Annotated in this window: 52 protein-coding genes, 1 tRNA gene and 1 pseudogene (1 of these 54 running past the window's edge); 19 read left to right on the forward strand and 35 right to left on the reverse strand. The window is 64.3% G+C overall.

The features are described 5' to 3' along the window. From ACOXXX_RS18860 to ACOXXX_RS18885, 6 genes are all read right to left on the reverse strand, one after another. Window positions 1–1,154 (reverse strand): acetyl-CoA C-acetyltransferase (locus ACOXXX_RS18860; RefSeq protein ID WP_422827478.1); only part of this gene is annotated, 1,154 nt, incomplete at its 3' end. 57 nt (window positions 1,155–1,211) lie between these two features. After that, a complete protein-coding gene (locus ACOXXX_RS18865) occupies window positions 1,212–3,479 on the reverse strand; it encodes an NADP-dependent malic enzyme (RefSeq protein ID WP_422828169.1) in 2,268 nt (755 codons plus the stop codon). Window positions 3,480–3,900: 421 nt separating this feature from the next. Next, window positions 3,901–6,168 (reverse strand): TRAP transporter permease, encoded by a 2,268-nt coding sequence (locus tag ACOXXX_RS18870; RefSeq protein ID WP_422828170.1) that lies wholly within the window; start codon window positions 6,166–6,168, stop codon window positions 3,901–3,903. Window positions 6,169–6,270: 102 nt separating this feature from the next. Further along, window positions 6,271–7,257: a TAXI family TRAP transporter solute-binding subunit gene (locus tag ACOXXX_RS18875; protein ID WP_422828171.1), complete on the reverse strand. Its 987-nt coding sequence runs from the start codon at window positions 7,255–7,257 to the stop codon at window positions 6,271–6,273. A gap of 195 nt (window positions 7,258–7,452) precedes the next feature. Beyond that, window positions 7,453–8,787 carry a sigma-54-dependent transcriptional regulator gene (locus tag ACOXXX_RS18880; protein WP_422828172.1) on the reverse strand — a complete coding sequence of 445 codons (1,335 nt, stop codon included), beginning with the start codon at window positions 8,785–8,787 and terminating at the stop codon, window positions 7,453–7,455. After that, window positions 8,787–10,574, reverse strand: coding sequence for a sensor histidine kinase (locus tag ACOXXX_RS18885; RefSeq protein WP_422828173.1), 1,788 nt, complete (start codon window positions 10,572–10,574; stop codon window positions 8,787–8,789). Before ACOXXX_RS18885 ends, ACOXXX_RS18880 begins: the two co-directional genes overlap by 1 nt. 473 nt (window positions 10,575–11,047) lie before the next feature. Here ACOXXX_RS18885 and ACOXXX_RS18890 point away from each other — a divergent pair, with 473 nt between their 5' ends. Continuing rightward, complete coding sequence (locus ACOXXX_RS18890; protein WP_422828174.1) at window positions 11,048–11,854, forward strand: class II glutamine amidotransferase; 807 nt, start codon at window positions 11,048–11,050, stop codon at window positions 11,852–11,854. Window positions 11,855–11,906: 52 nt separating this feature from the next. Here ACOXXX_RS18890 and ACOXXX_RS18895 read toward each other — a convergent pair whose 3' ends face one another. Both ACOXXX_RS18895 and ACOXXX_RS18900 read right to left on the reverse strand, forming a co-directional pair. Beyond that, window positions 11,907–12,560, reverse strand: coding sequence for a DUF6629 family protein (locus ACOXXX_RS18895; protein WP_422828175.1), 654 nt, complete (start codon window positions 12,558–12,560; stop codon window positions 11,907–11,909). 260 nt (window positions 12,561–12,820) lie between these two features. Next, entirely contained in the window at window positions 12,821–13,210 is a 390-nt protein-coding gene (locus tag ACOXXX_RS18900; RefSeq protein WP_422828177.1) for a PRC-barrel domain-containing protein, read from the reverse strand. 343 nt (window positions 13,211–13,553) lie between these two features. Here ACOXXX_RS18900 and ACOXXX_RS18905 point away from each other — a divergent pair, with 343 nt between their 5' ends. The 4 genes from ACOXXX_RS18905 (at window position 13,554) to ACOXXX_RS18920 (ending at window position 19,072) form a co-directional block, all read left to right on the forward strand. Next, window positions 13,554–15,185, forward strand: coding sequence for an FMN-binding glutamate synthase family protein (locus ACOXXX_RS18905; RefSeq protein WP_422828178.1), 1,632 nt, complete (start codon window positions 13,554–13,556; stop codon window positions 15,183–15,185). Between the two features lie 27 nt (window positions 15,186–15,212). Next, window positions 15,213–16,925: a thiamine pyrophosphate-dependent enzyme gene (locus tag ACOXXX_RS18910; protein ID WP_422828179.1), complete on the forward strand. Its 1,713-nt coding sequence runs from the start codon at window positions 15,213–15,215 to the stop codon at window positions 16,923–16,925. A 48-nt stretch (window positions 16,926–16,973) separates the two neighbouring features. Next, complete coding sequence (locus tag ACOXXX_RS18915) at window positions 16,974–17,570, forward strand: DedA family protein (protein WP_422828180.1); 597 nt, start codon at window positions 16,974–16,976, stop codon at window positions 17,568–17,570. Window positions 17,571–17,782: 212 nt separating this feature from the next. After that, window positions 17,783–19,072, forward strand: a complete 1,290-nt coding sequence (locus ACOXXX_RS18920; RefSeq protein ID WP_422828181.1) for an APC family permease — start codon at window positions 17,783–17,785, stop codon at window positions 19,070–19,072. 160 nt (window positions 19,073–19,232) lie between these two features. Here the strand turns inward: ACOXXX_RS18920 and cyoD are convergent, their stop codons facing one another. The 5 genes from cyoD to ACOXXX_RS18945 all read right to left on the reverse strand — a co-directional run bounded on the left by cyoD (window position 19,233) and on the right by ACOXXX_RS18945 (window position 23,562). Further along, window positions 19,233–19,589, reverse strand: a complete 357-nt coding sequence (cyoD, locus tag ACOXXX_RS18925; RefSeq protein WP_422828182.1) for a cytochrome o ubiquinol oxidase subunit IV — start codon at window positions 19,587–19,589, stop codon at window positions 19,233–19,235. Continuing rightward, window positions 19,541–20,176: a cytochrome c oxidase subunit 3 gene (locus ACOXXX_RS18930; RefSeq protein WP_422828183.1), complete on the reverse strand. Its 636-nt coding sequence runs from the start codon at window positions 20,174–20,176 to the stop codon at window positions 19,541–19,543. Before ACOXXX_RS18930 ends, cyoD begins: the two co-directional genes overlap by 49 nt. Before the next feature lies 1 nt (window position 20,177). Continuing rightward, window positions 20,178–22,256 carry a cbb3-type cytochrome c oxidase subunit I gene (locus ACOXXX_RS18935; RefSeq protein WP_422828184.1) on the reverse strand — a complete coding sequence of 693 codons (2,079 nt, stop codon included), beginning with the start codon at window positions 22,254–22,256 and terminating at the stop codon, window positions 20,178–20,180. Window positions 22,257–22,268: 12 nt separating this feature from the next. Then, window positions 22,269–23,321, reverse strand: coding sequence for a cytochrome ubiquinol oxidase subunit II (locus ACOXXX_RS18940; RefSeq protein ID WP_422828185.1), 1,053 nt, complete (start codon window positions 23,319–23,321; stop codon window positions 22,269–22,271). A gap of 118 nt (window positions 23,322–23,439) precedes the next feature. After that, complete coding sequence (locus tag ACOXXX_RS18945; RefSeq protein ID WP_422828186.1) at window positions 23,440–23,562, reverse strand: hypothetical protein; 123 nt, start codon at window positions 23,560–23,562, stop codon at window positions 23,440–23,442. A 227-nt stretch (window positions 23,563–23,789) separates the two neighbouring features. On the opposite strand from ACOXXX_RS18945, the gene ACOXXX_RS18950 reads away from it, so the two are divergent. From ACOXXX_RS18950 to ACOXXX_RS18965, 4 genes are all read left to right on the forward strand, one after another. After that, window positions 23,790–25,142: an NAD(P)/FAD-dependent oxidoreductase gene (locus tag ACOXXX_RS18950; RefSeq protein ID WP_422828187.1), complete on the forward strand. Its 1,353-nt coding sequence runs from the start codon at window positions 23,790–23,792 to the stop codon at window positions 25,140–25,142. Between the two features lie 72 nt (window positions 25,143–25,214). Further along, window positions 25,215–26,933: a ubiquinone-dependent pyruvate dehydrogenase gene (poxB, locus tag ACOXXX_RS18955; protein WP_422828233.1), complete on the forward strand. Its 1,719-nt coding sequence runs from the start codon at window positions 25,215–25,217 to the stop codon at window positions 26,931–26,933. A 185-nt stretch (window positions 26,934–27,118) separates the two neighbouring features. Then, window positions 27,119–28,474, forward strand: coding sequence for an MFS transporter (locus ACOXXX_RS18960; RefSeq protein WP_422828188.1), 1,356 nt, complete (start codon window positions 27,119–27,121; stop codon window positions 28,472–28,474). Between the two features lie 77 nt (window positions 28,475–28,551). After that, complete coding sequence (locus tag ACOXXX_RS18965; protein WP_422828189.1) at window positions 28,552–30,189, forward strand: NAD-dependent malic enzyme; 1,638 nt, start codon at window positions 28,552–28,554, stop codon at window positions 30,187–30,189. 88 nt (window positions 30,190–30,277) lie between these two features. On the opposite strand, the gene ACOXXX_RS18970 is transcribed toward ACOXXX_RS18965, so the two are convergent. From ACOXXX_RS18970 to ACOXXX_RS19010, 9 genes are all read right to left on the reverse strand, one after another. Next, entirely contained in the window at window positions 30,278–30,424 is a 147-nt protein-coding gene (locus ACOXXX_RS18970; protein ID WP_422828190.1) for a hypothetical protein, read from the reverse strand. Between the two features lie 595 nt (window positions 30,425–31,019). Next, a complete protein-coding gene (locus ACOXXX_RS18975; protein ID WP_422828191.1) occupies window positions 31,020–31,763 on the reverse strand; it encodes an HpcH/HpaI aldolase family protein in 744 nt (247 codons plus the stop codon). Continuing rightward, the gene (locus ACOXXX_RS18980; RefSeq protein ID WP_422828192.1) at window positions 31,760–32,695 is read right to left on the reverse strand and encodes a 3-keto-5-aminohexanoate cleavage protein; all 936 of its coding nucleotides are present in this window, start codon (window positions 32,693–32,695) and stop codon (window positions 31,760–31,762) included. Before ACOXXX_RS18980 ends, ACOXXX_RS18975 begins: the two co-directional genes overlap by 4 nt. A gap of 53 nt (window positions 32,696–32,748) precedes the next feature. After that, window positions 32,749–33,612 carry a transporter gene (locus tag ACOXXX_RS18985; RefSeq protein ID WP_422828193.1) on the reverse strand — a complete coding sequence of 288 codons (864 nt, stop codon included), beginning with the start codon at window positions 33,610–33,612 and terminating at the stop codon, window positions 32,749–32,751. A 52-nt stretch (window positions 33,613–33,664) separates the two neighbouring features. After that, the gene (locus ACOXXX_RS18990) at window positions 33,665–34,186 is read right to left on the reverse strand and encodes a flavin reductase family protein (RefSeq protein WP_422828194.1); all 522 of its coding nucleotides are present in this window, start codon (window positions 34,184–34,186) and stop codon (window positions 33,665–33,667) included. A gap of 77 nt (window positions 34,187–34,263) precedes the next feature. Then, a complete protein-coding gene (locus ACOXXX_RS18995) occupies window positions 34,264–35,436 on the reverse strand; it encodes a p-hydroxyphenylacetate 3-hydroxylase oxygenase component (protein WP_422828195.1) in 1,173 nt (390 codons plus the stop codon). Between the two features lie 23 nt (window positions 35,437–35,459). Further along, window positions 35,460–36,134 carry an alpha/beta fold hydrolase gene (locus ACOXXX_RS19000; RefSeq protein WP_422828196.1) on the reverse strand — a complete coding sequence of 225 codons (675 nt, stop codon included), beginning with the start codon at window positions 36,132–36,134 and terminating at the stop codon, window positions 35,460–35,462. Next, window positions 36,131–36,601 (reverse strand): nuclear transport factor 2 family protein, encoded by a 471-nt coding sequence (locus ACOXXX_RS19005; protein WP_422828197.1) that lies wholly within the window; start codon window positions 36,599–36,601, stop codon window positions 36,131–36,133. The genes ACOXXX_RS19000 and ACOXXX_RS19005 overlap by 4 nt, the downstream gene beginning before the upstream one ends. Next, window positions 36,598–37,512, reverse strand: coding sequence for a VOC family protein (locus tag ACOXXX_RS19010; RefSeq protein ID WP_422828198.1), 915 nt, complete (start codon window positions 37,510–37,512; stop codon window positions 36,598–36,600). The genes ACOXXX_RS19005 and ACOXXX_RS19010 overlap by 4 nt, the downstream gene beginning before the upstream one ends. Window positions 37,513–37,958: 446 nt before the next feature. Between ACOXXX_RS19010 and ACOXXX_RS19015 the strand changes: the two genes are divergently transcribed. Beyond that, complete coding sequence (locus ACOXXX_RS19015; RefSeq protein WP_422828199.1) at window positions 37,959–38,702, forward strand: TetR/AcrR family transcriptional regulator; 744 nt, start codon at window positions 37,959–37,961, stop codon at window positions 38,700–38,702. 2 nt (window positions 38,703–38,704) lie between these two features. On the opposite strand, the gene ACOXXX_RS19020 is transcribed toward ACOXXX_RS19015, so the two are convergent. Next, window positions 38,705–39,613, reverse strand: coding sequence for a hypothetical protein (locus ACOXXX_RS19020; RefSeq protein WP_422828200.1), 909 nt, complete (start codon window positions 39,611–39,613; stop codon window positions 38,705–38,707). Between the two features lie 156 nt (window positions 39,614–39,769). Here ACOXXX_RS19020 and ACOXXX_RS19025 point away from each other — a divergent pair, with 156 nt between their 5' ends. Beyond that, a complete protein-coding gene (locus tag ACOXXX_RS19025) occupies window positions 39,770–40,372 on the forward strand; it encodes an NAD(P)H-dependent oxidoreductase (protein ID WP_422828201.1) in 603 nt (200 codons plus the stop codon). On the opposite strand, the gene ACOXXX_RS19030 is transcribed toward ACOXXX_RS19025, so the two are convergent. The 6 genes from ACOXXX_RS19030 to ACOXXX_RS19055 form a co-directional block, all read right to left on the reverse strand. Further along, window positions 40,363–41,127, reverse strand: coding sequence for a DNA-binding transcriptional regulator (locus ACOXXX_RS19030; RefSeq protein ID WP_422828202.1), 765 nt, complete (start codon window positions 41,125–41,127; stop codon window positions 40,363–40,365). The two genes, ACOXXX_RS19025 and ACOXXX_RS19030, sit on opposite strands and share 10 nt — an antisense overlap. Window positions 41,128–41,466: 339 nt before the next feature. Continuing rightward, window positions 41,467–41,541, reverse strand: a tRNA-Glu gene (locus tag ACOXXX_RS19035). Window positions 41,542–41,702: 161 nt separating this feature from the next. Beyond that, the gene (gene recJ / locus ACOXXX_RS19040) at window positions 41,703–43,451 is read right to left on the reverse strand and encodes a single-stranded-DNA-specific exonuclease RecJ (protein WP_422828203.1); all 1,749 of its coding nucleotides are present in this window, start codon (window positions 43,449–43,451) and stop codon (window positions 41,703–41,705) included. Between the two features lie 77 nt (window positions 43,452–43,528). Next, a complete protein-coding gene (glpX, locus tag ACOXXX_RS19045; protein ID WP_422828204.1) occupies window positions 43,529–44,500 on the reverse strand; it encodes a class II fructose-bisphosphatase in 972 nt (323 codons plus the stop codon). Between the two features lie 102 nt (window positions 44,501–44,602). Next, entirely contained in the window at window positions 44,603–45,889 is a 1,287-nt protein-coding gene (locus ACOXXX_RS19050) for a homoserine dehydrogenase (protein WP_422828205.1), read from the reverse strand. 69 nt (window positions 45,890–45,958) lie between these two features. Next, the gene (locus ACOXXX_RS19055; RefSeq protein WP_422828206.1) at window positions 45,959–46,243 is read right to left on the reverse strand and encodes a hypothetical protein; all 285 of its coding nucleotides are present in this window, start codon (window positions 46,241–46,243) and stop codon (window positions 45,959–45,961) included. A gap of 98 nt (window positions 46,244–46,341) precedes the next feature. Between ACOXXX_RS19055 and ACOXXX_RS19060 the strand changes: the two genes are divergently transcribed. Next, window positions 46,342–46,929, forward strand: coding sequence for a TetR/AcrR family transcriptional regulator (locus ACOXXX_RS19060; RefSeq protein WP_422828207.1), 588 nt, complete (start codon window positions 46,342–46,344; stop codon window positions 46,927–46,929). A gap of 18 nt (window positions 46,930–46,947) precedes the next feature. Here ACOXXX_RS19060 and ACOXXX_RS19065 read toward each other — a convergent pair whose 3' ends face one another. Then, the gene (locus ACOXXX_RS19065; RefSeq protein WP_422828208.1) at window positions 46,948–47,373 is read right to left on the reverse strand and encodes a c-type cytochrome; all 426 of its coding nucleotides are present in this window, start codon (window positions 47,371–47,373) and stop codon (window positions 46,948–46,950) included. 153 nt (window positions 47,374–47,526) lie between these two features. Here ACOXXX_RS19065 and ACOXXX_RS19070 point away from each other — a divergent pair, with 153 nt between their 5' ends. Further along, window positions 47,527–47,961 carry a DMT family transporter gene (locus ACOXXX_RS19070; protein ID WP_422828209.1) on the forward strand — a complete coding sequence of 145 codons (435 nt, stop codon included), beginning with the start codon at window positions 47,527–47,529 and terminating at the stop codon, window positions 47,959–47,961. 16 nt (window positions 47,962–47,977) lie between these two features. On the opposite strand, the gene ACOXXX_RS19075 is transcribed toward ACOXXX_RS19070, so the two are convergent. The 4 genes and pseudogenes from ACOXXX_RS19075 to ACOXXX_RS19090 form a co-directional block, all read right to left on the reverse strand. After that, on the reverse strand, window positions 47,978–48,622 hold the full coding sequence (locus tag ACOXXX_RS19075) for a DUF3047 domain-containing protein (RefSeq protein WP_422828210.1): 645 nt from the start codon (window positions 48,620–48,622) through the stop codon (window positions 47,978–47,980). Between the two features lie 75 nt (window positions 48,623–48,697). Further along, the gene (locus ACOXXX_RS19080) at window positions 48,698–49,678 is read right to left on the reverse strand and encodes an Ldh family oxidoreductase (protein WP_422828211.1); all 981 of its coding nucleotides are present in this window, start codon (window positions 49,676–49,678) and stop codon (window positions 48,698–48,700) included. 216 nt (window positions 49,679–49,894) lie between these two features. Then, a pseudogene (locus tag ACOXXX_RS19085) lies at window positions 49,895–50,428 on the reverse strand (ABC transporter ATP-binding protein); the annotation flags it as partial. Then, window positions 50,421–51,707: a lipoprotein-releasing ABC transporter permease subunit gene (locus ACOXXX_RS19090; RefSeq protein WP_422828212.1), complete on the reverse strand. Its 1,287-nt coding sequence runs from the start codon at window positions 51,705–51,707 to the stop codon at window positions 50,421–50,423. The pseudogene ACOXXX_RS19085 and the gene ACOXXX_RS19090, both read right to left, overlap by 8 nt. Window positions 51,708–51,850: 143 nt before the next feature. Here ACOXXX_RS19090 and ACOXXX_RS19095 point away from each other — a divergent pair, with 143 nt between their 5' ends. The 4 genes from ACOXXX_RS19095 to ACOXXX_RS19110 all read left to right on the forward strand — a co-directional run bounded on the left by ACOXXX_RS19095 (window position 51,851) and on the right by ACOXXX_RS19110 (window position 53,974). Beyond that, a complete protein-coding gene (locus tag ACOXXX_RS19095; protein WP_422828213.1) occupies window positions 51,851–52,150 on the forward strand; it encodes an isocitrate lyase/phosphoenolpyruvate mutase family protein in 300 nt (99 codons plus the stop codon). A gap of 54 nt (window positions 52,151–52,204) precedes the next feature. Then, on the forward strand, window positions 52,205–52,528 hold the full coding sequence (locus ACOXXX_RS19100; protein WP_422828214.1) for a DUF1992 domain-containing protein: 324 nt from the start codon (window positions 52,205–52,207) through the stop codon (window positions 52,526–52,528). A gap of 49 nt (window positions 52,529–52,577) precedes the next feature. Further along, window positions 52,578–53,702, forward strand: a complete 1,125-nt coding sequence (locus ACOXXX_RS19105; protein WP_422828234.1) for a pyridoxal phosphate-dependent aminotransferase — start codon at window positions 52,578–52,580, stop codon at window positions 53,700–53,702. A gap of 92 nt (window positions 53,703–53,794) precedes the next feature. Next, window positions 53,795–53,974 (forward strand): hypothetical protein, encoded by a 180-nt coding sequence (locus tag ACOXXX_RS19110; RefSeq protein ID WP_422828215.1) that lies wholly within the window; start codon window positions 53,795–53,797, stop codon window positions 53,972–53,974. 12 nt (window positions 53,975–53,986) lie between these two features. Here ACOXXX_RS19110 and ACOXXX_RS19115 read toward each other — a convergent pair whose 3' ends face one another. Beyond that, window positions 53,987–55,183: a pyridoxal-phosphate-dependent aminotransferase family protein gene (locus ACOXXX_RS19115; RefSeq protein ID WP_422828216.1), complete on the reverse strand. Its 1,197-nt coding sequence runs from the start codon at window positions 55,181–55,183 to the stop codon at window positions 53,987–53,989. Between the two features lie 160 nt (window positions 55,184–55,343). Here ACOXXX_RS19115 and ACOXXX_RS19120 point away from each other — a divergent pair, with 160 nt between their 5' ends. Both ACOXXX_RS19120 and ACOXXX_RS19125 read left to right on the forward strand, forming a co-directional pair. Beyond that, the gene (locus ACOXXX_RS19120) at window positions 55,344–56,048 is read left to right on the forward strand and encodes a tyrosine-protein phosphatase (protein ID WP_422828217.1); all 705 of its coding nucleotides are present in this window, start codon (window positions 55,344–55,346) and stop codon (window positions 56,046–56,048) included. Between the two features lie 29 nt (window positions 56,049–56,077). Continuing rightward, window positions 56,078–56,471: the start of an ABC transporter ATP-binding protein gene (locus ACOXXX_RS19125; RefSeq protein ID WP_422828235.1), read on the forward strand. It continues 1,322 nt past the right edge of the window; 394 of the gene's 1,716 nt are visible here — the first part of the coding sequence; the start codon lies at window positions 56,078–56,080; the stop codon falls past the right edge of the window.

Genomic DNA, 56,471 nt, shown 5'->3' on the forward strand with positions numbered 1-56,471 from the left:
GCGACGCCCATGCCGCCGCCGATGCAGAGCGTGGCGAGGCCCTTCTTGGCGTCGCGGCGCTTCATTTCGAAGAGCAGCGTGTTGAGCACCCGCGCGCCCGAGGCGCCGATCGGGTGGCCGATGGCGATGGCGCCGCCGTTGACGTTCACGATGGCCGGATCCCAGCCCATGTCCTTGTTGACCGCGCAGGCCTGGGCGGCGAAGGCCTCGTTCGCCTCGACCAGGTCCAGGTCCTCGGCCTTCCAGCCGGCCTTTTCCAGCGCCTTGCGCGATGCATAGATCGGGCCCACGCCCATGATCGACGGGTCAAGGCCCGCGGTGGCGTAGGACACGATGCGCGCCAGCGGCTCGATCCCGCGCTTTTCGGCGTTGTCGGCGGACATCAGCAGCACACCCGCCGCGCCGTCATTCAGGCCGCTGGCGTTGGCGGCGGTCACGGTGCCGTCTTTGGTGAAGGCGGGGCGCAGTTTCTGCATGTTCTCGATGGTGGCGCCGTGGCGGATGTATTCATCCTTGTCGACGACGGTTTCGCCCTTGCGGGTCTTGACGGTGAAGGGGATGACCTCGTCATCGAACTTGCCGGCCTTCTGCGCGGCTTCGGCCTTGTTCTGCGATCCGACGGCGAATTCGTCCTGCATCTCGCGGCTGATCTGCCACTTTTCGGCGACGTTTTCGGCGGTCTGGCCCATGTGGTAGCCGTTGAACGCATCCCAGAGGCCGTCGCGGATCATCGTGTCGATATAGCTCATGTCGCCCATCTTGTGACCGGCGCGCAGGTTGGCGGCATGCGGCGACAGGGTCATGTTCTCCTGCCCGCCGGCGCAGATGATCTCGGCATCGCCCAGCTGGATGTGCTGCGCGCCCAGGGCCACGGCGCGCAGGCCCGACCCGCAGACCTGGTTGATGCCCCAGGCCGCGCTTTCCTGCGGCAGACCGGCGTTCACATGCGCCTGGCGGGCGGGGTTCTGGCCCTGAGCGGCGGTCAGGACCTGGCCCAGGATGGTTTCGGACACGTCGGCCTTGTCGATCCCGGCGCGGTCGACCAGCGCCTCGAGCACCGCCGCCCCCAGATCATGCGCGGGCGTCGTGGCGAACGACCCGCCGAAACTGCCGACAGCCGTGCGCGCCGCGGATGCGATAACAACATTGGTCATAATTTCTGTCCTTTCGTTTTGGCTGTCCGAACCAGGGTGCCGGTCCGCAGCAATCCGTTAAGTTTCAGCCTTAGCGTCCACGACCGCCACAGCCGTCATGTTCAGCAGGCCGCGGACGGTGCTCGATTGCGAGACGATGTGCGCGGGCTTCGCGGCCCCGAGCATGATCGGTCCCACGGAAACGCCACCGCCCAAGGTCTTCATCAGGTTCAAAGAGATATGCGCCGCGTCGACATTGGGCATCACAAGCAGATTGGCCGCCCCGGTCAGAAGACTGTCCGGCATCACGACCTTGCGCAGGCGTTCGGTCAGGGCGACGTCCGCATGCATTTCACCGTCGAATTCGAAATCGACGTTCATCTTGCGCAGAATCTCGGTCGCCCGGCGCATCTTGCGCGAACTCTCGGTGGGGCGATCGCCGAAGTTCGAATGCGACAGCAGCGCGACCTTTGGCTCTAGCCCCATATTGCGCATCTTTTGTGTGGCCAGGACCGTCAGCTCGGCCAGCTCTTCAGCCGTCGGATCCGGTGTGACGTAGGTGTCAGCGATAAAGACCGTGCCCCCCGGGAGGACGAGGGCATTCAGGGTCGAAAAATCGCTGACACCTTCACCGAGACCGATCAGCCCTTCGAACTGGGTCAGGTGATGACCGAACCTTCCATTGGCGCCACAGATCGCGGCATCCACTTCGCCACGTTCGAGCATGCAGAAGGCCAGAACCGTCGGATCGTTGCGCACCCATCGCAGGGCCTCTTTCGGGGCAATGCCATCGCGGCCGATGCGATCGTGGACCAGTTCCGCATAGGGCGCCAAGTCGATCTGGTCGGGGTCGACGATCTCGACATCCTTGTCCAGATTCAGCGACAGCCCCAGCGACGTCACGGTATCCTTGATCTCTGCCGCCTTGCCCAGAAGCACGGGCCGCGCGATCCCTGCGCTGACCGCCTGTTGCGCGGTGTGCAGCACACGGATCGAGTCGCCCTCGGCATAGACCACACGCTTTGGATCACGCTCCGCCTTTTCAAAGACGGGTTTCATCAGCATGCCCGACTGGTAGACAAACAGCGACAACTGCTCGCGGTAGGCCTCCATGTCCTCGATCGGTCGGGTTGCGACGCCCGAATCCATCGCGGCTTGTGCGACGGCGGGGGCGATCTCCATGATGAGGCGCGGATCGAACGGCTTGGGGATGATATATTCCGGGCTGAAATTCATGTTCTCGGCGCCATAAGCCAACAGAACCACGTCCGAAGCCTCGGCCCTCGCCATATCGGCGATGGCCTTGGCGCAGGCCTTCTTCATCTCTTCGTTGATCTCGGTGGCACCGCAATCCAGTGCGCCGCGAAAAATGAAGGGGAAGCACAGGACGTTGTTGACCTGGTTGGGATAATCCGACCGCCCCGTGGCGCAGATGGCGTCGTCCCGGACCGATGCCACCAGTTCGGGCCTGATCTCGGGCTCGGGGTTTGCCATGGCCATGATCAGCGGTTTCGGCGCCATCGAGGCCGCCATCTCCGCGCTCACCGCCTTGCCCGCCGAAAGCCCCAGGAACACATCCGCGCCCTTCATGGCACCCGCGAGATCGCGCGCGTCGGTCTCGTTGGCAAAGCGTTCCTTGTAGGGGTCCATACCCTCGCCGCGGCCTTTGTAGATGACACCCCGCCGGTCGCAGACAAGGATGTTTTCGCGGCTGGCGCCAAGGCTGACCAGCAGATCGAGGCAGGCCAGCGACGCGGCCCCGGCGCCATTGGCCACGATGCGCACATCCTCGATCTTCTTGTCGACAAGCGTGAGCGCGTTCAGCACCGCTGCGGCCGACACGATAGCGGTGCCATGCTGATCGTCGTGAAAGACCGGGATGCCCATTTCCTTGCGCAGCCGCTTTTCGATCTCGAAGCATTCCGGCGCCTTGATATCTTCGAGGTTGACGCCCCCGAAGGTCGGTTCCAGCGCGGCCACGACCTTGCAGAAGGCATCGACATCGGTTTCCGCGACTTCGAGGTCGAAAACGTCGATGCCGGAAAACTTCTTGAACAGCGCGGCCTTGCCTTCCATCACCGGCTTGGACGCCAGCGGGCCGATATTGCCAAGCCCCAGAACGGCGGTGCCGTTGGTGATCACCGCGACAAGATTGCCGCGCATGGTGTAATCTTGCGCTTTCGAAGGATCGGCGGCGATTTCCTCACAGGGGATGGCGACGCCGGGGCTGTAGGCCAGCGCCAGGTCCTGTTGCGTGGCCATCGGTTTGGTCGGAATGACCTGAAGTTTCCCCCGCGGTGCTGCAGAATGGTAATTGAGCGCATCGCGCGACTGTTGGCTGGACATCGGTTTTCCCCAGAGATGTAGAAGACGCCGCGCGCGAGGCGCGACAGCCTATTTCGCTTTGCTTGGCGATGGTTTCCGGCCCCAAGCTAGGGACCGGATAGCAGTGTTGGCCCCCATGGCATCTCTGCCGGGGTGATCGGCGAAACCGACGGCATCGCCGGAACGCGGCGCGCCGCAGGCCCCCGGCCCGGAAACGGGCCGCCCTGGCATAACCCGCAGCACCGGCATCCAGCCGCGCCCCTGGACAGGGTGTTTGCCTTGGTCCTGACGCGGATGAGAGAGGTGCATGGGGGCTTTGCCGTGGGTTCGAACGTGGGTGACGCAGTCGGCGCGGTCAGGTCGAAGAGGCCTTCGATGACGGCGATTTTGCCTTTGCGGTCGGATCCCCTGTCGTGGATCCGACCGCGTTTCATGGCCCGGATCAATCCGCGGCACCGACCTTGATCGACGCATCGGGATCGGGGCTGAAGGTCTTCTGAACAAACCATGCCCCAACCGCCAGGCCGATGCCGACCAGGTCGGTGATGCCACCGCCTTCGATCATGAAGAGCGCCGCCAGGATCAGCGCCAGCCGGATGAACCACGCCGAGCGTCCGCCCATGAACCAGCCCTGCACACCACTCGACAGGAGGAAAACTCCGACAGTCGCGGTTGCGCCGGCCCGGAGCACTTCGAACCAAGAACCTTCCATCAAGAGGGCGCCGTTGTAGAAGAACATGAACGGGACGATGAAGGCGGCGATGCCGATCTTGAAGCTGGCGACCGATGTCTCCATCGGGTTGGCCCCGGATATCCCCGCCGCCGCATAACTGGCCAGCGCCACGGGTGGCGTGATGGCCGACAGCACCGCGTAGTAGAAGACGAAAAAATGCGCCGTCAGTTGCGGAATGCCCAATTGCACCAGGCCCGGCGCCACGACCGAGGCTGCCACCGCATAAGCCGCTGTCGTCGGCATCCCCATCCCCAGCAGGATCGCGATGCACATGGCAAAGAACAGCGCCAGAAGCTGCGACGCTTCGGCCAGCCCCAAGAGCAGGGCCGAGAACCGCGCGCCGACGCCGGTCAGGCTGATGACGCCGACGATGATGCCGGCACAGGCACAGACCGCGATGATCTGGATCGACATGATGCCGGCCAGTTCAAAGGCCTTGAAGATGCCCTTCGGCCCCATCTTGAACGGCGTCAGCCAACTGACCATGGCCGCGGCGATGGTGGCCAGCGTGCCCGCCCGGATCACCGAATAGCCCATGAAGAGCGCGACGATGAGGATAATGATCGGGATGAACAGATAGACCTGCCGGATCATCTTGTTGAGCTTGGGCAGCTCTTCCTGCTTCATGCCGCGCATCCCCAGCTTGGCTGCTTCAAGATCGACCATGAAGTAGACGCTGACAAAATAGAGGACAGCCGGGATGATCGCCGCGATGGCAATGTCCTGATAGGGAATGCCGGTGATTTCGGCCATGATGAAGGCACCCGCCCCCATGATCGGAGGCATGATCTGCCCGCCGGTCGATGCGGCCGCCTCGACGGCGCCCGACGTCTTGCTGTGATAGCCCACCTTTTTCATCAGCGGGATGGTCAGCGATCCGGTGGCCACCACGTTGCCCGCCGACGTACCGTTGATCATGCCCATGAGGCCGGAGGCGAAGATCGACACCTTGGCCGGACCGCCCCGGGCGCGGCCCGCTGCGGCGAAGGCGAAGTTCACGAAATAATCGCCCACTTTCGACGCCTGCAGGAACGCGGCGAAGATGATGAACAGGATGATATATGTCGAGGACACCGCCACCGTCGGCCCAAGGATCCCGGTATCGGAATAGACGTGGCCGAAGAACCGTTTCCAGGAATAGGGCTGATCGACAGCCAGAATGCCGGGCAGCACATGCGCGGTGAAGGTATAGACCAGGAAAACACCCGTGATGATGACCAGGGCAAGTCCGGCCACGCGCCGCGTCAGTTCCAGGATCAGCGCCGATCCGGCGGTTGCGGCGAATGCGACACCGATCGGCACGAACGGCGTGCCGACCGAGTTGCGCGCGGCTGTCGCATAGATCGGGATCAGATATGTGGCCACGGCGATCCCGCAGACCGCCAACAGGATGTCGGAGGCGCGAAAATGGGACCTGGGCGCTTGCTCCAGCCAGCCAAGGACGATGCCGCCGAATGTCGCAACCAGAAGCGGCACACCGTAATACCATATTTCCTGGGAATAAATCGGCGTGCCCTCGAATGCGGGCCAGGTGGTCAGGCCGCCCATTTCCGGCAAATCGCCGCTGCTGACCTGCAGGGCGAAATGGATCGTCGTCCCGACGGCCAGCAGGGCCGGGATCATCAGCAGGAAGGACAGTTTTTGAAACACTCCGCCCTTGGCTTCGGTCGGTTTGTCCGGGAAGGCGGCGGCGTGGTACAGCAGGAAACCAAGGACAAGCGCGCCGGCGATGTGCACGATGCGGAAGTTCCAGGTTTCCATCGGAAAGGTCGGCAGCAACGGAATTTCGATGCCGGTCAGGGCCGAAATCGAAATACCGTTCAACGCCACCATGTGAAACAGCGCATAAAGCGCGGCAAGGGTCGCAATGACCTGAAAGCGCCAGCCTTCGAAGATGCGTCGGTTGGATTCTGCGATTTCGTCGTCGACGCCGTCGGCGATCAGATGGTCGTCATCAGTCGCGGTTTCTTTTGTCATCTCGCCATATCCCCATATGCGCTGAGTTCCGGATGCAGGTGTAGCGTTGTCCGAAGGCCGTCAGCCTTCGGACCGCAACGCTGCAGTGCGCCACAGGCAGGTTTAGTTGCCGTGGATCATGTCATCGGGGATGTCAGCGCCCGCGTTTTCCTTGAACCAGGCCGCGGCGCCGGGGTGCCAATTCATGACCTTGTTCTTGTCCCAGTTCTCGGGAAGCGTCGACACGCCGGCCTTGTGGACGCCGACCATGCGTTCGTTATCCGACATGATCACATCGACCACGGCATTGACGAAGCTTTCCGGCAGATCGCAGTTCGCGATGGCAAAGTTCCACATGGACACCGACCGCGCATCTTCATCGAGCGTCGAATAGGTCGATGCCGGGATGGTGAATGCGGAGACCGGGTACGCTTCCATCAGCTTGGCCTGCTCGTCCTCGGTGAACTCGATGATGTTCACGTCGGTTTGCACCTCAAGCTGGCTGACGGCCGGGACCGGCACGCCGGCAGCAAAGGCGACCACGTCAAGCAGGCCGTCCTGAAGCTGGGCGCCAAGGTCCGACCAGCCGCCGTTGCGGCGTTCGAAATTGACGCCAAGCGTTTCCATCATGCGCGGGAAATAGGTGTCGGAAGTCGACCCCGCCGGGCCAAAGCCGATGCGGGCGCCGTCGGGGATTTCCGAAATCGAGGTGATGCCGGAAGAGCTCAGCGCCGTCACACTGAACGGGGTCTGATACATCGGGAACATCGCACAGGCGTTGGTCATCTGCAGACCGGGAGCGATCGGGTTCGTACCCTCGAGGGACTCCGCTGCCGGCCCCATGGTGACCATGCCGAACTGCACGTCGCCGGTGTGCACCAGCGCCATGTTCTGCATCGGGCCGCCGGTCACTTCGCCACCGCCGGAAATGCCCAGCTGTTCAGCAACCAGATTTGCCCATCCAGAGCCATAGGCAAAGTAGGTGCCTCCTTGCGAGGCGGTGCCCACGGTAAAGCTGTCGGGCCAGCCGGACCTGTCGACGTGCGACTCGGCAAAAGCGGGCGCAGCAAGACTGGCCGCGAAAATCGCGGTGATTGAAAGTGCTTTCATGATTTCCTCCCAAAAGGCGGGTTCAATCCGCCTTCTCAGTTACGTTTGTGCAACAGGTGACAAGGTCCGAGATAGTGGAAACGAAAATTTCTGGCAACGAAAACTGCATAAAATCAGCAACTTAAAGCGCTGCGCCGCAGCAATATGGGTAACATCGGTGACAGGACTGAAAACCCTGTGTCAAAACTGACCCATCTAATCGTCGAAGCTGAAACCTTCGCGGCTCAACCCGTGTTTCTGCATCTTGTTGTAGAGCGTCTTGCGACCGATCCCGAGCGATTCGTAGACGTCCTTGATCCGTCCGTCATGTGCCGAGATGGCCGCCGAGATCAAAGCCTTCTCATGGGCGTCCATCAGGGCCGCCAGCGTTTCATCCGCCGATTTTTCGCGCTCCGGCGTGGTTTGCAATCCGAGGGCAAAGCGCTCTGCCGCGTTGCGCAGTTCGCGCACATTGCCCGGCCAGTTGCGCACCGCCAGCGCGGCAAGCAGGTCCCCGGGAATGTCTGGCGGTGTCACCTTGTATCGGGCACCGGCCTCGGCCACGAGAACAGGGAACAGCCGCGGAATGTCGTCTCGCCGCTCATCGAGAGACGGGATACGGATGGTGATGACGTTCAGCCGATAGTAGAGGTCCGCCCGGAAACGGCCCTTTTCCACGGCGGCCTCGAGATCCGACTTGGCAAGCGCGATCACCCGGATATCAAGCTCTATCGCATGGTGCGATCCCTGCCGCGTGACCGTCCGGTTGTGCAGCACGTCAAGAAGCTTGGCCTGCAGGTGCTGCGGCATGCTGTCGATCTCGTCGAGGCAGAGAATTCCGCCACGGGCATGTTCCAGCTTGCCCATGCGCGCGCGCGTCGCCCCCGGAAATGCCCCGGCCTCGTGGCCGAACAATTCGGTTTCCATCGTCGCTTCGGGCAGGGCCGCGCAATTGATACGGACAAACTTTTCCTCGGCCCGTTCGCTGATGCGATGCAGGGCGCGCGCCGCGATCTCCTTGCCGCTGCCGGTTTGACCGACAATCAGAACGTCGGCATCAGTGGCCGCGATGGCGCGGATCTGATCGTGCAGGCGCGTGGTCGGACGGCTGCGGCCGACCAGGGCCGCCTCGACGACGTCGGACGATCCGAATTGCCGACGCAGGTCGCGGTTTTCAAGGGTCAGGCGCCGCGCATCGAGCGCCCGGCGGACCGAGGCAACGAGGCGGGACGGATCGAACGGCTTTTCGATGAAGTCATAGGCACCGTCCTTGATACAGGTCACGGCAAGGTCGATATCGCCGTGACCGGTGATAAGGATGATGGGCAATGTCGGGTCGATATCGAGCACACGACGCATGAGCGCGAGCCCATCCATGCCGCGCATGCGGATGTCCGAGACGATGACCCCGTCGAAGCATTGGCTGATCTTGTCCAGCACGGGCTCGGCTTCGGCAAAGCTTTCAAAGTCGATGCCGGCCAGGTCAAAGGTCTGCTCAGCGGCATTCCGAAGGTGATCCTCATCGTCGACAAACAGAACTTTGGGGGCCATCAATCAGCCGCCCGTCCGGCGGGCACATCCGCCTTTTTCAATGTCACGATGAACACGGCACCGCCGTCGGGGTGGTTGGACGCACTCAGCGAACCGCCGAAATCCTCGACGATGTTGAACGATATCGAAAGCCCTAGCCCCATACCACTGCCGATCTCCTTGGTGGTGAAAAACGGTTCGAAAATATGCTCTTCGGCGTTCGCCGGCAAGCCGGTGCCGTGATCGCGAATGCGCAACTCGATGTGACCATCGCGGTCTGACACCGTGATTTCAACCACCCGGCGGGCCTGATCGCGCATCGCGTCAATGGCATTGGTCAGCAGATTGACAATCACCTGTTGCAGCCGAAGTCGCTCTCCAATGGCCCAGATCTCCGTTTCAGGCGGGTCAAAGACAATCTCTGCCGAATGCCGGCGGGTGTGCGGCTGAACCAGTTCCACCGCCTCCGCGATCACCTCGCTGACCGCGATGGCGCTCAGCTTGTCCCCGGGACGGCGCGCGAAGTTCCGCAGATGCGCTGATATGCTGGCCACCCGGTCGATCATTGCCGAGATGTGAGAAAGGTTGGTCCCGACCTCTTCAAAGCGCTGCCGGTCAAGATATCGCATGGCATTCTCGGCATAGGATTTGATCCCGGCCAGCGGCTGGTTGAGCTCATGTGACAAGGCCGCCGACATCTGGCCCAGGGCCGCCAGCTTGCCGGCTTGCACAAGCTGTGTCTGGGTATCGCGCAATTCGGCTTCTGCCGCCGTGCGCTCTTCGACTTCGCCGCGCAGGCTCTGATTGGCCGCGTCCAGATCGGCGGTCCGTTCCCGCACCATGAGTTCGAGCGTCTCCATCCGGTTGCGTTCGTCCTCGATCCGCGCCGCGTGCCGCGCCCGGCGCTGAAGGATGACCAGCATGGTGAGCGTCAGGACCAGGACAGCCAGGACCCAGGTCATCAATGCAATCACGGCCTTGGTCTGGATCTTGCGCATGGGTTGCAGCACGGTGGCATGCCATCCCGGCAGGACAAGGGACGCGCTGTCGCAAAGAAAGCGCCACTCCTCTCCGGGATTGCCCAGCAGGATCTCGACAGGCTTGTCGCCACCGCCGGTGAGAGAGAACGACAAGTGCTCTAGCTCTGACAGCGGAAACTGGCGATTGGCCCAGATCGACCGCCTCGCCCCGTCGGTCAGCGGTGTGAGCGTGCGCATGCGCAGGTTGTCATCGGTGGACAGGAAGATGATGCCGTTGGGGTCGGAGACAAAGATTTCGCGGTCATCCGCCTTCCAAAGCTCTTCAAGCGGGTCGACCAAAATCTTCACCGCCAGCACGCCGACCACGTAGATGCCATCCAGAACGGGCGCGGAAAAGAAAAAGCCGCGTTCGCCCGATGTCGTCCCTAGCGCGTGATAGCGCGCGATCTCGCCCGAGGCAGCGCGCTGAAAATACGGCCTGAAGTCAAAGACCTCGCCCACGAAACTGCCCTCTTCCCGATAATTGCTGGAGGCAAGGGTCCGGCCGGTCATGTCCATCACATAAACCTCAGAGGCCGAAATGGTATGGGAAAGCTGCCGGAGCCTTTCGTTGATGAAGGGCAAAAGCCCCGAATTGGTTGGATCTTTCAGCAGACTTCTGAACAGCGGGTCACCCGCGATCAGCGATGGAAGGGGATCATACTGGCCAATCGTCTGGTCGATGGCGGCGGTGACAAGCCGCAGGTCACGCTTGCCATCCTCCTTGGCGCGGCTGACGAACATCGCCTCGATACGCGAATAGGAGGCGAGGCCGAGCGCCAGGCACAAGACGCACAGCGCCAAGACCACCGTTGTCGGCTTGCGTACGCTTGCTATTTTTGTACCGGGCTTTGCCATGACTCGCGAACCTATCGCCAAACCTCGAACCGTGGAAGAAGCGTCGTGACCGGCAGTCTGACGGACGCGGTCGATCAGGTCGCTGGGACTGTCGCGTCAATCCGGTGCTCAAGAGAGCTAGCATGGTCGGCGCAGTTGGTCATGCGGCGGCATCGAACCGGTCAACCCTGAAGTTGGACCTGTCACGTGGGAAACGGTGGTGTTCGATCGGCGCATTGCGCAGCGCACCCGCCCTCCAGAGCGACTGCCACGTCAATAACGATGAACAATACAAACCTGCCCGAGAGGCCGATTCTCAGCCTAGCTTTCCCCGCAGCTCGGTGTTGAACTGGATCCGGGCCACCTTGGCATTCCGGGGCGATCCATAAAAGAAGACATTCGACAACAAAGACAGGGACCTGCGCATGTGCGAATTGTTTGCGATGAGTGCGACGGAGCCGCACACGGTCCGTTACGAGCTCGACCTCTTCGCTGCGGAGGGCGGGGAGAAGCACCGCAACCGCGATGGCTGGGGCATCCTCTTTGCACAGGACCGTGATTGCTACATCTTCCGCGAACCCGCGCCCGCCGCGACCAGCGAGTTGTCCCGGATGGTCGTGCGCAACGAACGCCCGTGCAAGCAACTCATGGCGCATGTCCGCCGCGCGAGTGTGGGCGGGGTCGAGCTTGCCAATACCCATCCGTTTGACCGCGTGGTGCAGGGACGCCGCCATGCCTTCGCCCACAACGGCGGACTGCCGGGCATCGAGGACCGGGCGGACGCGCGGGCGCTGACCGGCCAGAGGGTTGGCGACGCCGATTCCGAGCTTGCTTTTCTGCTGCTGCTTGAACGACTGACCGCGTCGGGGTCCACTGATCCGGCGACACGCTTCGGTGTCTTCACCCGCTTTGCCGCCGAGATGCGCGAGCTGGGAAGTGCCAATTTCCTGTTCTTCGACGGAGACCGTCTGTTCGTGCACGCCGACCGTCGACGTTTCGAGACCGAAGACGGGGTGACAGAGCCGCGCGAGCCGGGTCTGAACATACGCAGTTTCGATGAACGCCACGACGGGCAGCGGTGGCAAGCGGCGGGGGCCAGCATCTCGGAGGTGTCCGGCCCTTTGCATCTGATCGCGTCGGTGCCGCTCGATCCTGAGGGCTGGCGGCCGCTGGACCGTGGTACGGTGATGGTTCTGAAAGACGGTGTCATCGAAGCGCAGGATCGGGCCTGACATCGACCTGGCCACGGGAGAACGAGAACGGGCCTGACGCCCTTTGCAGCCGCTATGCCCCCGCGGGCAAAGGTCGGATCTTTCCGGTGCGGAATTGCCAGTACAGAATGACGCTGATCACCGCGGCGTAGAAACACCAGACAGAAGAGAAGGCGTAGGATTTCACGATCATCACGACCGTCAGTCCGATCAGGTTGAGCACGCCGAACCACCGAACCACGCTGAACCCCGACAGGACAAGCGCGCCGCAGGTGACAAGGATGTAAAGGAGCGCCGTCCACCAGGTTTCCGTCACCGGGTTGGAATAGACGATGGACAGGTTCTTGGCGTAGCAGCTTGTCGGGTAAGACACGACACCCATGATCATGTAGGCACCGAACACAAAGGCCAGCGCGGTGATCGCGGCCAGCGCGCGGCGCCGCCAGAGGACATCCTCCATGAGCAAGACGGAGAGCGGCATCACGATCGGCAAGATCCCCTGTGCGTAAAGCAAGAACAGAAACGCGGCATTGTCGAAGGCCAGCTTGTCGATGGTTCCGCCGATCCCAAGCCAGACAAAGCCTTCGACGAATTGATGCAGCGCGAACAGAAGCGGCATCGCGCCAAACAGGACATCACGCGGACGGCGGACATGAGCAAGCGTCGCGACACCAACCGCGCCGATGATGGCGCTTGCCACGAAATTCACTTCGGCAGAAATACACATGTGCAGGAACCCGTTTCGCAATATCCGCAGACGTTATGGCAAAAGGGAATGAGGCGATAAACACAGATCGTCCTGAAAAGGCCGATTTTTCGGGGACGCCCTGTGCGGGGTTGCTGTTCCGGGTGGGGCGCTGTGTTCTTCGCTGGCTCTTGACGCATGGCCACGGCGGGCGGCCAGGTCAATGGCACGCCTCGCCGTCCCGACATCGAAGGCTGACAACCCGAGGCGAGCGCCCCGGATCGGCCAGGCCAAGGGGTTTCTCAATCAAGCTTTGCGTCGGCCCGGAAAATTGCGGCGTCGATGTCGACGATCAGGTCGATGTTCCGACCGTCGACCCGCACCTTTGCGCTGTCGATCGGAACAAACACATGTGCCGAGTCGAGCCCCAGAAAGCCGCCGGCATCGACGATGTAACCGACGACACGCGCCGGGTCTTTCCAGTCAAGGACAACGTCGCTGACCGTGCCGATGGAGTCATCCTCGTTGGCGATGGCCTTCGCGCCGATGATCGAAGATGCCTTCTGCGCCGGGGTCAGCACGCTTTCGGGAACCGTGGTAAAGGGCTCAAGCTCCGGATCCTGCGCGAAGGACGGCCCGGCGGTGACAGCGGCAAGTATCGCAGCGGTGGCGAGTGTGGCGAAGCGTATCATGATAATCTCCTGTTTTGTTTGAGGCAGCGGCGGGCTCAACGGCCCGGCCAGCCGTTGAAGAGCGATATGACGGCCAGAGTATGAGCCCGATTGTCAGGGTATTTACATTTATGAAAACATCGGTCGCGTTGCGACGCGGCGCGCCTTCGCGGCACTGAAACGTGCCAAGGCGCTGATGCGGCGTGTCAAAAAATGCTTCGGTCAGCAACGAACGACACAGCGGTCCTAAAATCTGCGGACCTGACAAAAAAGTAAGAACTTGGAAAGAGTAAGACAAAGCTGATCCGGGATACATTTGGTGCGTGCCAGTTCCCGGCGGACCTCAAACAGAAAGAACGATTCAATGAATGACGGACTGAAGACCCTCCTCGACATCTGCAAACGGGCGATCATTCCAATCAGTGCCGGGGTTCTTGGCCTGATCGCGCTTTTCGTCGGCTGGGTCTGGGTCGCGGTGGGTCTCGGGCTTGTCGTCGCCTTGGGGGTTTACGACGCGTTCCAATCGCATTGGACGATCACCCACAACTATCCTGTCGCGGGTCGGATCAGGTGGCTGGGGTACGACCTGCGCCCCTATCTTCACAGCTACATCGTCGAGGACGATCTCGGCGGCACGCCTTTTTCCCTGGCCGCGCGGCGCCTGGTGCATGCCCGCGCGGAAGGCAAGACGGACACGCAGCCGTTCGGGACCGAGCGCAACACCGACGAAGACACCTATCACTGGGTCGGCCATTCGATTGCGCCCGCCACCAACCCGGAGAAATCGCCCCGGGTGGACGTCGGCTCGGATCAGTGCAAGCAGCCCTATTCGGCCTCTGTTCTGAACATCTCCGCCATGAGCTTTGGCGCGCTGTCCGCCAATGCGGTGCGCGCGCTGAACTTCGGTGCGAAGAAAGGCGGGTTCTATCATGATACCGGCGAAGGCGGGCTTTCGCCCTACCATCTCGAACACGGGGGCGACATCGTGTGGGAACTGGGGTCCGGCTACTTCGGGGCGCGTGACAAGGACGGCAACTTCGACTCTGCGAAATTCGCCGAGACGGCGCAGCGCGACGAGGTCAAGATGACCGAAATCAAGCTGAGCCAAGGCGCCAAGCCCGGCCACGGCGGCCTTTTGCCCGCCGCGAAAGTGACCGAGGAGATCGCCAGGATCCGCCAGGTTCCGGCCCATCAGGATTGCCTGTCGCCGCGCGGCCATTCGGCCTTTTCCACGCCGATCGAGATGCTGGAATTCGCCGCCCGGATGCGGGAACTGTCCGGTGGCAAGCCTGTGGGCCTCAAGCTGTGCATCGGTCAGCCGCACGAGCCCTTCGCGATCATGAAAGCCATCATCAAGACCGGCATTCATCCCGATTTCATCGTCGTGGACGGCGGCGAGGGCGGCACAGGGGCGGCTCCGCTGGAATTGTCGGACTGGGTCGGGATGCCCTTGTCCGAAGGTCTGATCCTGATGCGCAACGCGCTGGTGGGCGCGGGCGTCAAGTCGCAGGTCAGGCTGGCGGCCAGCGGCAAGGTCTATTCCGGCATGGGACTGGCGCGCAGCATGGCGCAGGGGGCGGATTGGTGCAACGCGGCACGGGCCTTCATGTTCTCGGTCGGCTGTATTCAGGCACAGCGCTGCCACATGGGCACCTGCCCCACCGGCGTGACATCGCAAGACCCGGCACGGCAGCGCGGTCTGGTCCCCGAAGTGCAGGGGGAACGCGCGGCCCGGTTCCACGAAAAGACGGTCGACGCCTTGATGGAGATTACGGCCTCCGCCGGGTTCGAGCATCCCAGCGCACTGGAGCCGCATCACCTCATGCACCGCAACGGCCCGGAAAAGGCGCTGCCCATGGATCAGGTGCATCCGTTCCTGCCCGAGGGGGCGTTGCTCGATGCGCCGGAGGATACGATCTACGCCGATTTCTGGCGCGCCGCGCAGGCCGAGAGCTTCCGCCCCGCCATTGATCTCGCCCGCGCCCGGGCCAGCTAAAGACCGCACATCGAAAGGACAGATGACGTGACCAAAGTTTCCGAAATCGTCGTGGACGCCCTGCTTCAGGCCGGGGCAAAGCGCTGCTGGGGCATCGTTGGCGATACCATCAACCACTTCACCGATGCCGTGCGCCGGTCCGATCTCAAATGGGTTCATGTGCGCCACGAGGAGGTGGGCGGACTGGCGGCGGGCGGCGAGGCCTATTTCACCGGCGAACTGGCGGTCTGTGCGGGCACCTGCGGGCCGGGCACGCTGCACTTTGTCAACGGCATGTTCGAAAGCCATCGCAACGGCGCGCCGGTTGTGCTGATCGCCTCGGATGTGGCCCGCGCGGAGACCGGCCTTGGCTTTCCGCAGGAGCTCGATCAGCGCAAGATCTACGAGCAATACAGCGTGTTCTGCGAATATATTTCGCACCCCGATCAGGCCCGCCGGATCGTCGTGCAGGCCGCGCAGGCGGCGCTCACCAAGCGCGGCGTTGCCGTGGTCATCGTCAACGGCGACATGTTCGAGGAAGACACCAAGGACGCGCTGCCGTGGTCCGTCCACCGCCCCAAATCGCGCCTGCGCCCTGTGGACGCGGAGCTTGACGCGCTGGCCGAAAAGCTCAATGCCGCCGGAACGGTCACGATCTACGCTGGGATCGGCGCGCGCGACGCGAAGCCTCAGCTTGTGGCGCTGGCGGAAAAGCTGGCCGCACCCATCGCTCATACGACCCGCGCCAAGGAGTTCATCGAACCCGACAACGCCTACAACATCGGGATGATCGGCATTCTGGGCAACAAGGCGGGGGTCGAGGCGGTGGATGCCGCTGACGTGATGCTCTGCCTGGGCACGGATTTCGCCTATACGCAGTTCTATCCCGGCCCGGACAAGGTCATTCAGATCGACTGTGATCCAACCCACATCGGACGCCGCGCGCCGGTGGGCATGGGGCTTGTCGGCGACGTCGGTCCGACCATCGACGCGTTGCTGGACCGGCTGGACCAGAAGACCGACAGATCGCATCTTGAGACCGCCCGCAAGCAATGGCAGTCCGACCTCGATGGCTACAAGGACGAGGCGAAGGAGAGCGACCCGACGCTGATCCACCCGCAATACGTCACCCATATGCTCGACCGGCTGGCGGCAGACGACGCGATCTTCACCGCCGATGGCGGCTCGGCCATGGTCTGGATGCTGCGGCACATGACGGCGAGGGGCGCGCGCAGGTTCCTTGCCAGCATGCTGCACGGCACCATGGCCAATGCCTACCCGCAAGCCATGGGTGCCGCTGCCGCCTATCCCGATCGTCAGGTCATTTCGATGAGCGGCGACGGCGGCATGACCATGCTGATGGGCGATCTTCTCACGCTCAAGCAAGAGAACCTGCCGGTCAAGATCCTGATCTTCAACAATGGCTCGCTTGGCTTTGTCGAGATGGAGCAACGGGTCGAGGGCTTGCTCGACAGCTATACCCATCTGGAAAACCCCGACTTCGCCAAGCTGGCGCAGGTCTGCGGGCTGAAAGGCTGGCGGGTCGAGAATGCGGATGACCTTGAAGGCGCGATGACCGAATGGCTGGCGGCGGATGGCCCCGCCATCCTTGACGTGTGCACCAACGAGATGGAACTGGTCATGCCGCCCAAGATCGAGGCGGGTCAGGTCGCCTCGACCGCGCTGTTCGGGATCAAGGCGGTTCTGAACGGTCGCACACGCGAAGTGATCTCGCTGCTGCGCGACAATTTCCTGCGGTAACGTGCGAGACCTGCGGCCCCGGTGGCGCTATGCAAAGCGAGAGCAAAGATGAGTGTCTCGGTTCTTTCCAGTTGGGGGCTGCTGGGCGGGAGCATCCCGGTGGCGGTCTTCGTAACGATCCTTCTCGAAGCCTTCGGGGTGCCCCTGCCCGGCGAGAGCGCTTTGATCGCCGCCTCGGCCGCCGCCGGTGACGGGGCGACACGGCTGTCCTACGTCTTCGTCGCGGCCTGGGCGGGGGCCGTCATCGGTGACAACATCGGCTACCTCATTGGGCGCCGATATGGCCAGTCGCTAATCGAGCGCTTTGGCCCGCGCATCGGCCTGACAACGGCGCGTTACGTGCGGGTCGAGGCCGCCGCGCGGAAATACGGCGTGATCATGGTCATGTTTGCGCGGTTCTTTGTTGTGCTGCGACAGTTCAACGGACTGGTCGCGGGATCGACCGGAATGCCCTGGCTGCGATTTCTGGTCGCCAACATCGTCGGCGCGGCAGCCTGGGCCGGAGTCTGGACCACGGTTGGCGACAGCGCCGCGCGCTGGCTGACGCACCATCCGAACACGATGCATTTCGTTCCGCTGCTTGCGATCTCAGCGGTCGCGATTTTCATCGCCATGCGCCTGTTTCGAAAACGGCGCCCGCGCTGACGACCTGCAAAATCCCGACCTCTCGAAGGGCGGGGCCGTCTTGATCCGACCGCACGGCAGCGCCAGAGCTGCCGTGCCCGTTGCGGCGCCGCACCGCAACGCTAACCATCTGACTTTCTGACATTTTTGTAAAAACGGCATCATATCCAAGTGACCGGAGGACCGGAACATGGGGCCATTCAGACACATGTAGCACAAGGAAAGGGCAAACCGTGACCCACGCTTCCAAACCCCGCCTCTCGCTGATCGAGATCATCTCGCTCGGGATCGGGACGATGATCGGCGCGGGGATCTTCGCGCTCTTCGGTTCGATCTCCGAGCTTGCGGGCGGCTATGCCTGGCTGGCCTTCGCAGCCTCCGCCATCATCTCTGCCTCTGCCGGATACGGCTATGCGGTCTTGGCCAGGTCCGCCTCCACCAACGGCGGCATCGCCGAATACCTGGACATCGGTTGGCAAGGCGGGCTGACCGGGCGGACCATCGCCTTTTGTTACTATCTGTCGATTGCGGTGGTCCTTGGCCTCGTGGCGAAATCCTTCGGTCACTACACGACCAGGGTTCTTTCGTTGGGCCAGGGCATGGTGCTTTGGTTCGGGATCGCGGTGATGCTTGTCTTTCTGCTGATCAACGCAATGGGCCTGCGCCTGTTGGGGGTGTCCGAAAAGCTGATGGTGGGCGCGAAACTGCTGGTCCTCGTCGGCTTCACTATCGTCGCATTCACGCAATTCGATCCCGCCACCTATGCGCAAAACAGTGGATCGGTTGCGTTCAACGCCGGTGATTTCATCAACGCGGTGGCGCTGGCCAATCTGTCGTTTGCCGGGTTCGCGGTGATCGCCAACGCCGGTGGCGCGGTCAAGGATGGTGCGGGAACCATCGGACGCGCGGTTTTCATCGCCATCGCGGTGGTGGCCGCCATCTACATCCTGCTCGATATCGCGGTCTTCGGCAGCATCGACCTGTCGCGGATCGAACAGGCCAAGGACTACGCGCTCGCCGAAGCCGCCACCCCGATTCTGGGTCAGGCGGGTTTTCTGTTGCTGGGCATCACCGCGATGGTCTCTACCGCGACCAACATCAACGCCAACATCTTCTCGGGATCGAACACGATCAGCTACATGGCAAAGAAGCGCGAGCTGAGCCCGGCCCTGTCCCGCCACATCTTCCTGCGTCAGGGCAATATTGCAATGATCGCGACGGTGGTGATCGTGATCGCGATGCTTGTCACGATGAACCTTGAACAGATCGGTGACGTGGCCAGCCTGACCTTTCTGCTGGTGCACACCTTCGTGCCGCTCGGGGCCGCGCTTCACGTCGCCCGTGGCGAGGGCAGCGGCAATCGCACGCTTTTGTGGCTGGCTGCGATCCTCAATGCCGGGGTCATGATCTTCTTTGCCTATCACCTGATCGGCGACAACACTCTGGAACTTGTTGTCTTTGGTGGCGTGGTGGTCTTTGCGCTGGCCTTCTGCGCGATCAGCAAGGCCATGATCGACCGGTAAGGCGCCGCGGTGATCCGGTCCTTGCCTTGCAATGGGTGAGGCCGGGACCACCGCGCCTCACCCAAAAGCAAACCCGACAACCTACCGGCCCCACCCCACCACCCTGCTGCAAGAGGTCCGGCGGCCATGGCGCAGAGCTTCAAGGCCCGCGCGCGAGAGGTCACATCATCCGCGTCATCAGGTTGCCAAGCAGCCAGACCGTTCCGGCGACCATGATCGCGATGATCAAACCGGTGAACAGGATGAGCTGCAGGTCTTCGCGTTTCTGGCGTGACAGGTCGATGTGCAGGAAGAAACGGAAGTGGACCACCACCTGCACCGCCGCGAGAACCGCCAGCGACGCAAAGAGGCCAACCGGCCCGAAGGGTTGCAGGATCGCGGTTGCAAAAGACAGGGCCGTCAAGAGGACAGCGGCCGCAAACCCCGTGAAATACATGCGCAGATCGTGTGCGCGTTCGTCTTTATCGTTCATGTCAGCAGCCCCGGAAGAAAGACGACCGAGAAGATCCCGATCCATATGATGTCGAGAAAGTGCCAGTATAGCCCCAGCCTGAGCACCCGTGTCTTCACGTCGTCGGCAAAGCCGAAAATGGCGATCTGGGCGCAGACGACGCAGATCATGATACTGCCCACGGTCACGTGCAAACCGTGCAGCCCGACCAACGCCCAATAGGCGCTCAGATAACCGGAGCGCATCGGCACCGTGCCCTTCTCCGCCGCGTCATGGAAATCGCGGAGCTCCAGCCCGAGAAAGCACAGACCGAAGGCCAGCGAGGCCAAGAGCCACAGGATGGTACTGCGCGGAGACGCGCCGTGTTTCATGGCCACGGTCGCAATTCCAAAGAGCAGCGAGCTGATCAACAGCGCACCGGTCTGCAAGCCGATGCTGGTGATATCGACGATATCGGCATTGCCCGGCCCCCCGGCGGTTGCCTGTATCGAGACGGCATAGGTGGCAAAGAACATCGCGAAGGTGACGAGGTCGCTCATCAGGAATATCCAGAATCCGAAGACGACCGTTTCGGCCTCTTTATGCGCCTGACCATGGGCGGGGCCAAGGTTGAGCCCTGGATGGCTCTTGGGGTGTGCGGTCGATGTGGTCATCTCACGCCTCCGAAATGCGGGCGGCGAAGCCGCGGTTGTCTGTCGAAACTTCGTCGCGCCGGTCGGTAAATCCGCCTTGCTGCGCCAGGGCGATCCAATCGCACTCGGTCCGTTCGATCACATGGGCGGGAATGACCTCGCCCTTGTCGCGCACGAAGCCCAGTCCGATGGCATGGGTCAGCAGAGCAAGTGCGGACAGCACGGCCAGCCACCAGATCCAGAAGACCATGGCAAAGCCCAGGACCGTGCCGCAGACGATGATGTTGAGGCCGATCCAGCTTGTCGGGGCCAGTTCGATATCCTCATAGGTGTTGGCGTCGATATCGTAGGCGGTGCCGTTCGCCTTTTCGACTGCAAAGGCATCCTGGCTGCTCACCTCGGGGATGAAGGCGAAATTCCACTCGGGCACAGGCGCGGGCGTGGCCCATTCCAGCGTGCGGCCGTCCCAAGGGTCGCCGCCCGGCACCGCAAGCGCGTCGCGCCGCTTGGCCGAGACCACGAAGGTGCCGATCAGCGCGCAGAGCGCCGCGAGCACGCAGAGCGCCCCGCCCATGGTCACGATCATGTAGGGAATGTAGCTGGGATCGTCGAACGCCGGGCTGCGCCGCGGCATCCCCATCAGGCCGACCATGTAAAGCGGCATGAAGGCGAAGGTGAAGCCGACGATAAAAAGCCATGCGGTCGTCTGCGACCAACGCTCGTCGAGCCGGAAGCCAAAGAATTTCGGGAACCAGACATAGATGCTGGCAAGCACCGCGAAAAGCGTTCCGGGCAGCAGCACGTTGTGGAAGTGTGCGACGACGAACTGGCTGTTGTGCACGGTGAAGTTGATTGTCGGATTGGCCAGAAGGATGCCGGTATAGCCGCCCACGGCGAAGAAGAAGATGAAACCGGCCAGATAGATGATCGGAGTGCGCATGCGGATCCGCCCGCCCCAGAGCGTCGCGATCCAGACATAGACCTTTACCCCCGTCGGGATCGCGATCAGCATGGTGGCGACGCCAAAGGCCACGTTGATCGTCGGGCTTTGGCCCATCGTAAAGAAATGGTGCAGCCAGACGGTAAACGACAGCACCGCGATGGCCATGGTGGCGATCACCAGCGACATGTAGCCATAGATCCGCTTGCCCGAGAAGATCGCCGTGAACTCGGAATAGAGGCCGAAGGCCGGCAGGATCAGGATGTAGACCTCAGGATGGCCGAACATCCAGAACAGGTTGGCGAAATTCATCATGTTCCCGCCAAGGTCGTTGGTGAAGAAGTGGAAATCGAGGTAGCGGTCCAGCGCCTGCATGATGACCACAGCCGTCAGCGGCGGCAGCGCGAAGACCAGCAGGATCGAGGTGCAGAGCGCTGTCCAGACAAAGATGGGCATCCGCAGGAAGGTCATGCCGGGACAGCGCATCTTGTAGATGGTCACGGCAAAGTTCAGCCCCGTCAGCAACGACCCGATCCCCGACAGGCCCAGCGACCAGATCCAGTAATCCGGTCCGGTGCCGGGCTGGAAGGCGACGCCCGTATAAGGCGGATAGCCCGTCCAGCCGCCGGTGGCGAACTGTCCGATCACAAGGCTGATCATCAACAGCATCGCGCCCACAATGGTGAACCCGAGGCTGATCTGGTTGAGCCGTGGGAAGGCCACGTCCCGCGCGCCGATCTGAAGCGGCACCAGAAGGTTCATGAAACCGATCAGGAACGGCATCAGCACGAAAAAGATCATGATCGTGCCATGGGTCGAGAACAGTTCGGAGAAGTGGTCTGGCGTCAGGTAGCCGCCCTGGTAGGCGGTCACGTATTGCGAGCGCATCACCACGCCTTCGGCCACGCCGCGGGCAAACATCACAAGGCCCACGACGATGTACATGATGCCGATCTTCTTGTGATCGGTTGTGTTCAGCCAGTTGAACAGCAGTGGCCGCCACCAACCTTTTATCAAAAGAAGGGCAGCAACGATCACCCCACCGATCACAGCCAGCCAACCGGCCGAACTGCCGACGATATTACTGGCCGTGGGGTCGCGGAAGACGTCGAAGATCGCGATGTCGTCCCAACCGAGACGGCCGAAGATAAAGTTTTCCATGTCCTGTCGCTTCTACTTGTCGGACCCGGCGGGTTCGGAGGGGGTTGGGTCTTGCAGCATGTTCATCTGGCTCATTCCGAAGTGGCTATGGGCCAGCAGCATGTCGCAGGCACCGTCGGGCAGCGCGCCCTTCGCGGGATCGTAGACGGTGCTGCCCGGCTGCGCCTCCGGCGGAACGGGGGTGCCCTGGTGATAGCGGGCGACCACGCGGTCAAAGAGGCAGGTGTCGCCCAGGGGCCGAAGCTCGGGCGAGCTCTTGTGGTACTCCTGCGCGCTGTCACCCGCGACGACCAGTTCGGTGTATCCTTCGGCGTCCAGCGCATCGCCTGTGGCGCTGTCGACCCAGGCGTCGAAATCCGTGTCCGAGACCGCGCGCATCGGCACGCGCATATTGGCGAAACCGTAGCCGTTGAACTGGGTCTGGGTCGCGACGCCCTCGCCTGTCCGATTGGCGGCAAGGTTCAGCTTGGTGACCATGCCCGGCATCGCGTAGATCTGCCCGGCAAAGCCGTTGGGCAGAAAGCTTTGCATCACCGTATCGGTGGTCAGGCGGAAGGTGACGGGCCGCCCTGTCGGAATGACGATTTCGTCCAGAGCCACCACCTGTTGCTCCGGATAGATCGCGACATAGCGGAAATCGATCCCCACAAGGTCGATCTCAAGCGGATCGTCCCCCAAGGGCTGATAGGGGTCGAGCTTGACCGTGGCCTGGGCGAGCCAGAAGGCCAGAACACAGATCACCAGCACCGGCACGCCCCAGATCGCGCTCTCATACCATTTGTTGAATTCCCAGTCCGGCGTGTAACGCGCGGACCCGCCAATGCGGTAGCGCCACAGCATGATCGGCAGAAGGACCAGCGCAGGCAGGACCGCCACCAGGGCGATCAGCGCGGCACGCAGGAAATGGGTCGACTGATCCTCCATGACCGGTCCGAGCGGGCTGAACAGATCCGCGGCGCTGGCCGGATCAGGCGACCCGATCAAGAGACCCGCCAAAACCAACACCGCCACGGCCACGTCACCCCGTTGACGGCGCGCCGACAGGACGAATCGTCCGGTACTCATCTTGTCGTGCCTCCGCAGGTCGGGTTGTCCGACGCAACGGCGCGCGGACCGCGGAACGGGCACACGCCACGGCGCGCCTCCGGTCGAATGTGTCCACCTGGTGGGGCTTTGAAAAGTCTCATCGCGGACAGCGGCATTGGGCGTCTCCAGCAAGAATATCGGTCGTCTGCCCCCAATTGCGGGCGGCATCAGCCATTTCGTTTTCGACATTAATCAGCGCAGCAAGAAGGAGTGTTTTCATGAAGTTTGAAAAAATTTAAGATTTGAGCTCAACGCACTCGCAGGATCCGTTCTTTCCTCAACGATCCTAGGTCTTTCCCCGATGATCCTGGCCCGCCGAAAGCCTTCAACGGCCATGAAACCGCGCGATTTACAAATGTTTAAACTGCGCGAAAGGCCAAAGGAAGGTCAGCCCTCCAGCTAGATGACAGCAAAACGGAAGAGCGTTGTTCTTCCGGTATCGCCATCTTGCCGCGCGCCGCCAAATCGGGCGGCCCGGCCATTGGAAAAGCGACAGGTATGACACAGACCCAACACCACGTGGTCGTCATCGGAGCCGGATTCGCCGGTCTAACGGCCGTTCAGAAGATGAAGCATCTGGGCGCGCGGATCACGCTGATCGACCGTCAGAACCATCACCTGTTCCAACCGCTACTGTACCAGACCGCGACAGCGGTGCTTTCGGTGGATGATGTGGCTTGGCCGGTGCGCCGCCTGCTCAAAGGCCGTAAGGACGTCACCGTTCTGCAAGCGGACGTGACGGGGATCGATCGCGCGGCCAAAACCGTGATCCTCAAGGACGGTGCGCCGCTTCCCTTCGACACGCTGGTGATCGCGACCGGCACCGTCACCAGCTACTTCGGCCACGACGCATGGCAGCACGACGCTCCGGGGCTCAAGACCGCCGACGACGCGCTGCGCCTGCGGACCAGAATCTTCGGCGCCCTCGAACGGGCCGAGCGTGAAAGTGATCCGCAAAAACGTGCCGCGCACCAGACCTTTGCGGTGATCGGCGGCGGCCCCACCGGGGTCGAGCTTGCGGGCATGATCTCGAACCTGTGCCACCGGGTTCTGAAGGGCGAATTCCGCCATATCGACCCCGCCGACTGCCGCATCCTTCTGGTCGAAGGCGGCCCGCGGCTGCTTGGCCCCTTCGCGGAAAGCCTGTCGTCCTACACCGCGCGAGTGCTGAAAGAACGCGGGATCGAGGTGCTGACCGGCAAGATCGTGAAGGAGGTCAGCGCCCAAGGCATCGTCTGGGGCGACGGTCCTGACGAGCGGATAGAGTGCGCCACGACCGTCTGGGCCGCCGGTGTCGCGGGCACGCCCGCTGCCCAATGGCTTGGGGTCGCGCCGGACAAGGGCAACCGGATCGCGGTCGGTGGCGACCTGACCCTGCCGGACGATCCGGATATCTTCGTGATCGGGGACGTGGCTGCGGTGCCTTGGAAGGATGGTGTGGTTCCGGGCCTCGCCCCCGCCGCCAAGCAGATGGGCGGACATGTCGCCCGGACAATGCGGCACCGGCTGAAAGGCGGCCCCATGCCCAAGCCGTTCGCGTACCGTGACTACGGCAGCCTCGCCACCATCGGCCAAGGCGCGGCCGTGATCCAATACGGCCAGCTGCATCTGCGCGGCCTGCTGGCCTGGTGGGGTTGGGGCGTGGCGCATATCTTCTTTCTCATCACCCTGCGCAACCGCGTGACGGTGATGCTGAACTGGGTCTGGTTCACGTTGTTCGGGCGCAACGCCGCGCGCGTCACCTTTTCCGAAATGACAGAGCCCAGCAGTCAAGCCCGCAAGGCACCTCCACAGAGTTGATCCCTCGTCCCGCCCGAAGCGCCCTTCGCCGCGCCGAAAGCCCCTGCCCTGCTCCCGAAAGGACCATAAAGAATTACCACTCTTGCCAAGCTTCTTGTCGAAACGCTCGCCTCCGCCGGGGTGACCCGGATCTGGGGCGTGACGGGCGACAGCCTCAACGCCATCGACGGCGCGCTTCGTGACAACGGACACATCGCGTTCATGCATGTCCGCAACGAAGAGGCCGGCGCATTCGCGACCGGCGCAGAGGCGGCGGTCACCCGCAAGCTGGCAGTCTGTGCGGGCAGTTGTGGGCCGGGCAACCTGCACCTGATCAACGGGCTGTACGACTGCTACCGCAACCGCGTGCCGGTACTGGCCATCGCGTCGCATATTCCCTCTACGGAGATCGGCCTGGGCTATTTTCAGGAAACCCATCCCACAAAGATCTTTGAGGAATGCAGCGACTTCTGCGAACTCGTCACCTCGCCCAAACAGATGCCCGGCGTGCTGCACCGCGCGCTGCGCACGGCCATCGGGCGTAATACCGTCTCGGTTATCGTGATCCCCGGCGATGTCTCCTTGCTCGAATTCGACGGCGACACCCCCGCCTTCGTGCCGCCCGCGCCGGTGCGCCGGGTGCCGGGCGACAGCGGCGTCGCGGCGGCGGCAGAGCTTTTGAACGGCTCGCAGAATGTCACGATCCTCGCCGGGGCAGGCACCGCAGGCGCCCATGACGAGGTCGTGGCTCTGGCCGATGCGCTGAAAGCACCGATCGTGCACGCCTTCCGGGGCAAGGAGTACATGGAGTGGGACAACCCCTTCGACGTGGGCATGACCGGGCTGATCGGCTTTTCGTCGGGCTACCACGCCCTCAAGGAGTGCGACACCTTGTTGATGCTCGGGACCGATTTCCCCTATCGCAACTTCTATCCCGAGGGGGCCAAGGTCATTCAGGTCGACCGCGATCCCGCCGCGCTTGGCAAACGTGTTGCCCTGACCATGGGGATCGAGGCGGATGTGGTGGAATTCGCCCGGATGATCACCCCGCTGATCGATGCCGGACGCCCGCACGACTTTCTGGACAAGGCGCGCACGCACTACGCCAATGCACGCCGCGATCTTGACGATCTGGCAACGCCCGCCAAGCGCGGCAAACCGTTGCACCCGCAATACGTCTATTCCGTCGTCAACGAAGTGGCGTCCGAAAATGCGGTCTTTACCGTCGATGTCGGCACGCCTGCGATCTGGTCCGCGCGCTACCTCAAGACCAATGGCAAACGCAGGATCATCGGCTCGTTCAACCATGGCTCGATGGCCAACGCGTTGCCGCAGGCGCTTGGCGCGCAGGCCGCGTTCCCTGATCGGCAAGTGGTGTCGATGTCGGGCGACGGCGGCGTGGCGATGCTGTTCGGCGAATTGCTGACGGCCGTACAACTGAACCTGCCCGTCAAGATCGTGGTGCTGAACAATGGCACGCTCGGCTTTGTCGAGCTGGAACAGAAGACCGGCGGCTACCTGCCCGAAAACGTCGGATTGCAGAACCCCAACTTCGCGGATGTCGCAAGGGCCATCGGCCTGAAAGGCATCCGGGTCGAGGACTCCGGCGGTCTGAAAGCCGCGCTGGAGGAGGCCTTTGCCCACGACGGCCCCGCGTTGGTCGACGTGGTCTCGAACCGCTACGAATTGGCCATGCCGCCGACCATCGAAGCCAAGGAAGGCATCGGTTTCAGCCTCTACGGCATGCGCGCGATCCTGAACGGGCGCGGTGACGAGATTCTGCAACTGGCCAGCAGCAATCTGTTTCGGTGAACGGAGCGGCTTTCGCTTGAATCCTTACATTTCCTTGAAGTCCGGCACCGGCTGACGACAGGAATGCATTGCAAAGTCTTCACCATGAAAAAGGGCGCAGAACGGGGGTCAACTTGGCCTGACGTAGGGAGGAACCTGCGGGCGAAGCTGCGCGAATTGCAACGCCAATTACAGGACAGTGCCCCATGGCCAAATCCACCCCTCCAACCGCACAATCCGGTGCCACCATGACCCACTATCGCTGGGTCGTGGTGGCGCTTCTGTTTGCCATTGTCGTGATCAACTACATCGACAGAGCGGCGATTTCCTATGCCATTGACCCGATCGCGAAGGAGCTTTCGCTCACATCAAGCCAGAAGGGTCTGGTCCTCGGCGCGTTCGGCGTGGGATACATGTTCACCACATTTATCGGCGGCGTTCTCACCGACCGCTTCGGGCCGCGTATCATCCTGACCGTCGCGGTCATCCTCTGGGCCGTGTCGAGCGCATTGACGGCCGTGGGCTCGAGTTTCTTCCTGCTCCTGGCGCTGCGCGCGTTTCTGGGTCTTTCCGAAGGCCCGATGTTTCCGGGCCTGACCGGCGCGGTCGCCCATTGGCTCCCGCCGAAGGAGCGCGCCCGCGCGCTTGGCTATTCGCTTGCGGCGGTGCCGCTGGCGCTGGCCATCGGCGGCCCTGTCGTCAGCGGTATCCTGTCGCTTACCGACTGGCGCACGCTTTACTGGATTCTTGGCGGCGCAAGCCTGGTGTGGTTTCCCCTGTGGTACTGGATGTTTCGCAACCGGCCCGAGGATTCGGCCCATGTAAACCAGGCCGAGCTGGCGCATATCAGGCAAGAGCAGGTCGAAGACATCGACGACGGTCGCGGCACCGGGAATGTTGTGCCTGCCCGGTCGGACAACGCGACCGGAACCACATGGAAGCGGCTTTTCACCAACCGGACACTGCTGACCAACTACTGGGCGTTCTTCGTCTTCGGATACTTCCTGTTCTTCTTCATGACCTGGCTGCCAGGCTTCCTTGAACAGAAATTCTCGGTCCCTGTGGCAAGTGCAGGCTGGTTCTCGTTCGTGCCGTGGGCGGTGGCAGGTGTTGTCCTGCTGGTCCTGGGCAATCTGTCCGATCGTATGCTGGAAAAGACTCACAGCCTTCGGATCGCGCGCAGTTGGTTCATCATCGTCACCCAGCTCATTGCCGCTGTGGTCATCCTGCCGGCTGCCTTCACCTCGACCCTCTGGGTGGCGTTGGCGCTGATCACCGTGTCACTTGCGGCCTCGATGGGGGCGAACGCGGTCTATTACGCGGTCAACGTGGACATTGCGCCCGACCGGTCGGCCACGGCTCTGGGGCTGATGAACTTCTTCTTCGCCATTTCCGGCTTTGCCGCGCCCGTCATCACCGGCTGGGTGGTCGGCAACAGCGGCAGCTTCACGCGGGCGTTCTTCATTCTCGCGGCGCTCGCGGGTTCTTCGGTGGTGCTGACATTCCTCTTCCACCGTCCAGATCGCGACGCAATCGACCATCCCTATCCGGACGCGCGCTGAAAACGCTTTTTAGCAACCGGCGGGGGGCGCCAAAGCCCCCCGCGCCCATCAACCCGCCCGACCGAAAGAGCCAATAGATGACCTCCTCCCGCCGTCACCCTCTGCTGACCGTTCTCAACGATCCGATCCAGGACAAGGGCACCGCCTACACGGAAGAAGAGCGCGATGCGCTTGGGATCACCGGCCTTCTGCCCGCCCATGTGGACACGCTCGAAACACAGCTGTCGCGGGTCATGACCCACCTCGACGCCAAGCAGACCGACGTCGAACGCTACATCTATCTGATCTCGCTCTGCGATCGGAACGAGACGCTCTATTTCGCCGTTCTGATGAGCGACCCGGAGCGTTTCATCCCAATCGTCTACAACCCGACCATTGCAGAGGCTTGCCTCGACTACGGCCAGATCTTCCGCCGTCCGCGCGGCATGTATCTGACCAAGCACATGAAAGGCCGGCTGAAGGAGGTGCTGTCCAACTGGCCGACGCGCGATATTCGCTTCATCTGCATCACTTCGGGCGGGCGCATCCTTGGCCTCGGCGACATCGGCGCGAACGGCACGCCGATCCCGATTGGCAAGCTGCACCTCTACACCGCCTGCGCGGGTGTAACACCGGACGCGCTTTTGCCCATCCACATGGACATTGGCACGACCAACCAGACGCTTCGCGACGATCCGCTCTACCCCGGACTGCACGAGGACGTGGCCAGCAGCGACGAGATCGACGCCCTCATGGACGAGTTCATGCAGGCCGCGAACGAGGTCTTTCCCGGCGTATGCATCCATTTCGAGGATTGGAAGGGCACCGACGCGCTGCGGCTGTTCGACCGCTACAAGGACGATCACCTGATCTATAACGACGACATTCAGGGCACTGCTGGCGTGACCATCGCGGGGCTGATCACGGCGCTTCAGATCAAGGGCGAGGCGCTGAAAGACCAGCGCGTGATGTTCGCCGGGGCCGGATCGGCCGCCATCGGCATCGCCAACATGATTGTCGAAGCCATGAAGACCGAGGGTCTTACCGACGCAGAGGCGCAGGCCGCGATTGCGCTGTTCGATGCGGGCGGCCTGCTTTGCAGGACGCGCGATGACCTGAATATCCATCAGACCCCCTATGCCAAGGATCTCAAGGACGAAAAGGACCTCCAGAATGCGGTCAAGGCCTATAAACCGACGGTCCTGATCGGTGTGAGCACCGTGGGCGGCCTCTTTACCGAAGGCGTCGTGAAGGAGATGGCCAGCCATTGCGAACGCCCGGTGATCTTTCCGTTGTCCAACCCCACGGCCAACGCGGAATGCACGCCCGCCGACGCCTATGCATGGACCGACGGCAAGGCGCTCGTGGCCTGCGGGGTGCAGTTCCCCGATGTCGAGATCAACGGCCAGACCTTCCACCCCGGTCAGGCGAACAACTTCTACATCTTCCCGGCTCTTGGACTGGCGGTCTATGCAACAAAGGCAAGGATGATTGACGACAGGATGTTCATTGCGGCGGCACGGGGCTGCGCGGATCAGGTCAGCCCCACCGACCGCCAACAGGGGATGCTCTTCCCCCGGCAACGGGACATGCTGGACACGGAAACGCGGATCGCCATCGCCATTGCACGGGACATCTTTGATCGCGGGCTGGCCGGTGTCGAGGAGCCCGAAGACCTCAGCGCGCTGATCCAAATCCAGATCTACCAACCGGTCTACCACGACGAGTCGGACTAACGCCGCCCTTTGACGCAAGGTCTGTCGCGCCGGGGTCCGTCAGGAATTCGGCGCGCTTCCCGTCAGTTCCACCAATGCCTAGGCGAAATCACACGCAGCACAGGCATCGCACGTGTGCCAGCACGGAGGTCATTGCCGCCGCCGCCGGAACCGCGTCGAGCCGCTCTGTGGCAATCGGCTGGCCGGGTACGAACACGCCGACCGTCATAATGATCGCGATGGTGAGCACAGCCATAGAGACGAGCTTGGACCAAGAAATCAGCCACTGGAGCCCGAATTCCGGTGATCGTCGCGAGGACGCCCAGAAACGGGACAGCCACCGGATGCGGAACCAGGGACGCGACGGTGATGGCCGGGTCAAAGGCGGCCAGGGTTGTGGCCCGGGCCAAGCGTATCGGCAGGGGCAATCCGACGAACACCAGGTCATATATCCGCTGCCACTGTGAGGTTGAGGCAAAGGACGGTGTTTCGCGGGACATCTGGATTCACATCCCTTTGGTCGCGGCCATACGGCACGGATATTGCCCCCTCTCGGCAGAGCGATGCGCATTGGAGATCAACGCGCGGTAATACCGGTCGAGGCCCGTCCGGGTCTGACCGGTCAAACTTTTCGTTTCACGGGTCGTCGCCGCGATGCCGCCAATCTCAAAAATCCTTGAGATACGGAACGGTCAGGGCCGAATTCGTGTGTCTGGCAAGGCGCGGAAGTTGGCAGCCTTGCCAGACGCCTTGGATGACCGGAGCCAGGTCGTTCCGCAGGTCTTGAGAACGCGATCGCAGACATGATCTCGGGAAAGCGAGCGGCATTGTGCGCCAGGTCCGGTGCCCTGTCATTCGAACAAACGGGCACGCGCGGCTGTTGCAGCGGTCCTCAGGAACCCCTGGTCGGATCCGGTCAGGAACCCGGTCGCGCCCAAATCGCGCATCGCGGTGGCGTCGATGCGATGGTTTGCAAGCATGAGGGCGGGCAGAGCGGCCGATTTCGCGGCCCTTAAAAGATGCGCGACCGCGCGGTCCAGCCCTCCGTCTTCCGCCGCCGCGCCCATGCTTGCCCCGAGGTCTGCGCGGCCGATAAAGAGCGCGTCGAGCCCCTTGGTCGCGACGATCTCGTCGATCCGGTCCAGCGCTTCGGCGTCTTCGATCATTGCGACGACGGCACTGCGCGCATCCTGCGCCGCCATGTGGTCCGCCACCGGCACGCCGCCGAAGGCGCCAGCGCGGGTAGTTGGAGACAGGCCACGCCCACCAGCATAGCGCGCAAGTGCGACGATCTCTTGGGCGACGGCGGCAGAGGTCACATGCGGCACCAGCACGCCATCGGCCCCGCTGTCCAGCACGCGCAGGATGTCGCCGGGTTGGCGTACCCGCACCAGCCCCGCCATGCGGTGTGCCCGGCAAGCCAGCAGCATGGCATCGGTCGTCTCGGGGTTCAGCGGTGCGTGTTCCTCGTCGATCACGACAAAATCGAAGCCCAATTGCCCCATGATCTCGGCGGGTTGGGTCGAGGGGATCTTGAGGAAGGTGCCCAGCATTGGCTCGGGCGCGCGCAGGCGGGCGCGAAATCCGGCCCTCATCCGAAGGTCACCTTGTCCCGACCCTTGGTCCCGAGCAATGCGCGCGCCTCGTCCGGGGTGGCGATCTCATGGCCCAGATCCTCGAGGATGCGCCGGATCTTGGTGACCATCTGCGCGTTGCTTTCCGCCAGTTGTCCCTTGGCGATGTACAGGTTGTCCTCCAGCCCGACGCGGACATGCCCGCCGAGGATCGCCCCCATGGTGACCAGCGGGAACTGCGACCTGCCCGCGCCCAGCACCGACAGCAGGTGATCGTTACCAAAAAGCCGCTCTGCCGTGCCGCGCATGTGCATGAGGTTTTCCGGGTCCGTGCCCTGCGCCCCCGTGACGCCAAAGATCGCCTGCACGAAGAACGGCGGCTTCACCAGACCCCGATCCGCAAAATGCGCGAGGTTGTAGAGGTGGCCGGTGTCGTAGCATTCGAACTCGAACCGGGTGCCGGTCTCGGACAGCTTGCCCAGCACCGTTTCGATCTGGGTGAAGGTGTTGGACATGATCAGGTCGCGGGTACCACGCAGGTACTCCACCTCCCACGGCTGCGGATCGCGGCAGCCTTTTTCGGCGGCAGAGATGTTGAAGTTGAACGACCCCATGTTGAGCGAGGCCAGTTCCGGCGCGGCCCGCAGCGCGGGGGCGATCCGGTCCTCCAGCGACATGCCCAACCCGCCGCCGGTGGTGATGTTCACGATGGCATCCGTGGCCGCGTGGATGCGCGGCAGGAAGGCGGCGTAGTGCGCGGGGTCCTGACTGGGCGCGCCGGTGTCCGGCATCCGCGCGTGCAGGTGCAACACGGCGGCCCCGGCCTCGGCGGCGGCAATGGCGCTTTCGGCGATCTGGTCGGCGGTCACCGGCAGATGGGGCGACATGGACGGCGTGTGGATAGAGCCGGTCACGGCGCAGGAGATGATGGTCTTTTTCGAAGTCCGGGGCACGGGTTGTCCTTTGGATTGGATCGGCCCGGATCACCCCCGGGCCGAGGATGGGTTCAGAACACCTGCACAAGGCGCAGCTGCACGACGCTACCGTATTCAAAGCCACCTTCGACGTTGAAATCCTTGCCATACATAGCCTGAATCTGGGTCGTGGGGGTCAGAAAATGCGTGCCGTAGATGCGCGCCTGATCGCGATGCACCTTCAGGCCGGTCTCGACACCATTCACTTTCTGCTCCCCGCCGCGCTGACCGGAATAGCCGATGGCGAGCGATGTCGTGGGCCCCCATTGCTTGCGCAGCATCGCCTGAAACTGCCATGCCGGAGCGCGTTCGTACGTCACGCCATTCTCCTTGTGATCCCGTTGAAAGGCCACGTCCAGAACGCCGTCAAAATAGTAACCGCCGCCAAGCCCCTGGATCAGTCCGACCTGCGGGGTGATGGTGAAGGTGCCTTCGCCGATGCCGATCCGTGCCGGATCATAGCTGCCGGTGGGCAAGGTCGCGAAGAGCGAAAAACCCAGCGTGGTTCCGGTGTCCGGGTTGTCCGGCTGCACCGGCCAGAGCGTCAGGCCCAGCGTCGTATCGCCCACCCCTTCGGAGGTGTCCTGTTTGATCGTGCCGATGTTGGCGGTATCGATGTTGGCAAACGGCGCCACCACGTGGAACGCGGCAGGCATGTCCCCCAGAGTGAAATAGTTCAGGCTCCGCAGGATGGCGATGTTGGCTTCGAATTTGGACCCGGGGATCTGATTGCCATTGACCGTCAGCTTGTCAGAGCTCAGGTGCTGCCAGTACAGCATTCCCAGCGTCGTGCCGCTTGGCAGGATGGTGTAATCCGCCGGGCCCACGTCGATGGCTTTCGCAGGTGCGGCCGCCATGGCCAGCGCCACCGCAGCGGCGCCAAAAGTGTACGTCATCTTCATAGGGTCTCCTCCCCGAGTGTTGCGAAAATCGTGAACGTCTCTGGGCCTATTCGGCGGCCACCTGCGGGTGCGGCTGAGCAAGCGAATATTGGCCCCTGTGGTACAGAAGCGGCGCGCTGTCCGAGGTATCGAACCCGGTCACACGGCCGATCAGGATCCAGTGGTCGCCGCCGTCGAGAGTGTCTTCGCGAGCGCATTGGATCGTGGCACAGGTCTCTGGCAGCAGCAGGCAGCCGCCCTGCCCTTCGGTCACGTCGATCGCGGCGAATTTGTCGTCGCTGCGGCGTGCGAAATGGTTCGACAGGTCGATCTGGTCGTGAGCAAGGATGTTCACCGCGAAATGGCTTGCAGCCTCGAAGACCGGGTAGCTCGACGATGTCTTGAGCAGGCTCCACAGGATCAGCGGCGGCGTCAGCGACAGAGAGTTGAAACTGTTGGCCGTGACGCCGACACGCTGGCCCAGTGCCTGCGCGGTGATCACGGTCACACCGGTGGCAAAGCACCCGAGCGCTGCGCGAAAGGCGCGCGGATCGAACCCGCTCTCGGCGGGGAAAGTCATGCTGGCCATGAGGGACCTCCTGAGGGATGGAAAATCTGACAGGCTGGATCGGCCCGCCCCGGTGGGCGAGGCGGGCCGAAGATGGATCAGAAGAGCGAGGGATCGGGCTCCAGACCCATCAGCGCGCGTCCGAGGATCTGCGCGCAGATATCGTAATCGGTATAGGCATGCGCCGCGGTCATGTGGCTGTTGCGGAACAGGCGCTGCGCCTCGGCATCGTCGAACCATGCCGAGCCGCCGGAGGCTTCAAAGAGCCGATCCACCGCCGCCACGAACATCTTGACCGCATAGGCCTGATTGGTCCGCCAAAAGGCCATCTGCGTCTCGGTCGGATAGGCGCGGCGTTCGGCATGGTCGCGCATCTCGGCCCAGGTCTTTTCCAGAAAGGCGCGGCCTGCGGCCACCTGGTGGGTGCTTTCGGCAAGGCGCATGCAGGCCGGGATCGACTGGCCGACCTTCGCGCCGGTGTAGGCGCGCACGCGGCCCTGCGTGCGTTCGGTGTAAAGCTCGATCATGCGCTCTGCGATGCCGAGGCTGACTGCCGAGAAGCAGCTGGCAAAGACATAGATGAAGGGCACGTGGTAGATCTGGCTGTCGGGATAGAGCGCGCCGCCCGCCGAGGTCAGCGTCATCAGCGCGGGCACGCTCTCGATGCGGTGGTTCGGAACAAAGGCGTCCTTGACCACCAGCGTCTTGGACCCGGTGCCGCGCATCCCGGCGGTGAACCAGTTGTCCCTGATCTCGTAATCGCTGCGCGGCACGATGGCAAAGCTGTAGACCTTGCCCAGATCCGCATCGTCGCGCAGGAACCCGAGGATCGCCCAAGTCGCATGGTCGCAGCCCGACGACCAGCCGAATTCACCGGAGAAGCGCACACCGCCCTCGACTTCGACCGCCTGTCCGTAGGGTGCGATTGAGGAGGATGAGAGCGTGTCCGGGTCGTCGCCCCAGACCTCGTCCTGCAACGTCTTGGAATAAAGCGCGATCTGGTGCGCGTGTTCCGCCAGTAGCGAGAACGCCCAGGCGGTCGATCCGCAGGCCGTGGCGATCAGCGCGATGCAGTTCTCGAAGTCCGGCACCGGCATTTCCAGACCGCCGTAGGCCTTTGGCTGAAAGGCGCGGTGCAGGCCAGTGCCCTTGAGCAGCTCGATGCTTTCTGCCGGGACCATGCGGTCCGCTTCGGCCTTGGAAGCGTTGGCCTTGATCTGAGGCAGGACCGCGCGAACGCGGTCGATCATCGGTGTTGTGTCGTCGAACATGGGTGTTCTCCTCCCTGTGGGTGTCAGTTCGAAAGGAATGCGATGGCCGCGTCACGAAAGCGGTCGTCGGCGGTCAGGCCGACATGGCCGGGGCCATCGATCAGCTGGTGCGCGGCGGCCGGCAGGGCCGAGACGAGGCGCGCGTCGGGCTGGGCTACGGCATCTGCGCGGCTGTTGAAGATCAGGATCGGCGCCGTTGCGGCGGCAAGCCGCTCCGCCGTGAGGACCGGGTTGGCCGGTCGCTCCAGCACCGCCGCCAGACAGGCCGGATCAGAGCCACTTTTCCCAGCGTAGGCCAGAAGGGCTTTGACCTGCGGCGCATGGTCAGTCGTCTCACCGCGCAGCGCGGCGACAAGGGCCGGGCCGGCGGCCTCCGGGGCAAAGATGTTGTCGCCGATCCCGCCCAGCACCAGCCTGCCCTGCGCGCCGGGAAAGCGTGCCTCCAGTTCCAGCAGCAGCTTGGTCCCCAGCGAAAACCCGATTGCCCCGTGCAGCCCGGCGGGCAGCTTCGCGGCGAGCTCGCTGGCAAGGTCGGCATAGGCCTGCGGATCGTGCGGACCGCCCTGCGAACCATGCCCCGCGATGTCGATGCCGACCGGCTCGAACCCTGCGTCGCGTAACGCCACGTCCCAGCCATCCGCCTGCCACGTGGCGGCGTAGGAACCGCCCCAGCCGTGGACAAGTGCAACCTGCTTCATGCCGGGACCCCTCTGGCCGCCTGCGCGGCTTTCGTCAGATCGGGCGTGTCGGCGCCGGCAAAGACCAGCGTTCCCCGCACTTCGCGAAACCGCCAGCCGTCCGGCGTCTCGACGCAGTCGAAGGTGAAGTCCGCCAGCGACGATGGCGCCTGCAAAGGCAAGGGGCGTGCGCCCGTGCCGGAAAACACCGTGACCGTCGCCGCCAGCCGCGTGCCCTCGCCGGGCAGCGCCCGCAGGTTGGTGCAAAGATGCCGGGTGCTGCGCGCGCGCTCGGCCGACAGGACGCGGCGGGCGGCGAAGTAGCGGGACAGCTCTGCCTTACCCTCGGCGCGAAAGCTTTCGATCACCAGCGCACCGCCGTCAGTGAACAGGTCCGCCCCGGGCGTGTCGTCCACCTCGTCGACCACCGCCCAGAAGCGCAGGACAAGATCCTGCACCTCCAGGAATATCTCCGGCGAAAGGCTCACGACCCCACCGTCATGAAGGTCTCGGCCATCTCGTAGCCCCAGCCGTTCATCACGTCCGCAAGCTGTTCGGGTGCGATGTCCACGTTGAGCGGCGTCGCGTCGTCGGCGAACTGCTCCATGCCCGACGAGAACTCGTTGCGATTGCCGAAGGGGTCGAAGGCATAGGCATAGTTGTTGGTGCCAAAGCCGGTGGATTTGCCCAGCCCCGCGTTGTGCCGCCCGGGTCCGAACTCCCAGCGGTGGCCGGTTTCCAACAGCCGGTCCGACAGGCGGAAATAGTGGTTGCCGTCCTCCACCGCAAAGGCCACGTGATGCAGCCGGTCCGAGGGTCGCACCGCGCGCATGTAGGCGATGTCATGGTCATAGGCCGAGCCGCGCAGCCAGATGCCGGCCAGCTGCCCGCCCACGGAAATGTTCAGGGACGACTTGAAGCCGATCATCATCAGAAAGTCGCGCATCACCGCCGGGTTGACTTCGCCCAGCAGGTTGATGTGGTCCATGTCGGTCGGGATATGCGAGCCCTTGGCGTCGAAGTCCGAGATGCCCGCGCGGCGCTCGGCCCCGCCGGTGCAGAGCCGCAGTTCGTGGCCCGAGGGAAGGTGGAACTTCAGCGTCGCGCCCTCGCCCGGACGGCTGTCGCCGTTCAGGCGCTCGGCGGCCACACCTTCCTTTTTCAGGACACTCTCGACCCGGTCGAGATCTTCCTGATCGTCGACGCCAAAGGTGAAATTCTCCAGCGATTGCGTGCCCTTCACCAGCGTGATGTCGGCGGCCGTGCCACGGCAGGCAAGGTGGACGGTGTCGGCGTCGCGCGACAGCACGGTCAGGCCCAGTACGTCCTCGTACCAGGCAAGTGCCTTTCCGAGATCGCCAACCCTGACGGCGGCGTGGTCGATACGGTTGATCCCCATGATGTGATCCTTCCTTGAGGCAAAAGTGTTCGGGACGGCCGCCAATTCGGGGCCGCGTGGCGGCAGGCGCAGAGCGCGCCCGGAGACCGGACAGACAGGAGCCGTCGCGCCCCAATGGGGCGCGTCTCGCGCGCTGTGGAGTCGGTCATGGAATTATCGGGTGATGGCGCGGCATCGCGCGCCCCGGATGGCTCAGTCCGGTCGGTGTCGTCTGATCATGTCGTCGTCCTCCCTGCGGGCTCTCCCGGGCCCTCTTTGTCGGCAGCCCTCCAGCCGCCATGTCCAAATCCTACGACAAATTGTAATTTGAACAAATAGTCATTTTAATAATTTCGCAGCGTGGAATTGGCGCAGAGCGGCGGCTTCGGGGTGGCCCCGGCGCTGCGGCTGCGGCATACCTCTCACGTTGCCAGCCGAAGTTCATTGTCAGAGGCCCTGTTTCGCGCATGTCTGAAAACACCGAGAACGCCGACGATGTCATTGTCCGCATGGGCTACCGCACCGCCCGGAATGGTCGCCGTGCAGAGATCGGTGCCGCGCGTCGGGCCAAATCGCGCAACACGATCCTCACCGCCGCCTTCGCCTGCTACGGGCGGGCGGACGGGCGGATTGTCCGAATCGAGGACATCTGCAAGGCGGCAGGCGTAGCGCGGGGCACCTTCTACAACCACTTCGACGATCTCGAAGCGCTGCGCTATCAACTGCTCGAAGAAATGACCGGGGAATTCGACCGCGCGGTGCATCACATGTTCGGCGCGCTGGAGAACGCCGCCGAACAAAGCGCCGTCGCCATCCGCTATTACCTGCACGCGGCGGAAAAGAACCCCGCTTGGGGCTGGGCGATGATCCATTCCAGCGCACCAGGACATACGTTTGGCGAGATGGTCTGGCACAATTCGCTTGTGACGATCCGGCGCGGGGTGGAGGAAGGGCTGTTCCAGATCCCCACGGCAGAGATCGGGCGCGACATCCTCATGGGCGCGGTCGCGTCGGCCATGGTCTCGATCACCAGCGGCGCGACGCCCCGCGACTATCCGGAACAGATCTCCGAACACATCCTGATGGCCTTTGGCATGTCCCGAGACGCGGCGCGCGAATTGTCACGCCGCCCCCTGCCCGCCCTGCCGCCGATCGCGCATGACACCATCGTCATCGCCTCAATGCCCGCGCTGGGGGACATCGCGGACTAGGGTCACTCGATCTCGGTCCGCGCCAGCGGATAATCGGCGGCGTTCAGCACCCAGCCGTCCTTTGTCGAGAAATCCATGCGCGGCGGCGAGAAGATGTCGACGATCTGCGTCGCCTCAGAAGTCCAAAGCGTCGTGTGGATCGCGGGTGGCGGCAGCACCGTCAGCGAAGGGCTGGCGCAACGGATGTGCATATCCGGCCGCCAGTCCGCCATGTCAGAGGTCCAGGGCCAGCGCAGGAAATGCTCGAAATCCCCTTCCAGCGTCAGGCTGACCTGCTCGAAGCTGGCGTGGTAATGCGGCGAGACCTTCGAGGCGTCGCGCGGCGCAGTAAAGCGCGGCAGCACGTTCACCATCATCGTCGTACAGCGGAAAAGTCGGCCAAAGCGGCCATCCTGCTCGGGCACGTCGAGATCATAGGCGCGCAGGCGAAAGCCGCCCACCGGATCGGGCCAGGGTTGGAACGGGGGAATGTTCGGATTGACCGGAATCTCCGGGTTGGCGCAGTGGGCCACAAGGTCGGCCGCGCGCGTGGTGTAGAGGAAGCTTACCTGCCCCGTACCACGCACCGTCACGCTGCTGTCGCCCGGTGGAACGACAAACAGATGATTGCCCGGATGGTCGGTGACCGCGCCCTCTGCTGTCTCGATGTCGAAGCGGACACCGGCGTCGGTCGAGAACACCATGTATTCGTCCATCTGCCCTGTGCGGGCAAATGTGGCGGTGCCGTCCAGGCGGACCAGCCGCACCACGAGGTTGGTGCAGCGCATCATCCATGCCTGCCAGCCGTCGCCGGTCTGCTGCGGCGGCTCCTGGCTGAAGTTGCCCACTTCCGGGCCGCAGAACGGTACGCAGAAGCGGCGCTCCTTAGCCAAGGAGGTCAGTGCCTTGCGCGGATCGCTGTCATCGAACATGGGGGCCTGCGTGTTGTCTGATGTGGTCTTCCACCTCGCATGACGGACCGAGCGGCGCACGGGAAACCCGCGCCTGTTCCACGGTGCGGAATTGTTCGGGCCCGGGCTTGAGCGCGTTTGCAGGCGGTGCCACCACAGGCAGAAACGGAGAGCCCCATGACCCGAACGCTCGTCATCCTTGCCCATCCCGACATGGGCCGCAGCCGCATCAACCGCCGCTGGGCCGAGGCCATCCGCGCCGCAGGTGACATCACGCTGCACGATCTCTACGCGCGCTACCCAGATGGACAGATCGACGCCGAGGCCGAGCGGCAGCTGATGACCGATCACGCCCGAATCGTGCTGCAATTTCCCCTGACGTGGTATTCCTGCCCGCCGCTGCTGTCGGTCTGGCAGACCGAGATCATGAAGCGCGGCTGGGCCTACGGCCCCGGCGGGCGGGCGCTGCGGCTCAAGACGCTGGGCATCGCGGTCTCTACCGGATCGAACGGCCGCGACTACCAGCCAGACGGACGGTACGGCCGCACGCTCGACGAGGTCACCGTGCCTTTCGAACTGGTGGCCGTCCACACCGGCATGCACTATTTGCCGCCCTTTACCCTCACCGGCGCGCGCGAATGCGATGACGCGGCGCTTGCGGCCTCCGCGCAGGCCTATCTCCACCATCTCAGCCACGCCGAACCGCGCATTATCGCGTCCGGCAAGGATGACGACCGGGCGCGCACCGTCTACCCCGAGGATGCGGACGCTCACACGTAAGGCGCGCCCCTTTCGCAGGCCTCTGCGGCGGCGCGCAATTCGGTCTTCAGCGCCGCCACGTCGACATTGGCGCGCGCGAAATAGGTGATCCCCAGTGTGCCGACCAGCTTGGCCCCCAGCCGCAGCGGCACGGCAATGGAATGTGTCTCGGGTTGGATGTTGCCCGTCCGCTCGCCAAAGCCGCTGGCTCGGGTGAGCGCCACGACCGCATCCGCGCGCTGCGCTATGGCCTCCGCCTCCGCCGGGCTTGTTGCCGATTGCTGAAGCAAGGCTACGAGATGCACGCGTTCCTCCTTGGGACAGAATCCCAGGTAGGCGCGTCCGTGCGCATAATCCAGCAGCGTCATCCGGCGATTGATCGTCGACTGGTAGTGCGACAGCGGGCTCATGGGAATGGTGCTGAAGCGGATCACCAGTGCATCCACGTCCAGCGTCGCCAGCGCCGTCGGCCAAAGCGTGCGGCGGGTCAGCGCTTCCGCCGTCTCTCGCGCCACATCGAAAACCTGGGGCAAGCCGTGATGCCCGGCCCCCAGCGCCGCGACCTTCTCGGTTACGCAATACCCGGCCTGCCGCCCGATCTTGCGCACGTATCCCGCGCTCATGAGCGTCTCAAGCAGGCGCACGACCGTCGGCGCGGGCAGACCCGTCTCCTGCGCGAGCTGCTGCACGCGCACCACCGGGGCACGGTTCATGAATTCGAGGATCTGCAAGGTGCGCTCGACCGAGCGGACCGTTTTTTGCTGCGCGGGCTCCATGACGGGAGTCGTACAGGAACGCTATCAGGGCAGGAAGTGTCTTGGCCCGAAAGACACCGAGAGGCACGGTCGGACGCATCGTCAAAAACGTCGTGCACCGATGCAAAACGGGCGACGCCCCGACCCCATTCTTCGCAAGCGTCCCCAGCCTGACACCAGGCTTCTCAAGCCGATTGAATTTCAGCAGTTGTGTGCGGTGCGGCTTGATCAGCGCCTGTGCTGCGCCTCGCGCCAAGCCTGCCGCGCATTAAGACTGGTGCGGCGTGGCGGGAAGAGGGGTGCGAAAGATATCAAAACACCAAATTTACGGCGTGAAACCAATATCTTGTCGGTGGAAGGTGGCAGCCCGTAGGGGAATCGAACCCCTCTTTCCAGGTTGAAAACCTGGCGTCCTAACCGATAGACGAACGGGCCATACCTTGGCGTGAGGCGTGTTCTAGGGAAAGGCGGGCGCGCGCGCAAGCGGAAATTTCGCTATTTTTGGCCGGTGCGGCGATTGTGTGCGCCGGGATCGTGCCGTCCCAGCACCGGGTGAATTTTCGACGGAAAATCAACGAGATGAGACCAGGACCTGGCTAGTGTTCCGTGCTGGGGGCCGCGTCTTCGAGGCGCAGTTGCACCGACCGGCGCCCGCCCCATTCGTTGATCTCGAGCCGACCGGCCAGATGGAATCGTTTGCCGCCATGTCCGGCCAGCGCAGGGCCCATCGGACCGTCGAAGGCGCCGAAGGCAATCGCGTCGATGCGCGCGCCCAGCCCGTCGCCGAAACCGATCTTGAGGTGGCTGCTGCCCACCTGTTTGGCAAAGCCGATCTGCATGTCCGGAAAGACAAAGCGCGGCCCGGGCGCGCCTGCGCCGAAGGGGCCCGCGGCCTCGACCTGCTCGATCAGCTCGGTGGTCGCGGCGCCGGGCATCAGCATCCCGTCCAGACGCAGATCCGCAGGGCCGCCCTGCCCCGCGCCCTGCCGCGCCAGCAGTTCGGACAGCCGCGTCATGGCCAGTTCCAGCCGGTCGCGCGCCACCGTGAGGCCTGCGGCCATCTTGTGCCCGCCGCCCTTGATCAGCAGCCCCTCGGCGGCCAGCCGCTGGATCGCGGCGCCCAGATCGACGCCGTTGACAGACCGGCCCGACCCCTTGCCCTCGTCCCCGTCCAGGCCGATCACGATGGCTGGGCGGTTGGCCTGTTCCTTGAGCCGCGCGGCCACGATGCCGACGACGCCGGGATGCCAGCCTTCGCCCGCCGCCCAGACCAGCGGCGCATCCAGACCCCGCGCTTCGGCCTGCTCGAGCGCTGCGGCACGCACCGCCGCCTCGATCTCGCGCCGTTCGGTGTTGAGCTGGTCGAGCCGTTCGGCCATGGCCTGCGCCTCGGTCGGGTTGGTGCAGGACAAGAGCCGCGCGCCAAGGTCCGCCTGCCCGATGCGGCCGCCGGCGTTGACCCGCGGCCCCATGACAAAGCCCAGATGATAGGCGCTGGGTGCGGTGTCGAGTCGGGCGATGTCAGACAGCGCCACCAGCCCCGGCCGCACCCGTTGCGCCATCACCCGCAGCCCCTGGCGTACCAGCGCCCGGTTGACCCCTCGCAACGGCGCCACATCCGCCACGGTCGCCAGCGCCACCAGATCCAGCAGGCCCATCAGGTCGGGCCCTTTGGTGCCCGCCTCGCGCATCTGGCGCCCGGCCTCGACCAGCGTGAGAAAGACCACGGCCGCGGCGCAAAGATGCGCGAGATCGCCGGTTTCGTCCTGCCGGTTCGGGTTCACCACGGCGAGCGCCTGCGGCAGATCCTCCCCGCCCAGGTGATGGTCGAGGATGATCACATCCGCGCCCTTGGCCGCCGCCACCGGACCATGCGAAAGCGTGCCGCAATCGACACAGACGATAAGGTCGTGCCGCGCCGCCAGATCGGCCATCGCAGCGTCGTTGGGGCCATAGCCTTCGTCGATGCGGTCGGGCACATAAAGCGTGGCGTCGCGGCCCTGCTGGCGCAGCCAGTCCAGCAAGAGCGCCGCGGAACTGCCGCCATCCACGTCATAATCGGCAAAGATCGCCACCTTCTCGCGGCGCGTGACCGCCGCGATCAGCCGCGCCGCCGCGACGTCCGTATCCCGCAGGCTGCGCGGATCGGGCAAAAGGTCCCTCAGGGTTGGTTGCAGATAGGCCTCTGCCGCATCTGCCGCCACGCCCAGCCGGGCGAGCGTCTGACACAGCGCCGACGCAAGGCCGGTCTGCTGGGCCATCGCCTCTGCGGCGCGCGTGACCTCGGGTGCGGGACCGACCCAGCGCCGACCGGTCAACGACTGTTCAACGCCCAGAAAGCTCAATCCGTCCCCGTGCAGGAGCGCGACGCTCCCCCTTCATCCTGCCCTGAATGCCTGTCGGCAGCGGCGTGGCGCGTGGCTCAGGCCATCGCCTTGGTCGGGTTGCGATAGATCATGCGCCGCACCGATCCGGTCTTGGACCGCATCAGGATCGTTTCGGTCGTAAGGTACCCGACCTCGCGCTTGATTCCCGGCAGCAAAGAGCCCGATGTGACGCCGGTCGCGGCAAAGATCACGTGGTCGGTCACCATGTCGTCGCGGGCATAGATCCGGTCCAGATCGGTGATCCCGGCCTTTTCGGCGCGGCCCCGTTCGTCGTCGTTGCGGAACAGCAACCGGCCATACATCTGACCACCCATGCATTTCAGCGCCGATGCCGCCAGCACGCCCTCGGGCGCGCCGCCCGATCCCATGTACATGTCGATGCCGGTGATGCCGGTTTCGGCGCAGTGCATGACACCCGCGACGTCGCCATCGGTGATCAGGCGGATCGACGCGCCGGTCGACCGCACCTCGGCGATCATGTCCTCGTGCCGTGGGCGTTCGAGGATGCAGACGGTGATGTCGTCGGGCCCGCAGCCCTTGGCCGATGCCAGCGCCTTCACGCGTTCGGCGGGCGACATGTCCAGCGTCACCACGCCTTCGGCGTAGCCCGGACCGATCGCCAGCTTGTCCATGTATACATCGGGCGCGTGCAGCATCGACCCGCGCGGACCCATGGAAATCACGGTGAGCGCGTTCGGCATGTCCTTGGCGGTCAGCGTCGTCCCTTCGAGCGGGTCGAGCGCGATGTCCACTCCGGGGCCGTTGCCGGTGCCGACCTCCTCGCCGATATACAGCATCGGGGCTTCGTCCCGCTCGCCCTCGCCGATGACAACGACGCCCTGGATGTCGAGCTTGTTGAGCTGTTCGCGCATGGCATTGACGGCGGCCTGGTCGGCGGCCTTTTCATCGCCGCGCCCGATCAGCTTGGCCGAAGCGATGGCCGCGGCCTCGGACACCCGGGCCAGGCCCAGGGACAACATCCGGTCGTTGAAATCTTTGCTGGGCATATCCGGTCTTCCTCAAATTGGTTGTTGGCACTGCTCTAGCGTAGCGTCGCGGCCTTTCACAAGGCTGATGGCGGTAACAGCGCGCGGCAATTGCCGCAGCGCTCAGACCTGCTCGATGCGCAGCACCACCGGATCGCTTGCCAGCACACCGGTCTGCGCCATCGCCTCCAGCGCCTCGTTCAGGGTGCTGCGGGTGGCCTTGTGCGTGACGATCAGCACCGGCGCGGCATCGGCGGTATGGCCGTACTGGCGCATGCGGTCGATCGAGATTCCGGCGTTGCCCAGCACCGTAGCGATCTTGGCCAGCGCGCCGGGTTTGTCGACCAGCGACATGCGCAGGTAATAGGGTGCCGGTGTCGCCGATTTCGATGGGGTGGCGGCGCGCAGGGAACTGGCGGGCTGGCCGAAGGTCGACAGCCGGGTGCCGCGGGCGATGTCCATCACGTCGCCCATCACAGCGCTGGCGGTCGGGCCTTCGCCCGCCCCCGCGCCGCGCATCACGATCTGGCCAACCTGGTCGCCTTCGATCACCACCATGTTGGTGCCGCCCTCGAGCTGGCCCAGCGGCGATGTGGCAGGCACGAGGCAGGGTGCCATGCGCTGTTCCAACCCGCGCCCGGTCATGCGGGACACGCCCAGCAGCTTGATCTTGTAGCCCATGTCGGCGGCCTGGCGGATATCCTCGATGCTGATGCGCCCGATGCCCTCAAGCTCGACCGCGTCAAAGGCGACCTGGGTGCCATAGGCGATGGCGGCCAGCAGCGCCAGCTTGTGGCCCGCGTCGATGCCGCCCACGTCCAGCTCGGGATCGGCCTCGAGATATCCCAGCCCGTCGGCTTCGGCAAAAGCCTCGTCGTAGGTCAGGCCACCGTTTTCCATCCGCGTCAGGATGTAGTTGCAGGTGCCGTTCATCACGCCCATGACCCGGGTGATGTCGTTGCCGGCAAGCCCTTCGGTCAGCGCCTTGATGATCGGAATGCCGCCCGCCACCGCCGCTTCGAACCGCAGGACGCAGCCCTGATCCTCGGCCAGTTGCGCCAGCGCCTGGCCATGATGGGCCAGCATCGCCTTGTTGGCGGTAACCACGTCCTTGCCCGCCTTGAGCGCCGCCTCGGTCGCGGCCTTGGCGGGGCCGTCGCTGCCGCCCATGAGCTCGACAAAGACATCCACGTCGTCGCGGACCGCCAGTTGCACCGGATCATCCTCCCAGGCGTAGTCGGTCAGCGGCACGCCGCGGTCGGCATCGCGGTGGCGTGCCGACACGGCCGAGATCGTGACCTCGCGGCCGGTGCGTTCGCTCAGCAGCGCGGCCTTCTGGCGGACGATCTTGACGACGCCTGCGCCAACGGTGCCCAGGCCCGCGATTCCAAGGCGCAAAGGGTCAGACATGGCCGGTCTCCTGATAGGGGTCACTTCGCGCGGTTCGTAGCCGGTTCGGCGAGAACGTGCAACGCCGTCTCAGCCCGCCCCGCGCACGCCGCGCCGCATCCGCGCCCGGGTCGCCGCATCGACCACCGGGGCACGCAGCCGCGCCGCCCGCGCCTTGAGCGCCGCCGCCCGGCCCTTGACGTTCTCGCGCACGATCTCGGTCGCGCGCGGCGCGGGCGCTTCCAGCAGCCGCTCCAACGGGACCAGCCGGGGATACTCGGCCTCCGCCACGCCCGGCGTTGCGGTCGCGTCGAGTTCGGGGAACTGCGCACAGGCGACAAGCACGAACAGCAGGGCAGGCAAAAGACGGCGCATCGGGGCTCACAGGGTTGCTGTCTCTCTCATGCCGCAGTCGGGGCGTCGGGGCAAGCATCAGGGTTGATCTGAACAGGCGTTCAATTCACTCTGGGCCCATGGCACGCACCGCAGGATCGCATTCCGACATCACCGGACCGAAGGTGCGCGCCGCCGCTCTGACCCTATTCGCGCGGCACGGCTATGCGGCGGTGTCGATGCGCCAGATCGCGGCCGAGGTCGGCGTTCAGGTCGGCGCGCTTTACAATTACACCGCCGATAAGCAGGCGCTGCTTTTTTCCCTGCTCAAGGGCCATATGGACGATCTGCTGGCCGCCCGCGCCGCGATGCCGCCCACCGGCACACCGATGGCCCGGCTCGAGGCCTTCACGCGGTTTCACATCCGATTTCACCTTGAGCGGCCCGAGGCGGTCTTCATCTCGTACATGGAGCTGCGCAACCTGACGCCCGCGCATTTCAAGGCGATCGAGGATCTGCGCCGTCAGTACGAAACCGCGCTCGAGGATATCCTCAAGGACGGCCACGCGGCGGGCGTGTTCGCGGTGCCCGACACCAAGATCGCCACACTGGGGCTGATCGCGATGCTGACCGGCGTCAACACCTGGTACCGCACCGGTGGGCGGCTGTCGCAGGATCAGGTTGCGGAGATCTACTGGGACATGACGCGCAAGGCGGTCGCGGCCTAGGGTCGGGCCCCATCGATCCTATCGGGTCGCCTGGATCGATTCGAGGTATTCCAGCAGCGCCACAAGCTTGCGCGGGGTCGGCGTTTCCACCCCGTCGCCGGTGTCGAGCGGAATCAGATCGCCGCGCAGCAGCTCGCCGAACTCGGGCATGTTCGGCCCTTCGACAGCCGACCGGGCATAGCCGTCGATGGTCGACAGCACCCGCGCACGCGGGAAGGTGTCGCCGTTGCGCACCGCGATCAGCGTCAGGTTCGCAGGCGCCTTGGTCATCGCCCGCGCCATCGGGCCGTTGCCCTTGCCATCCGCACCGTGGCACACCGCGCAGTTTTCCATGAACAGACGCTGGCCTTCCGACGCGCCGGGCATGGCGGTGTCGCCGGTGGGCTCGCAAGCCGCGAGCGTCAGCGCCGCGAGGAAGGAAAGCGTGAAGGGGCGTGCGCGCATGAGAGATGCCTTTCGTAACCGGGTGGACCTTGTGTCGCGCGACGGCGTCGCGGTTGCAAGCCCCGCATGACCAGTCAGCCCGATCCGCGCACGCTTTGACCTTGATCTGGGTCAGGCCGGGGGCCAGAGTGCCCGCAAAACGAAAGTGCCAGAATGCCGCTTTATGCCTTCACGATGCTTCTTGCCGGAATCGGCATCCCTATCCTCGCCGCGCTGAACGCCGCCCTGGGCACCCGCATGGGGTCGCCCATCGCGGCGGCGACGATCCTTTTTTGCGTGGCGCTGGCGGCCTCGTGCCTAGCGTTGCTCGTGGCCGGGCCGCAGTCCATCGCGCGGGCAGCGGGGGCGCCGCGGCACCTGTTCCTCGGCGGGCTTTTGGTGGCCTTCTACGTGATCTCAATCACCATGATCGCGCCCCGGTTCGGGGTCGGCAACGCCGTGTTCTTCGTGCTGCTGGGGCAGTTGATTTCCGCCGCCATCATCGACCACTACGGTCTTTTCGGCGCGCGCATCAGCCCGCTGTCGCTGTCGCGGGCCACCGGCATCGCGCTGATGGCCGCAGGCGTCTGGGTCACGCAAAAGGTGTGACGCTTGCGGCCCCGGCTCAGTTCACCATCAGATCGCTGACCGACGCGCGGATCGCTGTTTCGGTATCGTCGCTGTCGCCCGATACCGCCACGCCGACCAGCGCCCCGGGGGTGCCGCCGAAGGCCTTGGCGAAATCCGTGCCCAGATCGACCTCTTCGCTTTCGGATCCGGTGCCCGAGGGGCGCAGCACGATGGTCTTGCCGCGATCGCCCAGATACGGGCTGTCCAGCACATCGCCGCGCTGGTGATCGCCGCCCCAAACATAGACCAGCACCCGCGCCGCGTCGTTGGTCAGCAGCTTGCGCACCGATTCGTCTTTCAGCTCGCGGGCCTGCTCGGCGGGCAGAAAGACGAAATACATCGCCAGATTGCGGTCATCCCCGCCCTTTTTGCGCAGGTCGGTCGCGGGTACCGACTGATCCACCTGCCACGACCAACTGGCACTGGTCGCGGACCAGAGCGATTCCGGCAGCGGGCTGTAGGCCAGCGACACGGTGCCGTCGGATTCCATCATCAGCGTCGCGCCGTCAAAGCTGTAGTCGTTCGAGGAAAAGAGCGAAAACCGCTGCTCTTTCCAGCTGTCGTCAAACGCGATCTGCGCGCCGATGGCAGGCGTGCCAAGCGCCAGCGCACCCAGAAGGGCCATCGTCAAACGTGTCATGTCTCACCTCATGTCTTTGCGCCTAACGGTGGCGCAACACCCCTTGAAGACAAGCGACAATCGCGTGAGCCGCCGTTACCGCGCGGCCAGGTCCTGCAACTGCTGCCACAGCGGATCGGGCACCTCGACCTCGGTCAGCGGGGTCTTGCCGCGCCCCGGCATCCGGGTGCCTTCGTCCTGCGCCACGGCCTCGGCCAGGGCGGTCAGGCGGCTGGCATAGCTGTCCGACACGCGCGGATCGATCAGGATGAAATACTGGCCCAGCCGGTGCGGCGCGCCCTCGGGCGCCTTGAGCGGCTTGACCTCGGTGCTGGGCAGCGATCCGCAGAGCCCCGAAACCAGCAGTTCCGCCATCAGCCCAAAGCCCCAGCCCTTGTAGCCGCCCGCGCTGGTCAGCGTGCCCTTGAGCGCCACGTCAGGGTCGGTCGTGGGCCGACCATCGGCATCCAGCGCCCAGCCTTCCGGAATGGCGCGGCCCGCCGCCTTGGCCATGGTGATGTGCCCCAGCGCCACGGTGGTGGTGGACTGATCGAAGAGCATGCCGATGCCGCCCTGCCCGTCCGGCGCCGCGAAGGAAACCGGGTTGGTGCCGATCACCCGGCTTTGCCCACCGGGGGGTGCGACGATGGGCGAGGCATTGGTCAGCCCCAGCCCGATCAGCCCAGCGCGCGCGATCTGTTCGGTGAAATACCCCAGCGCCGTGCAGGTATGGGCGTGGTGGATCGCCACCGTCGCGACGCCGGTTTCCCGCGCCACCTCTGCCGCCTGCGGTAGCGCGCGGGCAAAGGCGGGCTGGGCAAAGCCGTCGCCCGCATGCACGTTCAGCACCGCCGGGCGCGGTCGGGTGATCTTAGGTTCCGCGCGGCCGCTGACACGCCCGGTCACAAGCTGCTGGCAATAGCTTTCCAGGTAATAAAGCCCGCAGATCCGGTTCGCCCGCGCCTCGGCCCAGCCGATGGCCCGTGCCATTTCCTGCGCAATCCAGGGCGCCGCCCCATGGGCTTGCAGGGCTTTCGCCGAAAGCTCTTCTATTCGGGTGACGGGTATCTGCGGCATGTCCGGTCCTTAGTCATCGGTCACCGACAGTCTTGCACGGCGAAAAGCTCTGCGGAAGCCGGCCCGTCAGAGCGCCCGCAGATGCCCCTGATCCAGCCGCAGCTGCCGGTCCATGCGCGCGGCCAGTTCGAGGTTGTGCGTGGCGATCACCGCCGAAAGGCCGGTGTCGCGCACCAGGGCGGTCAGCGCCGCAAAGACCTGATCCGAGGTTTCGGGATCGAGGTTGCCGGTGGGTTCGTCCGCCAGCAGAAGCTGCGGCTGGTTGGCCAGCGCCCGGCAGACTGCCACGCGCTGCTGTTCGCCGCCTGACAGCGCAGCCGGCCGGTGGGTCGCGCGGGGCGCGATGCCAACCGTTTCCAGAAGCGCCATCGCCCGGGCCTCGGCCTCGGCCCGGCCCGTGCCGTTCGCCAGTTGCGGCAGGACGATGTTTTCCAGCGCCGAAAACTCGGGCAGCAGGTGGTGGAACTGATAGACGAAGCCCACGCCGTCGCGGCGCAGCGCCGTGCGCCTACGGTCGGACTGGCCGGTCATGTCGGCCCCGCCGATCAGCACCCGCCCCGCATCCGGAGTGTCCAAAAGCCCCGCGATGTGCAGAAGCGTCGACTTGCCCGCACCCGAGGGCGCCACCAGCGCCACGATCTCGCCCGGCTGCACCGTCAGCGATGCGCCGCGCAGAACGTGGATCTCTCCCGGCTCGCCGCGGTTGTAAACCTTCTCGATCCCTTCAAGATGCAACACCGGATCACTCATAGCGCAGCGCCTCGACCGGGTTCATGCGGGCCGCGCGGCGGGCCGGAAAGATCGTCACGATGAAAGACAGCCCCAGCGACAAGGTCACCGCCGACAGCACATCGCCCAGCTGCAACTTCGCGGGCAGCGCATAGATGCCGCGAATGCTGGGGTCCCAGATACCGCCCCCGGCGACATAGTTCACGAAGGAGAATATCTGGTCGATATAAAGCGCGAAGAGGCACCCCAGCAAAACGCCCACGGCCGTGCCGATCAGCCCGGTGAACGATCCGCAGATGAAAAACACCCGCAGCACCGACCCTTCGCTCAGCCCCATGGTGCGCAGGATGCCGATGTCGCGGCCCTTGTTCTTGACCAGCATGATCAGGCCCGACACGATGTTCATCGCCGCGATCAGCACGAGGATCGACAGGATCACGAACATCACGTTATCCTCGATCTCGAGCGCGCGCAGAAACCCGCCCGACGCGTCCTGCCAGGTCCAGATCAGCGCCCGTTCACCCCCCGCGCGCATCAGCGGCAGGGCCATTTCCTCGACCCGGTCGGGATCGGCGACCATCACCTCGACCTCGTCGGCCACGCCTTCGCGGTTGAAGTAAAGCTGCGCCTCGTCAAAGGGCATGTAGACCCGGGTGCGGTCGATGTCATAGCGCCCGGCGGTGAAGATATAGACCACCTCGTAGGCCTTCACGCGCGGGCTGGTGCCGAACGCCGTCTTGACCCCGTCGGGCGAGATCAGGCGGATGCTGTCGCCCACGTCCACGCCCAGTTCCCGCGCCACGCCCGATCCGATGGCGATGCCTTCGCCAAAGCGCGCCAGATCGCCGCTCGAAGCGTCGGGATCGGCGATGCGCGGCAGCGTCGCGATGTCGGCGGGCCGGATGCCGTAGGTTTCGACGCCCGCGTTGCGGCCATTGGCGGTGCCCATGACCTGCCCCTTGATCAGCGGCGCGGCGCGTGTCACGCCCGGCACCCGTGCTATCCGGTCGGCCAGAGCCTCGTACTCCGCGATGCTGCGGTCGGTATTGCCCAGATCATCGACTTCAGAGCTGAAATAGACCGTGGCATGGGCGTTCGATCCCAGAATCGTGTCGACGAATTCGGCCCGGAACCCCGACCGGACGGCCAGCGTCGCGATCAGGGCAAAGACCGCGAGCGTGATGCCGATCAGGCTGATCCACGTCATCACGCTGACACCGCCTTCGGCGCGGCGGGCGCGCAGATAGCGCCAGGCGATCATCCATTCGAACGGGGCGAAGGGGGGCGGGGATTTGGCCACGTGACGTGCCTTTCTGCTGCTCGCGCGGAAAGTGGCCCTTGCGGGCGGCAGGGTCAAGGACCGCCCTTGCGACAGGGCGCAGAGGGGAAACGCGTTCACATTTCGTTCCAAATGCCTATGCTGAAGAAGGATAACGGGGGGCGATGATGGAACAGCGGCGTAAATTCGAGGCCTTCAAGGGCCTGCACGCGGGCCCCGGGGCGTTCGTCATGCCCAACCCCTGGGATGCCGGGTCAGCGCGGCTGCTGACCCACGCGGGGTTCGCCGCGCTGGCCACCACGAGTGCGGGCCATGCCTTTGCAAAGGGACGGCGGGACTCCTTCGCCGGTCTGGGGCGAGACGAGATCTTTACCTATGCCGCCGAGGCCATTGCCGATGCCGAGGTTGCGGCACTCATGTCGCAGGACCGGCTCGACCGACGCGACATGGCCGAGAATGATTGATCGCGCCAAGCAGGCGCTTGCCAGCGGCGGACGCCCTGCCCTAATCTTTGATCCATGCGCGGATTCGAACATATCGTGGAGCGTCAGATTCAGGACGCGATCGAGGATGGCAGCCTCAGCGGTCTGCCGGGCGAAGGCCGCCCGCTGCCCACCCGCAGCGATGCCTTTGTCGACCCGGTCGAGGCGGCGGGCTTCCAGATGATGGCGAAATCCGGCGCTGTGCCCGAGGAACTGCGCCTGCGCCGCGCCCTGTCAGAGGCGCGCGCCGCCTTTGCCGCTACCGCCGACCCCGAGGCGCGCGCCCGACTGATGCGCGAAATCGCCGATCTGGACCTGCGCCACAACCTGGCGCGGGACAAGCGGACCGGCAGGCTCTGACCGCGCGCACTTGTTTCCGCGCCCCAAGGGCTGGCATAAGGCCGCCATGATCACAGGACCCCGCTATCCCGCCCTCATCCAGTCGCTGCCCGAAACCGTGCCCTTCGTCGGCCCTGAGGTGCAGGAACGCGACCTCGGACGGACCTTCCGCGCCCGGCTTGGGGCCAACGAATCGGTCTTCGGCCCGTCGCCCTGGGCCATTGCCGCGATGCAGGACGAAGCCGCCGACAGCTGGAAATACGCCGACGCCACGAACCACGACCTCAAAGCGGAACTTGCTCTGCGGCTTGGCGTGACATCGCAGAACATCGTGATCGGCGAAGGCATCGACGGGCTTTTGGGCTATGCCGTGCGCCTGCTGGTGGCGCCCGGTGACGCGGTGGTGACCTCGGACGGGGCGTATCCCACCTTCAACTACCATGTGGCGGGCTATGGCGGCATGCTGCACAAGGTGCCATTCCGCAACGATCACGAGGACATCGACGCACTGATGGCCAAGGCCGCCGAGGTGGATGCCAAGCTGGTCTACCTTGCCAATCCCGACAACCCGATGGGCAGCTGGCACACCGGCGCGGCTGTCGCCGCCGCGCTCAACAAGCTGCCCGACGGCACGCTTCTGCTGCTGGACGAGGCATATGTCGAATTCGCGCCGCAGGGCACCTCGCCCGAGATCGACGTCGAAGACCCGCGGCTTATCCGCATGCGCACCTTTTCCAAGGGCTACGGCATGGCGGGCGCGCGCGTCGGCTATGCCTATGGGGCCAAACCACTGATCCGCGCCTTCGACAAGGTGCGCAATCATTTCGGCATGAACCGCATGGCGCAGGCGGGCGCGCTGGCCGCGCTTCAGGATCAGGACTGGCTGGACAAGGTGGTGGCGCTGGTCGGGACGGCAAAGGACAGCATCGCCGAAATCGCCGTCGACAACGGGCTGACGGCGCTGCCCTCGGCCACCAACTTCGTCACAGTGGATTGTGGCGCGGATGGCGATTTCGCCCGCGCCGTGCTGGCCGGGCTGATCCAGGAAGGCGTGTTCATCCGCATGCCGTTCGTCGCCCCGCAGGACCGCTGCATCCGCATCAGCGCGGGCAAGCCCGAGGATCTGGAGTGCCTGGCCCAAGCCCTGCCCAAGGCGCTGGAGGCCGCGCGGGCCGGATCAACGCAAAAGGCCTGACCGGCGGCCCGACGCCACCAGCGAAGTTTTGACTTGGCAGCGGACAGTCTGCGCCTATCCTTGGGGCATCTCGGACTGTCGGAGAGACCAGCATGCGCGGCGACGACCGGCCCAAGGCCCCGAACTACACCAACGCCGCCCTGACCATGGGGCTGGTCAACCTCGTCTGGCTCTTCTGCGTGATCTGGGCGGTCTTCGGCTTTGCCGTCGTGATCTTTGCCGCGCTCGCACTCAACTGGCTGATCGACGTGCTGGCGCGGCGCCGCGCCTGAGCGCTTGGCCCCCTAGCCGGCCGCGATGACCTCGGCCGCCGCCGACAGAGCCCCCGGACCGTAAGGCACGTCCAGCGCCGACAATCCCGCCTCAACCGATCCCAGCAGGCCCATGATCATATGCGCGTTGACATGGCCCATGTGACCGAAGCGGAAAAACCCTGTGCCCTTGGGATCTTCCGGTTCCGACATGCCCAGCCCGATCCCCAGCGTCACGCCGGTGTTGACCTCGGTCCAGCGGCGCAGCTGCGCGCCAAAGGGCGCGCCGATCCGCAGCGCCGTCACGGCGTGGCTGCGATGCGTGGGGTCAGCGACGTTGAGCCGCAGCGGCCCACCCTGCCCCCAGGCGTCGACCGCCGCCCAGATCGCGCGGGCAAGTTTCGCGTGCCGGTCCCAGATCGACTCGATCCCTTCGGCATGGATCATGTCCAGCGCCGCGCGCAGGCCCAGCAGGTGATGGGTGGCGGCGGTGCCGCAGGAATACTGGTAGAATTCTTCCGGGTTGGCGCGCGGCGACCAGTCCCAGTAGCGGCTGACCCGGGGCATGGCGGCCCGGGCGGCGGCGGCGCGCGCATTGAAGAAGACGAACCCCAGCCCCGGCGGTGTCATCAGTCCCTTTTGCGAGCCGGTGATCGTGACATCCGCCCCCCAGCGGTCCATCTCGAACACGTCGCAGGCCAGCGACGCGATGCAATCGGCCATCAGCAAGGCCGGATGGCCGACCTCGTCCAGCACCCGGCGCAACGCCGCAATGTCGTTGCGCACCGATGACGAGGTATCCACATGCACCGCCAGCACCGCCTTGATCTTCTGACCGGTGTCGGCGCGCAGGGCCGCGGCCACGGCCTGCGCGTCGATCGGCGTCTGGCGCCCGAAATCCAGCACCTGCGTCTCGATCCCGAGGCCTGTCGCCATCTCGCCCCAGCCATGGCCGAAACGGCCCGTGGCGGGGATCAACACGGTTGCGCCCTCGGGCACCGTGTTGGCCAGCGCCGCCTCCCATACGCCGTGGCCGTTGGCAATGTAGATCGCCACGTCGCCTTGGGTCCGGGCCACCCGGCGCAGATCGGGCATGAGGCCCGCGACCATCTCGGGCAGCGCCCCTTCGTAGATGTTGGGGGCGGGCGTGTGCATCGCGCGCAGAACCGCGTCGGGCATGACCGACGGGCCGGGAATGGCAAGATAGGGGCGGCCCTGGGCAAGCGTCATCGGAACCTCGTGGCTGGAAAGGACAGGCGGATGCGGCGACCCTAGCGGGCGCGGCGGCCGCGTCAATCGCCCCGGCCCGCATTTCATCCGCTGGCCCCGATGCTTGCCAGCCCCCGCCGCAGCCACTACACCCGGGCTGCGAGCCAGGAAAGAACCCGCGATGCTGATGAAACTCTGGACCCGGATCGAGGATGCGGAGCGACGGCTGCGCCGGTCGTTCGGCAAGGACATCGCGTCGCCACGCGGGCGGTTCTGGGCCAAGCTGCATTACCACGTCTTCGACCACGCCTTTCTGCGCGTATTCTGGAGCAATTTCTTCAAGGTCGCGCCCGGCGTCTACCGGTCGAACCAGCCCACGCACGCGCGGTTCGAAAAATACGCGGCCATGGGGATCAAGACGGTGATCAACCTGCGCGGCGAGGACAACCAGGCGCATTACTACTTTGAAAAGGAAAGCGCAGAGGCGCTGGGGCTGACGCTGGTCAATGCCAAGCTATGGGCCCGCACCGCCGCCCCGCGCAAACGCATCGTCGGCGTGATCGACGCGCTGCGCACAGCCGAAAAGCCGCTGATGTTCCACTGCAAATCCGGCGCCGACAGGGCCGGGTTCGTGGCCGCCATGTACCTGATGGTGTTCGAGAACCAGCCTGTCGAGGTCGCGAAAAAGCAACTGGGCCTGAAATACATTCACCTCGATTTCACCGCCACGGGGGTGCAGGACTACATCCTCGACGTCTATGCCGCGCGCACCGCCCGCGACCCCATCGGGTTCGAGGACTGGATCCGCACCGAATACCACGGATCGGCGATGCAGGCAGCGTATGAGTCCAAGATCCCGCCCGCGCTTGTGGACATGTCCGAGTGACCGACACGGTGCCCAACCCGCGCGGCCTGATGGGCTGGCTCTGGCGCAATTATCTGCGCAAGCATCTTGGGCTCTTGATCGTGGCCATGGTGTTCATGGCGGTCGAAGGGTCGATGTTCGGCTTTCTCAGCTACATGATGAAGCCGATGTTCGATCAGGTGCTGGTGGGCGGCAGCGCCTCGGCGCTGGTCTGGGTGGCAGGCGCGATTTTTGGCATCTTCGCGATCCGCGCGGTGTCGAGCGTGGCGCAAAAGGTGCTGCTGACCCGGATCTCCCAGCTGACCGTGGCCGATATCCGGCAGGATCTGCTGGCGCATCTCATGCGGCTCGACGCGCCGTTTCACCAAAGTTATCCGCCGGGCTACCTTATGCAGCGGATCGAAGGCGACGTGAACGCCATCAACAAGGTCTGGAGCACGCTGA

Source organism: Thalassococcus sp. BH17M4-6 (assembly GCF_049323015.1).
In the GTDB taxonomy this organism is placed as follows: Bacteria; Pseudomonadota; Alphaproteobacteria; order Rhodobacterales; family Rhodobacteraceae; genus Puniceibacterium.

Excerpts from the sequence above, each read along its gene's own strand:
- ACOXXX_RS19015 (WP_422828199.1), top strand. The coding sequence starts at position 37,959 with ATGTCTGAAAACACCGAGAACGCCGACGATGTCATTGTCCGCATGGGC.
- ACOXXX_RS18970 (WP_422828190.1), bottom strand. The coding sequence starts at position 30,424 with ATGGCTGTGCTCACCATCGCGATCATTATGACGGTCGGCGTGTTCGTA.
- ACOXXX_RS18935 (WP_422828184.1), bottom strand. The coding sequence starts at position 22,256 with ATGGAAAACTTTATCTTCGGCCGTCTCGGTTGGGACGACATCGCGATC.
- ACOXXX_RS18895 (WP_422828175.1), bottom strand. The coding sequence starts at position 12,560 with ATGTGTATTTCTGCCGAAGTGAATTTCGTGGCAAGCGCCATCATCGGC.
- ACOXXX_RS19065 (WP_422828208.1), bottom strand. The coding sequence starts at position 47,373 with ATGCGCGCACGCCCCTTCACGCTTTCCTTCCTCGCGGCGCTGACGCTC.
- ACOXXX_RS19050 (WP_422828205.1), bottom strand. The coding sequence starts at position 45,889 with ATGTCTGACCCTTTGCGCCTTGGAATCGCGGGCCTGGGCACCGTTGGC.
- ACOXXX_RS18985 (WP_422828193.1), bottom strand. The coding sequence starts at position 33,612 with ATGACGTACACTTTTGGCGCCGCTGCGGTGGCGCTGGCCATGGCGGCC.
- ACOXXX_RS19095 (WP_422828213.1), top strand. The coding sequence starts at position 51,851 with ATGATGGAACAGCGGCGTAAATTCGAGGCCTTCAAGGGCCTGCACGCG.
- ACOXXX_RS19025 (WP_422828201.1), top strand. The coding sequence starts at position 39,770 with ATGACCCGAACGCTCGTCATCCTTGCCCATCCCGACATGGGCCGCAGC.
- ACOXXX_RS18945 (WP_422828186.1), bottom strand. The coding sequence starts at position 23,562 with ATGAAAACACTCCTTCTTGCTGCGCTGATTAATGTCGAAAACGAAATG.
- ACOXXX_RS19100 (WP_422828214.1), top strand. The coding sequence starts at position 52,205 with ATGCGCGGATTCGAACATATCGTGGAGCGTCAGATTCAGGACGCGATC.
- ACOXXX_RS18915 (WP_422828180.1), top strand. The coding sequence starts at position 16,974 with ATGAGTGTCTCGGTTCTTTCCAGTTGGGGGCTGCTGGGCGGGAGCATC.
- ACOXXX_RS18975 (WP_422828191.1), bottom strand. The coding sequence starts at position 31,763 with ATGAGGGCCGGATTTCGCGCCCGCCTGCGCGCGCCCGAGCCAATGCTG.
- ACOXXX_RS19030 (WP_422828202.1), bottom strand. The coding sequence starts at position 41,127 with ATGGAGCCCGCGCAGCAAAAAACGGTCCGCTCGGTCGAGCGCACCTTG.
- ACOXXX_RS19115 (WP_422828216.1), bottom strand. The coding sequence starts at position 55,183 with ATGACGCTTGCCCAGGGCCGCCCCTATCTTGCCATTCCCGGCCCGTCG.
- ACOXXX_RS18965 (WP_422828189.1), top strand. The coding sequence starts at position 28,552 with ATGACCTCCTCCCGCCGTCACCCTCTGCTGACCGTTCTCAACGATCCG.
- ACOXXX_RS19070 (WP_422828209.1), top strand. The coding sequence starts at position 47,527 with ATGCCGCTTTATGCCTTCACGATGCTTCTTGCCGGAATCGGCATCCCT.
- ACOXXX_RS18875 (WP_422828171.1), bottom strand. The coding sequence starts at position 7,257 with ATGAAAGCACTTTCAATCACCGCGATTTTCGCGGCCAGTCTTGCTGCG.
- ACOXXX_RS18900 (WP_422828177.1), bottom strand. The coding sequence starts at position 13,210 with ATGATACGCTTCGCCACACTCGCCACCGCTGCGATACTTGCCGCTGTC.
- ACOXXX_RS18890 (WP_422828174.1), top strand. The coding sequence starts at position 11,048 with ATGTGCGAATTGTTTGCGATGAGTGCGACGGAGCCGCACACGGTCCGT.
- ACOXXX_RS19075 (WP_422828210.1), bottom strand. The coding sequence starts at position 48,622 with ATGACACGTTTGACGATGGCCCTTCTGGGTGCGCTGGCGCTTGGCACG.
- ACOXXX_RS18960 (WP_422828188.1), top strand. The coding sequence starts at position 27,119 with ATGGCCAAATCCACCCCTCCAACCGCACAATCCGGTGCCACCATGACC.
- ACOXXX_RS19020 (WP_422828200.1), bottom strand. The coding sequence starts at position 39,613 with ATGTTCGATGACAGCGATCCGCGCAAGGCACTGACCTCCTTGGCTAAG.
- ACOXXX_RS19110 (WP_422828215.1), top strand. The coding sequence starts at position 53,795 with ATGCGCGGCGACGACCGGCCCAAGGCCCCGAACTACACCAACGCCGCC.
- ACOXXX_RS18905 (WP_422828178.1), top strand. The coding sequence starts at position 13,554 with ATGAATGACGGACTGAAGACCCTCCTCGACATCTGCAAACGGGCGATC.
- ACOXXX_RS19120 (WP_422828217.1), top strand. The coding sequence starts at position 55,344 with ATGCTGATGAAACTCTGGACCCGGATCGAGGATGCGGAGCGACGGCTG.
- ACOXXX_RS19000 (WP_422828196.1), bottom strand. The coding sequence starts at position 36,134 with ATGAAGCAGGTTGCACTTGTCCACGGCTGGGGCGGTTCCTACGCCGCC.
- glpX (WP_422828204.1), bottom strand. The coding sequence starts at position 44,500 with ATGCCCAGCAAAGATTTCAACGACCGGATGTTGTCCCTGGGCCTGGCC.
- ACOXXX_RS18995 (WP_422828195.1), bottom strand. The coding sequence starts at position 35,436 with ATGTTCGACGACACAACACCGATGATCGACCGCGTTCGCGCGGTCCTG.
- ACOXXX_RS18865 (WP_422828169.1), bottom strand. The coding sequence starts at position 3,479 with ATGTCCAGCCAACAGTCGCGCGATGCGCTCAATTACCATTCTGCAGCA.
- ACOXXX_RS19080 (WP_422828211.1), bottom strand. The coding sequence starts at position 49,678 with ATGCCGCAGATACCCGTCACCCGAATAGAAGAGCTTTCGGCGAAAGCC.
- ACOXXX_RS19060 (WP_422828207.1), top strand. The coding sequence starts at position 46,342 with ATGGCACGCACCGCAGGATCGCATTCCGACATCACCGGACCGAAGGTG.
- ACOXXX_RS18870 (WP_422828170.1), bottom strand. The coding sequence starts at position 6,168 with ATGACAAAAGAAACCGCGACTGATGACGACCATCTGATCGCCGACGGC.
- ACOXXX_RS19010 (WP_422828198.1), bottom strand. The coding sequence starts at position 37,512 with ATGGGGATCAACCGTATCGACCACGCCGCCGTCAGGGTTGGCGATCTC.
- ACOXXX_RS18990 (WP_422828194.1), bottom strand. The coding sequence starts at position 34,186 with ATGGCCAGCATGACTTTCCCCGCCGAGAGCGGGTTCGATCCGCGCGCC.
- ACOXXX_RS18940 (WP_422828185.1), bottom strand. The coding sequence starts at position 23,321 with ATGAGTACCGGACGATTCGTCCTGTCGGCGCGCCGTCAACGGGGTGAC.
- ACOXXX_RS18880 (WP_422828172.1), bottom strand. The coding sequence starts at position 8,787 with ATGGCCCCCAAAGTTCTGTTTGTCGACGATGAGGATCACCTTCGGAAT.
- ACOXXX_RS18930 (WP_422828183.1), bottom strand. The coding sequence starts at position 20,176 with ATGACCACATCGACCGCACACCCCAAGAGCCATCCAGGGCTCAACCTT.
- ACOXXX_RS19055 (WP_422828206.1), bottom strand. The coding sequence starts at position 46,243 with ATGCGCCGTCTTTTGCCTGCCCTGCTGTTCGTGCTTGTCGCCTGTGCG.
- cyoD (WP_422828182.1), bottom strand. The coding sequence starts at position 19,589 with ATGGATCGGGATCTTCTCGGTCGTCTTTCTTCCGGGGCTGCTGACATG.